The organism is Fictibacillus sp. NRS-1165, from assembly GCF_050468105.1.
In the GTDB taxonomy this organism is placed as follows: Bacteria; Bacillota; Bacilli; order Bacillales; family Fictibacillaceae; genus Fictibacillus_C; species Fictibacillus_C terrinigri.
This window is the reverse complement of the sequence record NZ_JBDPNU010000026.1, coordinates 57,672-115,342: the sequence shown is the minus strand read 5'-3', so window position 1 is coordinate 115,342 and position 57,671 is coordinate 57,672. Positions and strand designations below refer to the sequence as shown.

At 45.2% G+C, this 57,671-nt stretch carries 59 protein-coding genes, 4 pseudogenes and 1 other annotated feature (2 of these 64 cut by a window edge); of the genes and pseudogenes, 57 read left to right on the top strand and 6 right to left on the bottom strand.

Annotated elements, in window-relative coordinates; genetic code table 11:
• Both glsA and speD read left to right on the top strand, forming a co-directional pair.
• Positions 1–506 carry the 3' portion of a glutaminase A gene (gene glsA / locus ABHN01_RS13235; RefSeq protein WP_429875925.1) on the top strand. Its footprint begins 424 nt before the window's first position, so the window shows 506 of its 930 coding nt (coding positions 425–930); its start codon lies off the left edge, out of view; it ends in the stop codon at positions 504–506.
• A gap of 125 nt (positions 507–631) precedes the next feature.
• Positions 632–1,450: an adenosylmethionine decarboxylase gene (speD, locus tag ABHN01_RS13230; RefSeq protein WP_429875924.1), complete on the top strand. Its 819-nt coding sequence runs from the start codon at positions 632–634 to the stop codon at positions 1,448–1,450.
• Between the two features lie 78 nt (positions 1,451–1,528).
• On the opposite strand, the gene ABHN01_RS13225 is transcribed toward speD, so the two are convergent.
• Positions 1,529–1,720 (bottom strand): alpha/beta-type small acid-soluble spore protein, encoded by a 192-nt coding sequence (locus ABHN01_RS13225; RefSeq protein WP_290399287.1) that lies wholly within the window; start codon positions 1,718–1,720, stop codon positions 1,529–1,531.
• A gap of 380 nt (positions 1,721–2,100) precedes the next feature.
• Here ABHN01_RS13225 and ABHN01_RS13220 point away from each other — a divergent pair, with 380 nt between their 5' ends.
• The 3 genes and pseudogenes from ABHN01_RS13220 to ABHN01_RS13210 all read left to right on the top strand — a co-directional run.
• On the top strand, positions 2,101–2,670 hold the full coding sequence (locus ABHN01_RS13220) for a nitroreductase family protein (protein WP_429875923.1): 570 nt from the start codon (positions 2,101–2,103) through the stop codon (positions 2,668–2,670).
• Positions 2,671–2,782: 112 nt separating this feature from the next.
• On the top strand, positions 2,783–3,769 hold the full coding sequence (locus ABHN01_RS13215) for an aldo/keto reductase (protein WP_429875922.1): 987 nt from the start codon (positions 2,783–2,785) through the stop codon (positions 3,767–3,769).
• Positions 3,770–3,816: 47 nt separating this feature from the next.
• Positions 3,817–3,981, top strand: a pseudogene (locus ABHN01_RS13210) (MerR family DNA-binding transcriptional regulator); the annotation flags it as partial.
• 177 nt (positions 3,982–4,158) lie between these two features.
• Here the strand turns inward: ABHN01_RS13210 and ABHN01_RS13205 are convergent.
• Positions 4,159–4,470 carry a hypothetical protein gene (locus tag ABHN01_RS13205; protein WP_429875921.1) on the bottom strand — a complete coding sequence of 104 codons (312 nt, stop codon included), beginning with the start codon at positions 4,468–4,470 and terminating at the stop codon, positions 4,159–4,161.
• 172 nt (positions 4,471–4,642) lie between these two features.
• Here ABHN01_RS13205 and ABHN01_RS13200 point away from each other — a divergent pair, with 172 nt between their 5' ends.
• From ABHN01_RS13200 to ABHN01_RS13125, 16 genes and pseudogenes are all read left to right on the top strand, one after another.
• The gene (locus tag ABHN01_RS13200; protein WP_429875920.1) at positions 4,643–5,869 is read left to right on the top strand and encodes an acyl-CoA dehydrogenase; all 1,227 of its coding nucleotides are present in this window, start codon (positions 4,643–4,645) and stop codon (positions 5,867–5,869) included.
• 27 nt (positions 5,870–5,896) lie between these two features.
• Positions 5,897–6,670 (top strand): SDR family oxidoreductase, encoded by a 774-nt coding sequence (locus tag ABHN01_RS13195; protein WP_290399282.1) that lies wholly within the window; start codon positions 5,897–5,899, stop codon positions 6,668–6,670.
• Positions 6,671–6,692: 22 nt separating this feature from the next.
• Entirely contained in the window at positions 6,693–7,445 is a 753-nt protein-coding gene (locus ABHN01_RS13190) for an SDR family NAD(P)-dependent oxidoreductase (protein ID WP_290399281.1), read from the top strand.
• 56 nt (positions 7,446–7,501) lie between these two features.
• Positions 7,502–9,127, top strand: coding sequence for a long-chain-fatty-acid--CoA ligase (locus ABHN01_RS13185; RefSeq protein WP_429875919.1), 1,626 nt, complete (start codon positions 7,502–7,504; stop codon positions 9,125–9,127).
• Positions 9,128–9,224: 97 nt separating this feature from the next.
• Positions 9,225–9,815 (top strand): TetR/AcrR family transcriptional regulator, encoded by a 591-nt coding sequence (locus ABHN01_RS13180; protein WP_429875918.1) that lies wholly within the window; start codon positions 9,225–9,227, stop codon positions 9,813–9,815.
• A 1-nt stretch (position 9,816) separates the two neighbouring features.
• Entirely contained in the window at positions 9,817–10,701 is an 885-nt protein-coding gene (locus ABHN01_RS13175; RefSeq protein ID WP_429875917.1) for a 3-hydroxyacyl-CoA dehydrogenase family protein, read from the top strand.
• Positions 10,701–11,480, top strand: coding sequence for an enoyl-CoA hydratase (locus ABHN01_RS13170; RefSeq protein ID WP_429875916.1), 780 nt, complete (start codon positions 10,701–10,703; stop codon positions 11,478–11,480). Before ABHN01_RS13175 ends, ABHN01_RS13170 begins: the two co-directional genes overlap by 1 nt.
• Positions 11,481–11,509: 29 nt before the next feature.
• The gene (locus tag ABHN01_RS13165) at positions 11,510–11,929 is read left to right on the top strand and encodes an acyl-CoA thioesterase (protein ID WP_429875915.1); all 420 of its coding nucleotides are present in this window, start codon (positions 11,510–11,512) and stop codon (positions 11,927–11,929) included.
• 27 nt (positions 11,930–11,956) lie between these two features.
• Positions 11,957–13,015 carry a phosphotransferase family protein gene (locus ABHN01_RS13160; protein WP_429875914.1) on the top strand — a complete coding sequence of 353 codons (1,059 nt, stop codon included), beginning with the start codon at positions 11,957–11,959 and terminating at the stop codon, positions 13,013–13,015.
• 9 nt (positions 13,016–13,024) lie between these two features.
• On the top strand, positions 13,025–13,777 hold the full coding sequence (locus ABHN01_RS13155; RefSeq protein WP_429875913.1) for a 2-phosphosulfolactate phosphatase: 753 nt from the start codon (positions 13,025–13,027) through the stop codon (positions 13,775–13,777).
• A 20-nt stretch (positions 13,778–13,797) separates the two neighbouring features.
• Positions 13,798–15,573, top strand: coding sequence for an acyl-CoA dehydrogenase family protein (locus ABHN01_RS13150; protein ID WP_429875912.1), 1,776 nt, complete (start codon positions 13,798–13,800; stop codon positions 15,571–15,573).
• A gap of 12 nt (positions 15,574–15,585) precedes the next feature.
• Positions 15,586–16,371: an SDR family NAD(P)-dependent oxidoreductase gene (locus ABHN01_RS13145; RefSeq protein WP_429875911.1), complete on the top strand. Its 786-nt coding sequence runs from the start codon at positions 15,586–15,588 to the stop codon at positions 16,369–16,371.
• Between the two features lie 21 nt (positions 16,372–16,392).
• Positions 16,393–17,172, top strand: coding sequence for an enoyl-CoA hydratase/isomerase family protein (locus ABHN01_RS13140; protein WP_429875910.1), 780 nt, complete (start codon positions 16,393–16,395; stop codon positions 17,170–17,172).
• Positions 17,173–17,183: 11 nt separating this feature from the next.
• Positions 17,184–18,158, top strand: coding sequence for a quinone oxidoreductase family protein (locus ABHN01_RS13135; RefSeq protein WP_429875909.1), 975 nt, complete (start codon positions 17,184–17,186; stop codon positions 18,156–18,158).
• Between the two features lie 54 nt (positions 18,159–18,212).
• Positions 18,213–19,649, top strand: a pseudogene (locus ABHN01_RS13130) (AMP-binding protein); the annotation flags it as partial.
• Positions 19,650–19,762: 113 nt separating this feature from the next.
• Positions 19,763–20,690: pseudogene (locus ABHN01_RS13125) on the top strand (phosphotriesterase family protein).
• Between the two features lie 37 nt (positions 20,691–20,727).
• Here the strand turns inward: ABHN01_RS13125 and ABHN01_RS13120 are convergent.
• A complete protein-coding gene (locus ABHN01_RS13120) occupies positions 20,728–21,849 on the bottom strand; it encodes an NAD(P)/FAD-dependent oxidoreductase (RefSeq protein WP_429875908.1) in 1,122 nt (373 codons plus the stop codon).
• Between the two features lie 121 nt (positions 21,850–21,970).
• On the opposite strand from ABHN01_RS13120, the gene ABHN01_RS13115 reads away from it, so the two are divergent.
• Positions 21,971–22,690 (top strand): YebC/PmpR family DNA-binding transcriptional regulator, encoded by a 720-nt coding sequence (locus ABHN01_RS13115; RefSeq protein WP_429875907.1) that lies wholly within the window; start codon positions 21,971–21,973, stop codon positions 22,688–22,690.
• 60 nt (positions 22,691–22,750) lie between these two features.
• Here the strand turns inward: ABHN01_RS13115 and ABHN01_RS13110 are convergent, their stop codons facing one another.
• Positions 22,751–23,266: a DoxX family membrane protein gene (locus ABHN01_RS13110; RefSeq protein ID WP_429875906.1), complete on the bottom strand. Its 516-nt coding sequence runs from the start codon at positions 23,264–23,266 to the stop codon at positions 22,751–22,753.
• Positions 23,267–23,417: 151 nt separating this feature from the next.
• Between ABHN01_RS13110 and ABHN01_RS13105 the strand changes: the two genes are divergently transcribed.
• From ABHN01_RS13105 to ABHN01_RS12945, 33 genes are all read left to right on the top strand, one after another.
• The gene (locus tag ABHN01_RS13105; RefSeq protein WP_429875905.1) at positions 23,418–23,669 is read left to right on the top strand and encodes a hypothetical protein; all 252 of its coding nucleotides are present in this window, start codon (positions 23,418–23,420) and stop codon (positions 23,667–23,669) included.
• On the top strand, positions 23,644–24,135 hold the full coding sequence (locus ABHN01_RS13100) for a DinB family protein (RefSeq protein ID WP_429875904.1): 492 nt from the start codon (positions 23,644–23,646) through the stop codon (positions 24,133–24,135). Before ABHN01_RS13105 ends, ABHN01_RS13100 begins: the two co-directional genes overlap by 26 nt.
• A gap of 983 nt (positions 24,136–25,118) precedes the next feature.
• Positions 25,119–25,301, top strand: a complete 183-nt coding sequence (locus ABHN01_RS13095; RefSeq protein WP_429875903.1) for a hypothetical protein — start codon at positions 25,119–25,121, stop codon at positions 25,299–25,301.
• Positions 25,285–26,424, top strand: a complete 1,140-nt coding sequence (gene spoIIP / locus ABHN01_RS13090) for a stage II sporulation protein P (RefSeq protein ID WP_429875902.1) — start codon at positions 25,285–25,287, stop codon at positions 26,422–26,424. Before ABHN01_RS13095 ends, spoIIP begins: the two co-directional genes overlap by 17 nt.
• A 61-nt stretch (positions 26,425–26,485) precedes the next feature.
• Positions 26,486–26,977 (top strand): DinB family protein, encoded by a 492-nt coding sequence (locus tag ABHN01_RS13085; RefSeq protein WP_429875901.1) that lies wholly within the window; start codon positions 26,486–26,488, stop codon positions 26,975–26,977.
• 202 nt (positions 26,978–27,179) lie between these two features.
• Positions 27,180–27,590, top strand: a complete 411-nt coding sequence (locus tag ABHN01_RS13080; RefSeq protein ID WP_429875900.1) for a hypothetical protein — start codon at positions 27,180–27,182, stop codon at positions 27,588–27,590.
• The gene (locus ABHN01_RS13075; RefSeq protein ID WP_429875899.1) at positions 27,587–28,861 is read left to right on the top strand and encodes an ammonium transporter; all 1,275 of its coding nucleotides are present in this window, start codon (positions 27,587–27,589) and stop codon (positions 28,859–28,861) included. Before ABHN01_RS13080 ends, ABHN01_RS13075 begins: the two co-directional genes overlap by 4 nt.
• Positions 28,862–28,927: 66 nt before the next feature.
• Positions 28,928–29,151: a binding site (T-box leader), on the top strand.
• Positions 29,152–29,200: 49 nt separating this feature from the next.
• Positions 29,201–30,325, top strand: coding sequence for a glutamate 5-kinase (gene proB, locus ABHN01_RS13070; protein ID WP_429875898.1), 1,125 nt, complete (start codon positions 29,201–29,203; stop codon positions 30,323–30,325).
• Positions 30,322–31,569 carry a glutamate-5-semialdehyde dehydrogenase gene (locus ABHN01_RS13065; protein WP_429875897.1) on the top strand — a complete coding sequence of 416 codons (1,248 nt, stop codon included), beginning with the start codon at positions 30,322–30,324 and terminating at the stop codon, positions 31,567–31,569. Before proB ends, ABHN01_RS13065 begins: the two co-directional genes overlap by 4 nt.
• Positions 31,570–31,653: 84 nt before the next feature.
• Positions 31,654–31,935, top strand: a complete 282-nt coding sequence (locus tag ABHN01_RS13060; protein WP_429875896.1) for a DUF6509 family protein — start codon at positions 31,654–31,656, stop codon at positions 31,933–31,935.
• Between the two features lie 298 nt (positions 31,936–32,233).
• The gene (locus ABHN01_RS13055; protein ID WP_429875895.1) at positions 32,234–33,022 is read left to right on the top strand and encodes a response regulator transcription factor; all 789 of its coding nucleotides are present in this window, start codon (positions 32,234–32,236) and stop codon (positions 33,020–33,022) included.
• Entirely contained in the window at positions 33,023–34,093 is a 1,071-nt protein-coding gene (locus tag ABHN01_RS13050; protein ID WP_429875894.1) for an XdhC family protein, read from the top strand.
• Between the two features lie 29 nt (positions 34,094–34,122).
• Positions 34,123–34,698 carry a nucleotidyltransferase family protein gene (locus ABHN01_RS13045; RefSeq protein WP_429875893.1) on the top strand — a complete coding sequence of 192 codons (576 nt, stop codon included), beginning with the start codon at positions 34,123–34,125 and terminating at the stop codon, positions 34,696–34,698.
• Complete coding sequence (locus ABHN01_RS13040; RefSeq protein WP_429875892.1) at positions 34,699–37,128, top strand: xanthine dehydrogenase family protein molybdopterin-binding subunit; 2,430 nt, start codon at positions 34,699–34,701, stop codon at positions 37,126–37,128.
• Positions 37,128–37,583 carry an SRPBCC family protein gene (locus tag ABHN01_RS13035; RefSeq protein ID WP_290399252.1) on the top strand — a complete coding sequence of 152 codons (456 nt, stop codon included), beginning with the start codon at positions 37,128–37,130 and terminating at the stop codon, positions 37,581–37,583. Before ABHN01_RS13040 ends, ABHN01_RS13035 begins: the two co-directional genes overlap by 1 nt.
• 20 nt (positions 37,584–37,603) lie before the next feature.
• Positions 37,604–38,473 (top strand): FAD binding domain-containing protein, encoded by an 870-nt coding sequence (locus ABHN01_RS13030; protein WP_429875891.1) that lies wholly within the window; start codon positions 37,604–37,606, stop codon positions 38,471–38,473.
• Positions 38,474–38,478: 5 nt separating this feature from the next.
• Positions 38,479–38,970, top strand: coding sequence for a (2Fe-2S)-binding protein (locus ABHN01_RS13025; RefSeq protein WP_429875890.1), 492 nt, complete (start codon positions 38,479–38,481; stop codon positions 38,968–38,970).
• A gap of 4 nt (positions 38,971–38,974) precedes the next feature.
• Positions 38,975–40,528 (top strand): class I adenylate-forming enzyme family protein, encoded by a 1,554-nt coding sequence (locus ABHN01_RS13020; RefSeq protein ID WP_429875889.1) that lies wholly within the window; start codon positions 38,975–38,977, stop codon positions 40,526–40,528.
• A gap of 28 nt (positions 40,529–40,556) precedes the next feature.
• A complete protein-coding gene (locus tag ABHN01_RS13015; protein ID WP_429875888.1) occupies positions 40,557–41,345 on the top strand; it encodes an enoyl-CoA hydratase/isomerase family protein in 789 nt (262 codons plus the stop codon).
• Positions 41,346–41,491: 146 nt separating this feature from the next.
• Complete coding sequence (locus ABHN01_RS13010) at positions 41,492–42,829, top strand: MFS transporter (protein WP_429875887.1); 1,338 nt, start codon at positions 41,492–41,494, stop codon at positions 42,827–42,829.
• Positions 42,830–42,868: 39 nt separating this feature from the next.
• The gene (locus ABHN01_RS13005; RefSeq protein WP_429875886.1) at positions 42,869–44,356 is read left to right on the top strand and encodes an aldehyde dehydrogenase family protein; all 1,488 of its coding nucleotides are present in this window, start codon (positions 42,869–42,871) and stop codon (positions 44,354–44,356) included.
• Positions 44,353–45,531 (top strand): iron-containing alcohol dehydrogenase, encoded by a 1,179-nt coding sequence (locus tag ABHN01_RS13000; protein ID WP_429875885.1) that lies wholly within the window; start codon positions 44,353–44,355, stop codon positions 45,529–45,531. The genes ABHN01_RS13005 and ABHN01_RS13000 overlap by 4 nt, the downstream gene beginning before the upstream one ends.
• Before the next feature lie 31 nt (positions 45,532–45,562).
• Positions 45,563–46,393, top strand: a complete 831-nt coding sequence (locus ABHN01_RS12995) for a R2-like ligand-binding oxidase (RefSeq protein ID WP_429875884.1) — start codon at positions 45,563–45,565, stop codon at positions 46,391–46,393.
• Positions 46,394–46,412: 19 nt separating this feature from the next.
• Positions 46,413–47,837 (top strand): sodium:solute symporter family protein, encoded by a 1,425-nt coding sequence (locus tag ABHN01_RS12990; RefSeq protein WP_429876024.1) that lies wholly within the window; start codon positions 46,413–46,415, stop codon positions 47,835–47,837.
• A gap of 20 nt (positions 47,838–47,857) precedes the next feature.
• On the top strand, positions 47,858–49,288 hold the full coding sequence (locus ABHN01_RS12985) for a UbiD family decarboxylase (RefSeq protein WP_429875883.1): 1,431 nt from the start codon (positions 47,858–47,860) through the stop codon (positions 49,286–49,288).
• Positions 49,289–49,432: 144 nt separating this feature from the next.
• The gene (locus ABHN01_RS12980) at positions 49,433–50,227 is read left to right on the top strand and encodes an SDR family NAD(P)-dependent oxidoreductase (protein ID WP_429875882.1); all 795 of its coding nucleotides are present in this window, start codon (positions 49,433–49,435) and stop codon (positions 50,225–50,227) included.
• A gap of 107 nt (positions 50,228–50,334) precedes the next feature.
• Positions 50,335–50,955, top strand: a complete 621-nt coding sequence (cdaS, locus tag ABHN01_RS12975) for a sporulation-specific diadenylate cyclase CdaS (RefSeq protein WP_429875881.1) — start codon at positions 50,335–50,337, stop codon at positions 50,953–50,955.
• A 154-nt stretch (positions 50,956–51,109) separates the two neighbouring features.
• Complete coding sequence (locus tag ABHN01_RS12970; protein ID WP_429875880.1) at positions 51,110–51,697, top strand: DinB family protein; 588 nt, start codon at positions 51,110–51,112, stop codon at positions 51,695–51,697.
• Entirely contained in the window at positions 51,645–52,499 is an 855-nt protein-coding gene (locus ABHN01_RS12965; protein ID WP_429875879.1) for a DMT family transporter, read from the top strand. Before ABHN01_RS12970 ends, ABHN01_RS12965 begins: the two co-directional genes overlap by 53 nt.
• A 12-nt stretch (positions 52,500–52,511) precedes the next feature.
• On the top strand, positions 52,512–52,664 hold the full coding sequence (locus ABHN01_RS12960; protein WP_429875878.1) for a hypothetical protein: 153 nt from the start codon (positions 52,512–52,514) through the stop codon (positions 52,662–52,664).
• 196 nt (positions 52,665–52,860) lie between these two features.
• Positions 52,861–53,007, top strand: coding sequence for an SAF domain-containing protein (locus ABHN01_RS12955; RefSeq protein WP_429875877.1), 147 nt, complete (start codon positions 52,861–52,863; stop codon positions 53,005–53,007).
• A gap of 194 nt (positions 53,008–53,201) precedes the next feature.
• Positions 53,202–54,527 (top strand): MFS transporter, encoded by a 1,326-nt coding sequence (locus ABHN01_RS12950; RefSeq protein WP_429875876.1) that lies wholly within the window; start codon positions 53,202–53,204, stop codon positions 54,525–54,527.
• A gap of 246 nt (positions 54,528–54,773) precedes the next feature.
• On the top strand, positions 54,774–55,130 hold the full coding sequence (locus tag ABHN01_RS12945; RefSeq protein WP_429875875.1) for a DUF3574 domain-containing protein: 357 nt from the start codon (positions 54,774–54,776) through the stop codon (positions 55,128–55,130).
• Between the two features lie 333 nt (positions 55,131–55,463).
• On the opposite strand, the pseudogene ABHN01_RS12940 reads toward ABHN01_RS12945, so the two are convergent.
• Positions 55,464–55,600, bottom strand: a pseudogene (locus ABHN01_RS12940) (dihydrofolate reductase family protein); the annotation flags it as partial.
• Positions 55,587–56,291, bottom strand: a complete 705-nt coding sequence (locus ABHN01_RS12935; RefSeq protein ID WP_429875874.1) for a vanadium-dependent haloperoxidase — start codon at positions 56,289–56,291, stop codon at positions 55,587–55,589. The gene ABHN01_RS12935 and the pseudogene ABHN01_RS12940, both read right to left, overlap by 14 nt.
• Before the next feature lie 125 nt (positions 56,292–56,416).
• On the opposite strand from ABHN01_RS12935, the gene ABHN01_RS12930 reads away from it, so the two are divergent.
• A complete protein-coding gene (locus ABHN01_RS12930; protein WP_429875873.1) occupies positions 56,417–56,752 on the top strand; it encodes a LysR substrate-binding domain-containing protein in 336 nt (111 codons plus the stop codon).
• 304 nt (positions 56,753–57,056) lie between these two features.
• Positions 57,057–57,671, top strand: the 5' portion of a protein-coding gene (cobA, locus tag ABHN01_RS12925; protein WP_429875872.1) for a uroporphyrinogen-III C-methyltransferase. Its footprint extends 159 nt past the window's final position; 615 of the gene's 774 nt are visible here — the first part of the coding sequence; its start codon is at positions 57,057–57,059; its stop codon lies beyond the right edge, outside the window.

Below are 57,671 nucleotides of genomic sequence, written 5' to 3'. Positions count from 1 at the left end.
TTGTCAGGAAGCTGGCCGGGAATCCTTTGATCACTTTTTGTGAAGAAGTTGCTGTATCAGAGTTTGAAACTGCTCATTTAAACCGGTCTCTTTGTTATTTTATGAAACAGCATGGCATCATCAATGAAGACGTAGAAGAGCTTATCGATCTCTATACGAAGCAATGCGCCATCGAAATGAATTGCCTCGATTTAGCCAGAATAGGCCTTGTCCTGGCTCTGGACGGCGTTGAACCTTTAACGAATAACCGGTTGATCCCCACACAGATCGCCAGAATCTGCAAGACGTTGATGGTGACTTGCGGCATGTACAATGCTTCGGGTGAATTTGCCGTAAGAGTTGGAATACCTGCAAAAAGCGGTGTTTCGGGTGGGATAATGGGTGCTGTTCCCAACCGTTTCGGCATCGGGATCTTTGGTGCAGCCCTGGATGAGAAAGGAAACAGCATTGCCGGCCTTAAAATTCTGGAAATGCTCTCTAAACGATACGATCTAAGTATGTTTTAAAATCATCTATTTACAGTCTTATTTACAATAGGACTGTTTTTTTATGCCGAATGGAGGGTATCTTAACAATATTTGATGGAGTAAAATTTTCATGACCATACTTTGCTAATAAGGGGAAATCATTCATGAGCGGAACACAAAAGCAGCGTATTCAATTGCACGGTTTTAATAATCTGACCAAGTCATTAAGCTTTAATATGTACGATATCTGTTATACGAAAACAAGGAAAGAGCGGGAAGCCTATATCGCGTATATTGATGAAGAGTACAGCGCGGAGCGATTAACCAGGATTCTTCAGAAAGTGTCGGATACGATTGGCGCGCATGTGCTCAATATCGCCAAACAGGATTATGTTCCCCAAGGTGCCAGTGTTACATTATTAGTTTCTGAAGGCCCTGTTGTGGAAGTGCCGACAGAAAACATAGAAGAGACGCCGGCCGCCATGCCGGAATCTGTGGTTATGCAGCTCGATAAAAGCCATTTGACCGTCCATACGTATCCCGAGTATCATCCGGACGAAGGAATCAGCACCTTCAGAGCGGATATTGATGTTTCAACTTGTGGGGAAATTTCTCCGTTAAAAGCATTAAACCACCTCATTGAGTCATTTGATACAGACATAATGACGGTGGACTATCGGGTGAGAGGGTTCACGAGAGATATTAATGGACAAAAGCTTTTTATTGATCATGATATTTCTTCCATACAAAATTTTATCCGTGAAGATTTTAAAAATGAATTTGATATGATTGACTCCAACATCTATCAGGAAAATATTTTTCATACAAAATGCAAGCTGAAAAAATTTGACCTTAATAATTACTTATTCGGTTATACAAGGGATACTTTGACCGAACAGGAGCAAGCGGACATAACGAAAAGAATTACCGAGGAGATGGAAGAAATATATTTTGGACGAAACATGAATCGATTTCTTAGGTAGCTCGGTTCAAGCAGGATGTGAATGAACCGCCAACAGAAAAAGAGACCCGATAAAGGGTCTCTTTTGTTGAAATCAACACTAACGGGGTTGATTTCCAAGCTGCTGTTCTGCATACGCAACGAGACGTTTAGTCATCTCTCCGCCTACAGATCCATTAGCCCGTGCGGTCGTATCTGCACCAAGCTTCACTCCAAACTCATTGGCGATTTCCTCTTTCATTTGATTTAACGCATTCTCAGAACCAGGTACCAATAGTTTGTTTCTTGCCATGGTACAACACCCCCGCATGGAATTGAGCAGACCTGCTGCTCGTCTATTAAGGTTTCCGAAAATAAAAAAAGGCATTCGTTTTTTGGATGTATGACGGTGTATACTTAATGATAAAAGAGGTACAAGATGGGAAAAGTGGAAGTCGTTCCTTATCAGTAACGTTTGCAGAAAGATGTTTAAATAAAGAAAGTGTTGTCCTAACAAATATTTGGATCATTGCTGCTTGAAGATCCATCATGTTGAGAGCACTGAGAAAGGCCAGCTTAAAGGTTCATGAATGGCTCGCTGAACCTGGAGGTACAATCAATGGCTCCTGGAAAAGAGCAGCGTTATAATGGAGCTATAGCTAAGCATAAGGTAGTTAAAAAGGATGATGCAGGTTGGATATTTTTGAAGCGATTAATACAAGAAGAAGCATAGGTTTGGTAAAGGAAGATCCTGTTCCCGATCATCTGGTGGAAAAAATTTTAGAAGCGGGGACATTTGCTCCAAACCATTACCGTACGAATCCTTGGAGATTTTTCGTGATCAGTGAATCAGGGAGAAACAAGCTTGGAGAGCTGCTGGCAGCGATCACGAAATCCGGAATGAATGAACCATTGTCCGAAGAGGATCAGCAAAAATTGGAGAATGTAAAGAAAAAACCCCTTCGTGCACCCGTCATTATTGCGGTAGGTGTAGAGCCTGGAGTTCTTCAAAAAGTGATTTATAAAGAGGAAACAGCAGCTGTCAGTGCTTCTATCCAAAATATGCTGCTCGCTGCCCATGCACTAGGTCTTGGGGCGGTTTGGCGCACAGGCGCCATTTGTTATGACGACAGAGTAAGGTCTTATTTTCAGCTCTCAGACAAAGGTGAAATGGCTGGTTTCATCTATCTTGGCTATCCAATCAAAGCTCCTTCAGCCATCAAAAGAAAATCCTTTCATGAATTCACCAAGTGGTTAAAATAGCAGATTACAGCACGAAGAGAATCTTACACTTCTCTTCGTTTTTTTATAGTGGAAAACAGGGTAAAGGTAAATTGCAGGAATGGGTTTAACTAATTTGGAAAGGATGAACAATATGCAAAAAAGAAAGCTTGGAAACGAGGGGTTGGAAGTGTCTTCCCTTGGATTGGGCTGCATGGGCATGTCAGACTTTTATAGCGGACAAGATGATCATGAGTCACTTAAAACCATTCACCATGCCCTTGAATTAGGAGTAAACTTTCTGGATACGGCTGACATGTATGGCGTAGGCAGGAATGAAGAACTGGTAGGAACAGCTATAAGAGACCGCAGGAGTGATGTCATTCTTGCTACAAAATTTGGTAATATCAGAGGGGAAGACGGTTCATTTTTAGGTGTAAACGGTCATCCGAAATATGTGAAGGAAGCATGTGAAAACAGTTTGAGACGGCTTGGCACCGAATATATTGATCTTTACTATCAGCACAGAGTGGACCCGGGCATTCCGATAGAAGAAACGGTGGGGGCAATGTCCATACTTGTTCAAGAAGGAAAAATACGCTATTTGGGCTTATCAGAAGCTTCTCCTGAAACCATCCGGCGAGCACATGAGGTACACCCCATATCAGCCGTTCAAACAGAATATTCCTTATGGAGCCGGGATGTGGAAGAGCAAATTTTACCTGCGATCCGGGAGCTGGGCATCGGCTTTGTTCCATACAGCCCTCTTGGGAGAGGCTTCTTAACAGGTAAGATCAAAAGATTTGAAGACTTGGCCGAGGATGACTACCGCCGGTTTTCTCCAAGGTTTCAAGGAGAAAACTTTCAAAAGAATTTAGATCTTGTCGAAAAAATAAAAGAGATCGCCCTAGAAAAGAACTGCAGTACTTCACAGCTTGCAATCGCTTGGCTGCTTGCCCAGGGCAATGATATTGTTCCGATTCCCGGGACAAAGAAAACCCGTTACTTAGAAGAAAATTTAGATGCCATAAAGGTTGAACTGAAACAAGAAGACCTCGACCGGATCAATGATGCTGCACCACTGGGAGCTGCATTCGGAGAACGGTATCCTGAAGCCGGAATGAAGGGTGTAAACCTATGATCCGTTGGTGCAATGATACGTACATCATGTAATAAACAGGTGTTTTCATGAAAAACAGATTCTCTATTGGCCAGATGGCACAGCTTCATAACATACCCGTTAAAACGCTCCGCTATTATGACGAAATTGGTTTGTTCACGCCTGCTGAGGTGGATCCCATTTCTGGATATCGCTACTATTCCATTGAACAATTCGAAAAGTTAGACATCGTTTATTAGGGCTGCTGCCCTTTATTTTAGGAGGAATTGCAGCACCGTTAGTCGGTCTCTGGAGCAGTAATCCTGCCGGTTCAATGGCCTTCATCATTGCGCTCTGTGAGGCATCAGCCTTTGTTTTATATCTCCTATTAACGAAAAAGTGAAAGAGCATGTATAAAAGCCGATCCTTTATTATCGGCTTTCTCTTTTATAGAGACTTATGCTTCCATTTTGTTTAATAAACAGGACATGGTCTCCCTGCTTGATCGAGTGAAAATCCGGTGATGAAACAGTAACAGCCTGGCCGGATGAAAGGCGGATGGTATATCGGGGCACGCTTACAAAATTTGTCCCCCTGTCAACTGCCAATTCTGAATAAGATTTTTCCAGCACACGTCCCTCGAGCCTTGAAAGCGTTAGTTGTCCTTTTACATAATCCGACCAGGCAATAAAAAGAAAGAAGATCGCTGCGGTCCATAGAACGACATTTTTTATTTTGCTCAAAGCTGTCACCTCCGGCATTAGTATTTCCCATACCCACATGAATTTACATAGAGGACTATTTTATTAATTTTTTGAATAATAAGTATATTTCTTGATTATTTGAGTGGATGGAGTATACTTTTAATTAATCTAACATACCGACCGGTTAGTAAGTTGAGAGGAGATGAAGGTCATGAATTTTTCATATTCAGAAAAAGTGAAAGATTTGCAGAAACGGATCACCCGCTTTATGGAACAGTATGTCTATCCAAATGAGGCGCTTTACGAAAAGCAGCTTAATGAACAAAAGAACAGATGGAGTGCGGTTCCGCCGATCATGGAAGAATTAAAGGAAAAAGCGAGAAAAGAAGGTCTATGGAACCTGTTCCTGCCTGAAAGCGAATATGGTGCCGGCCTTACCAATCAGGAATATGCCCCGCTTTGTGAAATCATGGGACGTTCCCTTATCGGGCCGGAAATCTTTAACTGCAGTGCGCCGGATACCGGAAATATGGAGGTTCTTGTCCGTTACGGAACAGAACAACAAAAAGAAAAGTGGCTTACACCCCTTTTAGAAGGCTCGATCAGATCCTGTTTTTCTATGACAGAGCCCGAAATCGCTTCCTCAGATGCAACAAATATCCAAGCACGCATCGAGAGGGATGGAGATGATTATGTCGTCAATGGACGTAAATGGTGGTCGTCGGGAGCTGGAGACCCGCGTTGCAAAATTGCGATTGTGATGGGAAAGACCAACCCTGGCGCTAACCGGCATGAGCAGCAATCCATGATCCTGGTTCCTTTGGATACTCCTGGCGTGAAGGTCGAAAGGATGCTTTCGGTATTCGGTTATGATCATGCCCCGCATGGACATGGAGAGATTACTTATGAAAATGTCAGAGTACCCGCTGAAAATATGATTTGGGATGAAGGAAAAGGCTTTGCCATCGCTCAAGGAAGACTCGGCCCGGGCAGAATCCATCATTGTATGCGGCTGATCGGAGCAGCGGAGAGAGCGCTTGAAGACTTATGTAAGCGCGTTCAAAAACGTACAGCCTTCGGAAAACCAATTGCCGATCAAGGCGTCATCCGCGAATGGATTGCAGACTCGAGGATCGAGATCGAGCAGGCACGGCTTTTGACATTAAAAGCGGCTTATAAGATGGACACCGTCGGCAATAAAGAAGCGAAACAAGAGATTGCAATGATTAAGGTCGTTGCTCCGTCCATGGCGCTCCGTGTTTTGGACCGTGCCATACAAGCATTTGGAGGGGCAGGGGTGTCGGACGACTCTACGCTTGCAGCCCAGTGGGCGAATGCAAGAACATTAAGACTGGCTGATGGGCCTGATGAAGTCCACCGTGCTCAGCTCGCAAGACTTGAACTGAAAAAATATCCTCAAGAATTGCTCGTCCATTAAATTTCTGCAACAAAGGAGAGTCGAACCATGAATGTACTCAAGCTGTTTGAGTTAACAGGCAAAACAGCGATTGTAACTGGCGGAGGCCGGGGATTAGGACGGCAGATCGCCGAAGCGTTCGCTGAAGCTGGCGCCAACATCGTGCTCTGCTCCAGGAAGGTGGAAGCATGTGAGGAAACAGCAGAGGGATTAAAAAATCTTGGAGCGAAGACACTTGCTTTAAAGTGCGATATTACAAATCCGCAAGATGTTCATGCTGTGGTCGATCAAACACTGAAGGAATTTGGTGCGATTGATATTCTCGTGAACAACAGTGGAGCGACATGGGGAGCACCCGCTGCTGAAATGCCTTATGAAGCGTGGAAAAAGGTCATCGACGTTAACGTGACGGGCACATTCTTAATGAGCCAGGCTGCTGGAAAAGTGATGATTGAACAAAAATCCGGCAAAATCATCAATATTGCATCTGTTGCCGGACTGGGTGGCACGGATCCTCGCTTTATGGATACGATCGGCTACAACACAAGCAAAGGTGCGGTCATTACGTTCACCAAGGATCTTGCCGTGAAATGGGGACAGCACAATATCAATGTTAACGCGATTGCGCCAGGGTTTTTCCCGACCAAAATGTCCAAGGTGCTGATTGAGCACGGTAAGGATGCCATTCTTGGTGGAACACCGCTTAACCGTTTTGGAAGTGAAGATGATCTTAAAGGTGCGGCATTGTTTCTTGCTTCCAACGCTTCAAATTATGTAACCGGCGACGTCCTGATCGTGGACGGCGGGGCACACGCCATGTAAAGAATCCAATAAGGGGGCATGTATGAGACTGCAAGGGAAAACAGCTATCATAACCGGTGGAGGAGGGGGCATTGGAAGAGCGACAGCCCTTCTTTTTGCCAAAGAAGGAGCCAATATTGTTGTCGCTGATGTGAACGAAGAGCTTGGGGAAGAGACGGTCCATCTCATAAGAGAGCAAAATGGATCAGCTTTCTTTGTTAAAACAGATGTTACAGACTCCATCCAGGTAAAAAAGATGATCGACGCGGCGATTAGCGAATTTAGCGCTCTGGATATTTTGTTCAATAATGCTGGCATCGGTAACCCTGAAGTGAAGAGCACAGATCTCGCCGAAAGCGAATGGGACCGCATTGTTGACATTAATTTAAAAGGAGTCTTCCTCGGCATCAAACATGGCGTTCCCGAACTGATCAAAGCTGGTGGGGGGGTGATCATCAATACTTCAAGTCTGCTTGGGTTAAAAGGGCAAAAATACGTATCCGCGTATAATGCATCAAAGGGCGGTGTAGTCCTTCTCACTCAGAACGCTGCGCTTGAGTATGGCAGACATAATATCCGTGTCAATGCTGTTGCTCCAGGAGTGATCGATACGAGCATCATCGATGACTGGAAGAACAATGAAAGAAAGTGGCCGATCATCTCTTCCGCAAATGCTCTGGGGAGAATCGGATCACCGGAGGAAGTAGCAACAGCCGTGCTGTTTCTCGCCTCCGAAGAAGCATCTTTTATCACAGGTACCACTTTATCGGTGGATGGAGGCGGATTGATCTTTTGAATGCAAATTCTGCCGAAAAGCCAACTCATCAATTTTATTAATCTGGAGGGTGAATGATGAGCGAAAACAAAGTTTGGAAAAGCCATTATCCTGAAACCATTCAGCCAGATTTACAGATTCCTGATATGTCCATACCGCAGCTGCTTCAACAGACAGCAGATCGGTATCCAGATTTAAATGCCCTTTCATTTTACGGCCAGAAGACTACATACCAGGAACTGCAACATCTCGTAAACCGCTTTGCATCCGCTTTGCAGCAGACGGGTGTGGAAGCTGGAGATCGTGTAGCCATCATGCTGCCGAACTGCCCTCAATATGTAATTGCTTATTATGGGGTGCTGTCGGCAGGGGCTGTTGTTACCCAAGTTAATCCGATGCTCGTTGAGCGGGAGCTGCAGCATATCCTTGAAGACAGCGGGGCGGATACCATTGTTGTGTATGCACCCCTTTATGGACAAATAAAAAAATTGCACCCGGCTTCTCCTTTGAAACGCATCATCACTGTCAGTCTTGAGCCAAACGGACAACAAAAGGATCTTTCACAAGATTTTTCTTTTTCTCAATTTTTACAGTTGGGCAGCGGACTGATTGATCCTGCAGGGATCGTCTCTGAACGGGATGTCGCGGTCCTTCAATATACCGGAGGTACAACCGGACGTTCCAAAGGCGCCATGCTTACACATAAAAATATCATCGCTAATGTATTGCAGTCGTATGAATTTTTTAAGTTCAACATTGAGATTGGCAAGGAGAAGTATTTAACCGTCATCCCCCTTTTTCATGTGTTTGGCATGACGTCCTGCATGAACCTCGCCATCTATACCGCATCGGAATCGATCATGCTGCCGAGGTTTGATATCGATGAGGTTCTTCAAACCATAAAAAAAGAACAGCCTACCGTTTTGCCAGGAGTCCCAACCATGTATGTGGCGATCACCAACCATCCGAAAGCGGAAAAATACGGGATTGGCAGCATTAAAGTGTGCAACAGCGGAAGCGCTCCGATGCCTGTGGAACTGATTCAAGAGTTTGAAAGAAAGACAGGTTCAAAGATTTTAGAAGGCTATGGGTTATCTGAAGCATCACCGACCACACATTGCAATCCGATGTTCTCGGAACGAAAAGAAGGAAGCGTCGGCATAGGGCTCCCATCCACTGATTACCGCATAGTGGACTTGGCAGCCGGAACAGAAGATGTGAAGACAGGTGAGCTGGGAGAGTTGATCATCAAGGGTCCCCAAGTCATGAAAGGATACTGGAACATGCCGGAGGAGACCGAACATACGCTTCGGGACGGGTGGCTGTATACCGGGGACATCGCCCGAATGGATGAGGAAGGGTATGTCTATATTATGGACCGCAAGAAAGATCTTATTATCGCAAGCGGCTACAATATCTATCCCCGGGAGGTCGAAGAAGTCCTTTATGAATTCCCCGCCGTTCAGGAAGCTGTCGTCATCGGGGTTCCGGATGCCTACAGAGGAGAGGATGTAAAAGCTATCCTCGTACTAAAAGAAGGAAAAACAGCGACGGAAGATGAGATCATCCATTACTGCAAGCAAAACCTTTCGGCATATAAGATTCCGCACGTCATCGAGTTCCGCGGCCATCTGCCCAAAACGAATGTCGGCAAGATTTTAAGAAGGGCTTTGCGCGATGAAGCAAGAGTAAAGACAACATAGCAGCATTTTTATAGGTTTATAGATCGGACATTAAAAGGAGAGGAATGGAATGATATAATTTTTCCTGAGATTGATAAAAGAATGCGAGGACACTGACATGAAGGAAAAAATTACGGAATGCAGCATCCGTCTGTTTGAGAAGAAAGGATTCAGTGAAACATCCATCCAGGATATCGTAGATGCGCTCGGGGTGACAAAAGGGACATTCTATTATTATTTTTCAAGCAAAGAAGAGCTGTTGATGAACATCCACAACGGATATATTGATGAGCTGTTGAACCAGCAGGAACGTGTCATTGCTGACGAGATGAAATCCAGCAAAGAGAAGCTGTTTGAGATCGTTTATGCGCTGATCGGCAACATCAGACAGGCCGGGGCAAGCGCCAAAGTGTTTTTCAGAGAAATCAAGAACCTGAACGAAGAGCGCCTCTCACAGATCATCCCTAAAAGAGACCGCTTCCGCATCAACCTGGAGAACCTGATCCGTGACGGTATGGAAAACGGTGAACTCCGTTCAGATCTGGACGCGTCCATTGTAACATTTGGGATCCTTGGTGCAGCGAACTGGAGCTATCAGTGGTTCAATCCTGAAGGACGTATGTCTGAACGTGAAGTTGCTGAAACTTTTGTAGAGGTGATCCTCAATGGCCTCGGACAGAAAGATTCAAACGAAAAAAGGAGGCAATAAGATGAAAGCAGAAGAGGTACGGCAGATTACAGTACTAGGTGCAGGGCAGATGGGACATCAGATCGCCATGCTGTGTGCTCTTGGCGGATTTGGAACCATCATACAGGACGTCCAGGAACAGGCTCTTGCTGCTGCGCAGGACAAACTCCATGCAATTATGGACAAATGGGTGTCTAAAGGAAAGCTTTCTGCCGATGAGAAAGAAGCAGCATTTCAAAAGCTGCGTTTTACGACCAGCTTTGAGGATGCGGTCAGAAATACTGATTTTGTCATTGAGGCTGTTGTAGAAAAATTGGATGTAAAGCGGGAAGTATTTTCGAAGCTTGATCAGCTAGCGCCAGAGCACACCATTTTTGCGACAAACAGCTCCACCATCGTCAATAGTTTAGTTGCTTCAGAGACAAGCCGTGCGGATAAGGTAGTCAACATGCATTTCTTCTTCCCCCCGCTCGTGATGGATTGTGTGGAAGTAGTGATGAGCGACAAGACCTCTGAAGAAACGGCGCGTCTGACCATGGAGATCTCCAAACGGATCAATCGTACTGCCGTTCTGCTCAAAAAAGAGATATCCGGGTTCATTGCCAACCGCATATTAGGCGCACTTCAAAAAGAAGCTGTTTACCTGTATGAACAGGGCATCGCTGACTTTAGAGATATTGATATCATCTGCCGAAAAGCATTGAACCACCCGATCGGCCCGTTTGAACTGATGGATTTATCCGGTATTGATGTCGGCTACTTTGTTATGGAACAGCGCTATAAAGAGACCGGTGATCCAGAAGACAAACCGTTTGCTTGTATTGAAGAGAAGGTAAAGCAAGGGCATCTAGGGAGAAAGAGGGGCAAAGGCTGGTACAACTATGAAACTGAAGGAGTGAAACAATAATGGGAAAATATCTTGAAGTGGTCAAACAAAATCAGCTCGCTGTTATTACGATTAACAATCCGCCGCTGAACGTATTGAGCAGGTCTGTATTCCAGGAGCTGGATGATACGTTCATGGAGCTCGAGAATGACCGAGATACCGTAACCGTCGTCCTAACAGGAGCGGGAAAAAAAGCATTCGTCGCCGGGGCTGACATTAAGGAGTTTCCGGAGATGATGGGAAACCCTGACATGAAAGCGCAAGTGATGGAGGTTCACTATATTCTGAACCGCATTGATTCCTTTCCAAAACCGACCGTCGCTGTATTGAACGGTTTGACTCTTGGAGGCGGCTGTGAGCTTGCCCTTTCATGCGATATGAGGATAGCAGAGGAACAGAGCCGGATCGGACTGCCTGAAATCACCCTCGGATTGTTTCCTGGAGGGGGCGGGACACAGCGTCTTCCTCGCTTAATAGGGGAAGCAAAAGCAAAAGAAATGATGTTTACCGGTGAGCCGATTACAGCCGCTGCCGCCGAACGAATCGGACTGGTCAACCAAGTGGTCCCAACCGGAGAAGGACTGGCAAGCGCCAAACTGTTGGCCAGTAAGATCACCCGCCATTCGCTTCAGGCGCTTTCCAGAATCAAACAATCTGTGGATGAAGGCCTGAACAAATCATTAAACGAAGGCATTGAAGTAGAAGCGTCCCTGTTTCAGGAAGTGTTCCAAACGGAAGATATCAAAGAGGGCGTTCAGGCATTTTTCGAAAAAAGAAAACCGGCCTTTCAGCACCGTTGATCGGTAAGAGGCAGAAAGGGAGAGTAAACATGGATGAAATTGAACTGACCGTCCGCTTCTGTGAAACGGATGCCCTGGGCCACATCAACAACACGAGTTATTTTATTTATCTTGAGGAAGCGAGGGTCCGGTGCTTTGAATCGCTTGGACTGGATATGAACACGAACGAATGGAGCTTTATTCTAGCTTCCACAAAATGTGACTTTATGGCACAAGGATATTTTAACGATAGACTGCTGGTGCGTACCGGTGTATGTAAAATAGGCACCAAAAGCTTTACGTTAGTGCATGAAATCTATAAAGCAGAAACAGAAGAATTAGTTGCGAGAGGAAATGCCGTTATTGTATATTTTGATTTTAAAAAACAGCAAACCGCGAATATTCCAGACTTTCTGCGGGACGCTTTGGAAAGAAATCAAATATTGCAGCCTCAAGAGTCAGAAACTTGAGATCAATTGAGTGGGGAGGAGGAAGATATGAGTAAGGATACGATAGCCGTTCGCCAGGGAGAAGAACTTGACCTTGCTGCGCTGGAGCGTTTCCTCAGGCATTCCATTCATGAATTGCCGGAAGAGCCGCTTGAAGTCCTGCAGTTTTCAGGCGGACATTCCAATTTGACGTATCAAGTCAAAATAGGGGAATGGGAAGCTGTTCTGCGAAGGCCTCCGCTTGGACCCGTCGCGCCTAAAGCCCACGATATGGAGCGGGAATTCCGTATTCTGTCTGAGATTCATGAAATGTTCCCGCCGGCTCCAAAGCCTCTCCTTTTTTCTAAAGGGGAAGAAGTGGTTGGAAGTCCGTTCTTTTTGATGGAGAGGAAACACGGAATCGTTGTTGATACCTCTTTTCCAGAAGGAACCGAGGTTACTCAGGATTTATGCCGCCAGATTTCCAGCGAGATGGTGAATCAGCTCGTCAGGCTGCATGCAATTGACTACAAAAAAACAGGACTATCCGAAATCAGCAGGCCTGATGGGTTCATGGAACGGCAAGTTCAGGGATGGATTTCGAGATATGATCGTTCGAAAACCGACGATATTGCGGAAGTAAAGCATTTGACCACATGGCTTTCCGTCCATATCCCTAAAAATGAAACCGCTTCCATGATTCATTACGATTACAAGCTGAATAACAGCATGTTTGACCACCGCTTAAACACCATGACCGGTCTGTTTGACTGGGAGATGAGTACGGTCGGGGACCCGCTGGCCGATCTCGGGGTTGCGATGGGGTACTGGATTGAAGCCGATGACCCCGATCTTTTGAAAACGGGATTGGGAAAACCGCCAGTTACCACGATGGAAGGCTTTTATACAAGAAAGCAATTTATAGAGGAATACGCCAAAAAAAGCGGAAGAGACGTCAGCTTGATCAACTTTTATTTAACATTTGCCTATTTCAAACTGGCGGTGATCTGCCAGCAGATCTATTACCGGTATAAAAAAGGACAAACTCAGGATCCTCGTTTTTCTCAGTTCAACAGCTTTGTCAAAAGCTTAATTGTGCACGCCTCGCATACCGCTTTCGGACGATGAGGTGAATAGATGAAAGTCCATTTGCTTTTGAAAAAGGAAGAGATTCTACCGGAAAAGATGGCGGAAAATAGCAAGGTTGCCGTCGTGCTTGATGTCTTGCTGGCCACCACGGCCATCGTATCTGCGTTGTATCAAGGAGCAAAAGGTGTTATTCCTGTGAAAGACCACAACGAGGCGCGGGAGTTATCAAAAATGTATCAAAAGGGAGGTTGCATACTGGCGGGAGAGCTCCACGCGAAGCCTATTACCGGATTTCTATATCCGAGCCCTTTATTGCTGAGCGGCCAAGTCCAGGGAAAAACACTCATCTTATCCACGACGAACGGCACAGTGGCCCTCCGAAATACGGAAGGTGCACAAAAAGTATATATTTCTTCCTTGCTTAACAATAAAGAAACGGCCAAGGCTCTGCTGAAGCACCAGCAGGGAAGTACAATCGTTATCATCTGCTCCGGTAATTCTGGAGAAGTCAGCCTGGAAGATGTATATGGAGCGGGGCATCTTATCACTTCTTTAATCGAACTGGCTGATGTGTCTCTGCAGCTGAGTGATGCTGCCCGAATGGCCTATTATTTGTACAAAGGCAACCAGCAAATGGGACGTGAGCTTCTTGAGTCATCCTATGTTGGTCATTTATTTGCCAGACACGGCTTGTACAGCGATTTGCAATATGCCTCAACGGAAGATGCTGCTCCCGTTGTTGCCGTGTTGGAAGACGGGAAAGCTACGATTGCACGAGATCATATGCAGAAACAAACATAACCAGAATGGAGGGGCATTGCGTGGAAAATACCGGAACGAGAGTGAAAGGCTCTGAATTTTTATTCTCAAACCTGGATGAGGAACACTTGTTTACCCCTGAGGATTTTACTGAGGAACACGTCATGATTAAGACAACGGCCCGCCAATTTATTGAAAAGGAAGTCTACCCTTTTCGTGAAAGCATCGAAAACCAGGATTTTGACTGCATTGTTGCCCTATTAAAAAAAGCGGGGGATCTTGGCCTTTTGGCTCACAGCATTCCAGAACGATACGGCGGGCTTGGCCTTGATAAGATCAGCAAGGGAATCGTTGGGGAGATGATTGGCCCTTCGAGCGGATACGGAGTGGCGCACTCCAATCACACATGCATCGCTACACTTCCCATCACGTATTTCGGCACGCCTGATCAAAAGAAGAGGTATCTTCCAAAAATGGCTTCTGGTGATTACATCGGCGCGTATTGTCTTACGGAACCGAACGCCGGTTCGGATGCACTGGCAGCCCAAACAACTGCAGTGCTAAACGAAGAAGGAACCCATTATGTCTTAAACGGCACAAAGATCTATATTACAAACGCCGTATTCTCCGACACTTTTATTGTGTATGCCAAAGTGGACGGCACCAAGTTTACAGCGTTCATCGTCGAAAAGGATTTTCCCGGCTTGTCCCTCGGACCCGAAGAGAACAAAATGGGAATCAAAGGTTCGTCGACCCGATCGGTCATTTTAGAAGATTGCCTCGTCCCGGCAGAAAACCTTCTTGGAGAAATCGGTAAAGGACATGTGATTGCCTTTAATGTTCTGAACCTGGGACGGTTTAATCTTGGATCGGCCACGATGGGAGCTGCTAAATTCGGACATCAGAAAGCGGTGCAGTTCATTCAGGATCGCATGCAATTCAAGCAGCGGATCGCAGACTTCCCCGCAACGAAAGAGAAAATCGCCAGAATGGCTGCCCGCCTGTATGCGGCAGAATCCCTGCAATACCGGACCGCGAGCCTGCTTGAAGATGCTCTTCATGATCTTGATGAGTCTTCCGATTTACAAACCGTCGGAAAACGCATGAGTGAATACTCTGCAGAATGTGCGATCTGTAAAGTCTATGGATCGGAAACGTTGGATTATGTCGCGGATGAAGCGCTTCAGCTGCATGGAGGCGCAGGATTCATAAAAGAATACGGGATAGAACAGATGTACCGAGACTCAAGGATCAACCGTATTTTTGAAGGTACGAACGAAATTAACCGGCTGCTCATACCAACCCACCTTTTCAGGAAAGCAATAAAAGGTGAGATCGACCTTCAATCATCCATCCATGGTGCGATACAATCCTTGCAGCAGGAGGCTGAACAAGGCACATCTCTTATGGGTGAAGAATTACACGCAGTAGAAACCATACGCCATCTGTTTCTTTTCTCTGCGGGCTTGGCCTATGAAGCATTTGGTGAAGGACTGATTCAGGAACAGGAGGCACTGATGGCTCTCGCGGATTTAGCCATCATGCTTTATGCAGCTGAATCTGCTGTTTTCCGTACTATAAAAGCTGTCAAGAAATACGGAATGGAAAAGGCAGCTCTCAAAACAGCCCTTACCCATACAGTATTAGAAGACAGCCTGTGGGAAGCTGAAATGCTGTCACGGAAGCTTGTACATGAGCTGACAGGCGGAGAGAAAAGAAATCAGCTCAACATGCTAATCCATCAATCTTGTAACCGCTGTCATCAGTTTGGCAGGAGGGCTTCAAGAAACCGGATGATCGCAGAGAAACAATATGAAGCAAATGCCTTTGTTTGCTAAAGGAGAAGGATCATGAAATTCTCACAATCGATTGCACTGATTACTGGAGCCGGAAGCGGAATCGGACAAGCTGCTGCGATAAAACTGGCTAAAGAAGGGGCACAGGTCATCTTGGTAGGACGAACCCGATCCAAGCTTGAAAACACGGCCGTCGAGATCAGCAGGATAACAGGCGCTCCTCGACCCGAAACCTTTGCTGCAGACGTAACAAGTGAAAAAGAAGTTGAACAGTTGGCAGAACATGTCCATCAGCAATTCGGTGATCTGCATGTTCTGATCAATAATGCGGGAGGCAGCTCCCAGACGAGAATCATGGAGACAGCAGCCAGTGAATGGGATCAGGTTCAGAGCGCAAATTTAAAGAGCGTGTTTCTCGTTTCCCGCATTCTTGGAAACATTATGGCAGAGGGCTCTAAAAAAGAAGCCGCAAACCCAAATCGGAAGAACAGAGCTATTGTCAATGTGGCTTCACTGTCCGGGCATCAGGCAGGTGCACTTATCCCGCATTACAGTGCCGCTAAGGCGGGGGTCATTAACTTTACAAGAGCGCTTGCGCTTGAACTGTCTCCATTTGGCATTCGGGCAAACTCTGTTTCTCCCGGTTTTATCGAAACACCTCTTACCCAAGCAGGCCTTGAGAATGAACAATTTGTCAAAGCTATCGAGAAGAACACGGCATTGAAAAGAGTGGGCAAACCGGAGGAGATCGCGAATATTATTGCTTTTCTGGCATCCAGCGACGCCTCTTATATGACAGGATCTGATGTGCTGGCAGATGGCGGCTGGCTAATCATGTAATCTAATGAAGGAGGAGAAAAAATGAATCAAGATCATCTTTTAGTAGAATTCGAGGGTCCTATTATGATTCTAACCTTGAACCGTCCAGAAAGTTTAAATTCCTTCAGCCAAGAAATGATTAACGGTTTGGCAGAAGCGTGCCTGGGAGCTCAGACAAGGGACGACATTAAAGTCATCGTGCTCAAAGGAGCCGGCCGCTCCTTCAGTGCAGGCGGCGATGTGAAGACGATGGGGCAGGCCAGTCCCAACGATGTATATGAGCATATCGGGAAACTTAACCGATGTATCCTCGCGATGAAGGAAACGGAGATTCCGATTATAGCAGCCGTCCATGGGTTTGCTGCAGGCGCCGGCTTTAACCTTGCGATGGCGTGTGATCTTATCGTTGCAGCGGAAGACAGCAAGTTTGCCCTAAGTTTTTCTCAGGTCGGCCTGATCTCCGATGGCGGAGGCTCCTATTTCCTTCCGAAGCTTATCGGCCCTCACCTTGCGAAGCAGTTCTTCTTCAGCGCCGAGCCGATCTCAGCAGAAAGACTTTACCAATTAGGAGTCATCAATTATTTGACTCCACTTGAGAGGCTTGAGGATGAAGTGTACAGTCTCGCTGCGAAACTCGCTAACGGTCCCGTTGCAGCGTTTGGAAAAATGAAAAAGCTCATCGATGCTTCCTATCAATCTACTCTTGAAGAGATGCTTGAGCAGGAACGTCTAAACCAGGCACTCATGATTTCGACTGAAGATCACCAAGAAGGCATTTCCGCTTTTAAAGAAAAAAGACAGCCCGTGTTTACCGGCAAATAGGAGGATAATAAATGAGAGCTGTACGATTTAAAGAATACGGAGGCCCGCAGGTACTTGAAAATGTAGAAATCGACAAACCGGTTCCAAAAGGCCATGAACTGCTGATTGAAATTCATGCGGTTGGCGTGAACTATGCAGATACTGCACGCAGAGAAGGCCAATATGTCGTTCCCACTCCTTTGCCCTTTGTTCCTGGTGCAGAAGTGGCAGGAACCGTCGTTGAAACCGGTGAAAAAGCCTCTCATATAAAACCTGGTACAAGGGTAGTTACCTTGATCGAGTCAGGAGGCTACGCAGAATACGCATTGGCCGACGGAAGATTTATTATTCCTCTTGAGGATCATCTTGATTTCCAGCAGGCAGCCGCCTTGCCCCTGCAAGGGTTAAGCGCCTACCATATCCTGAAGACGATGGGGCGAATGCAGGAAGGAGAAACCGTTCTTGTCCATGCAGCAGGAGGAGGAGTCGGAACAATCGCTGTCCAGCTTGCGAGGCTTTTTGGAGCCGGGAAGGTTATTGCCACAGCAAGTTCCGAGGACAAACTCGAGCTCGCACGGCAGCTGGGTGCTGATGTTGCCGTGAATTATACGGAAGAAGACTGGGAAAAACAGGTCCTTGAAGCGACAGACGGAAAAGGAGTGGATGTCGCTCTTGAGATGGCTGGGGGAGAAGTCTTTCATAAAACGATGAAATGTCTCGCTGTTTTCGGCAGACTCGTGATCTATGGCGTCGCAAGCGGTGAGCCAAGCAAGTTTTATCCTTCAAATCTCATGGGGAAAAATCAGTCGGTTATCGGTTTCTTCCTTCCGCAGATCATGAGAAGACCGGACTTGTTAAAGCCGAGCCTGCAAGAACTGTTCACCTATTTGTCTCAAGGAAGCCTGAAGCTGACCATTGGTGATGTATTCCCATTACAAGAAGCGGCACAGGTTCACGACCTGCTGCAATCAAGAAAAACTAAAGGAAAGCTGCTCTTAAAGCCATAATCACAAAATAGCATGCAGATCCCATTTTCGATCAACTATCAGGAGGGGAAAGCTGTGAATACTCGCCATTATCCTTTTTGGCCAAAGCGGGTCAGTAAAACACTGACGGTACCAGACACAACACTCTACGATAATCTCCTTGTTTCCGCGAGAAGGTATCCCCAAAAAACAGCGCTGATCTACTACGGGGCTTCTTATACATATGAGGAGCTCCTCCGTGAAGTCGATCTTCTTTCAGGCTATATGGAAAGTGAGCTGAAGGTAAAAGCCGGTGACCGGGTGATGCTTTTTATGCAAAATTCACCTCAGTATTTTATTGCCTTCTATGCCATCATGAGAGCAAGGGCAGTTGTCGTACCCATTAATCCTATGAACACGGAACATGAGCTGGAATTTTATATTAAAGATTGTGAAATTGAATCAGCCGTGATCGGGCAGGAGTTATATGATTCAATCAGCCCGCTTCTAACGGCAGCCTGTCTGAAAAACCTTCTCATCGCTGCGTATTCTGACTACCTTCCTTCAGAAGGAACCGGCGAGAATCTTCCAGAGACGGTAAAAGAGGAAAGCGAACGGTTTGAAGGAGAACACCATCATTTGTGGAGGAATGCTCTCAAGGCAGGCTATCAGCCATCTGCCTATAGAGGAGAAGCTGGAGATATTGTTTGCTTGCCGTATACTTCCGGCACGACCGGTCTGCCAAAGGGCTGCGTTCATACGAACAGGACGATTCAGGCGAATGTTGTCAGCGCGGTGAACTGGATGAATACTACTTCCGACAGCGTTCATCTCACCACGCTCCCTCTTTTCCATGTGACCGGCATGCTCCATAGCATGCATGCACCGATTTTTTCCGGTTCTGCGATGGTGATGCTGACGCGTTGGAATCGGAACGCGGCAGCTGAAGCGATCCAGTCTTATCAGGTCACTCATTGGGTGAATATCAGTACGATGGTCATCGATTTCCTGGCCAATCCTCACCTCTGTGATTATGATCTTTCGTCCTTAACAAGCATAGCTGGAGGCGGAGCGGCATTGCCGGAAGCAGTCGGGGAAAAGCTTTACCAAGTGCTTGGGTTAAAGTTTGTCGAAGGATACGGCCTTTCAGAGACGATCTCTCATACCCATTTTAACCCGCCTGACCGGTCAAAGCTGCAATGCCTCGGTATACCTTCCTTTGATGTTGATGCAAGAATAGTGGATCCCGTCACCCTAAAGGAACTGGGAGTGGGAGAAGCCGGTGAAATTGTCGTTTCCGGACCGCAAGTGTTCCAGGGCTACTACAACCGTCCAGAAGAAACACAGCAGTCTTTCTTTGAAAGGGACGGCAAAGCCTTTTTTCGGACAGGGGATATCGGCAGATTTGACGATGACGGCTAACAGGCCTGTGTCGTCGGCATTCCCGATCCAAAACGAGGTGAATCAGTTAAAGCTTTTATTATTTTAAATGATACCGATCGCGGCAGGGTATCAGAAAAAGAGATCATCGAATTATTTTATGGTCGACCGCGTCAAGCGGATGATCAATGCTTCAGGCTTTAAAGTTTGGCCGACTGAAGTTGAATCGCTTCTCTATAGCCACCCGGCTGTACAGTATCCGGGCGATGAGTTCAATAGTAGAAACAGTAACTGGTCCTATCTCTGCAAATCAGCTTGGTAAGACACTGATCCATGAGCATTTTATATTCGGCTATCCCGGCTTTCAAGGCGATGTTACGCTTGGAAGCTTTAATGAGGAAGCAGCGCTTAAGGAAGCTGTAGAGATTGCCCAGGTGATGGCATCCCATGGAGTAGATACCGTCGTAGATCCCACCCCGAATGAATGCGGACGGAACCCTCTTTTTTTAAAAAAGGTCTCAGAAGCCACCGGACTTCAGATCATTTGAACAGGACATTTATGAAATGTTTCTGGCCGAGATCACAGAAGGCATTGCGGGAACGGGTATAAAACCAGGGATTATTAAAGTGGCATCCAGCAAGGACGAGATCACCGACTATGAAGCCATGTTTTTCCGGGCAGCAGCCAGCGTTCAGCAAAAAACAGGGATCGTCATCCTAACGCATACACAAGAAGGAACGATGGGCCCTGAGCAGGCAAAGCTTCTTCTTGACCATGGTGCTGATCCCGCAAATATTATTATCGGACACATGTGCGGCAATACGGACCCATCTTATCATAAGAAAGTCTTGGACCAAGGAGTGCGCATTGGCTTTGACCGATTCGGACCGCAAGGGCTGGTAGGAGCCCCATTTGATCAGGAACGGATCGACATGCTAATCGCCTTGCTCGATGACGGCTATGAAAATCAGATTTTGCTGTCTCATGATACGGTGAATATTTGGCTAGGGAGACCGCCGGTGTTGCCGGACCAGCTTGCTGCTATCATTGAGAACTGGACACCGGCTCACCTTTTTCTCAACATCCTGCCGGTTTTAAAGGAAAGAGGAGTAAGCGGCCAGCAATTGGAAAAGATGTTTAATAAGAATGCCCAAGGTCTTTTCAGCGGTATGGCCGCGAAAGTCAACTCTTGAGCATGCAAAAAGCAGCGGAAATCCGCTGCTTTTTTTGTTAGGATTGGATGGTTTCTTCAACCGGATAGAGGGATAGATCTATATCCAGTTCCATTCCCAAGGCCAGTTTAGCAAGCTGCTCTCCGATAAACGGACCCATCGTTAATCCGGAAGCACCGAGCCCATTGGCAAACAGCACGCCTTCCCAGTCCGGCAATTTGCCGATCACCGGGAGAAAGCCAGGAGTGAAAGGACGGAAACCAGCTCTAGCTTCGGTAAAAGAAGCTCCGGAAAGACCAGGGGCCGTATTGAGTCCTTTAGCAAACACTTCCTGCAGGCCTCCTGCAGTTATGCGGTGATCATAGCCGTCCGGATCGTTTTCATGAGTGGCTCCAATTACGATCCGGCCGCTTTTGAACGCCAGAACGTATTGATCACTTGGCGGCATAACCACCGGCCACGAGCGTGTATCGGTGTCAGGAAGCTGAAGATGTACGATCTGCGCTTTTTGATAAGTTACGTTCATACGGATATTTAAGGGCTCGAACAGTTCGTTCGCCCAAGCCCCCGCACATACGATAACCTTATCGGCATCAAAGGTTTCACTGCCTGCTTTTATCCCCGTCACCTTTTTTTCGCTGAATAAGAGGGAGGCATCTTCTTGCAGCAAGACCGCTCCGTTTTTTTTGGCTCCTCTAAGTAAAGCATCACGAAGAGCACGCCCATCGACACGTGCGGCGCCGCTTACATGAACGGCTCCAACATCATCTCTTAGAGCAGGAAACAGGGCGCGTGTTTCCTCAGGGCTGAGGATTTTAATTTCTCCCATTTCGGGGGCTTCTTTTTTTCGTTTTAATGCCCGTTCTTCCATTTTCTTCAGCTTTTCAGGTTCATGATGCAGGCTGAGGGCACCTACCCGGGCATAACCTGTTTCAGTTTCGCCATCAGCTTCTAATTGCTCGATTAAACTCGGATAAAAAGCTGCGCCATTTTTCGCCAGGGCATACCATGCTTTATTCCTGCGCTGTGACAGCCAGGGACAAATAATGCCTGCTGCTGCATCGGTGGCTTGCCCTTGATCTTTCCGGTCGGCAAGAATGACATCGGCACCCTTTTTACTTAAAAGATAAGCAGCAGAAGCGCCGAGGATCCCCGCTCCAATAATAATACATCTTTGCATTTTTTCAGCATCCTTTACTTCATCGTCCTCATCTATTATAACCGAATCGCAGAATAGAGAAATAAGTCCTTTTTATGTATAATAAGAAATGAAAATGATGTTGAAAGAGAGTGGAAACATAATGGGACGTAAGTGGAACAATATTAAAGAGAAAAAAGCGTCAAAAGATGCCAACACGAGCCGGATCTACGCTAAATTCGGACGCGAGATATACGTGGCTGCAAAGCAGGGGGAACCCGATCCTGAATCGAACCAGGCATTGAAGGTCGTTCTTGAACGGGCGAAAACATACAGTGTTCCCAAAACCATCATCGACCGGGCAATAGAGAAAGCAAAGGGCGGATCGGACGAAACGTACGATGAACTCCGTTACGAAGGATTCGGACCGAACGGATCAATGGTGATAGTAGATGCATTGACCAATAACGTGAACCGCACCGCTGCAGATGTCCGTGCAGCTTTTACTAAAAACGGCGGAAACATGGGTGTGTCCGGTTCAGTAGCATACATGTTTGAGGCCACAGCAGTATTCGGCATCGAAGACAAAACAGAGGACGAAGTACTGGAAATTCTTATGGAAGCGGATGTAGACGCTCGCGATATCATTGAAGAAGATGGTTCTGTTATCGTGTATGCGGAGCCTGACCAATTTCACGCCGTCCAAGAGGCGTTCAAGAACGCCGGCATCACTGATTTTACAGTTGCTGAACTAACAATGCTTGCACAAAACGATCTGTCACTTCCTGAGGATGCAAAAGCTCAATTTGAAAAGATGATCGATGCGATTGAAGACTTGGAAGACGTACAGCAGGTATACCATAACGTAGATCTCAGTGAATAAACAGAGAAAGCAGACCTTCGAATTCGAAGGTCTGCTTTTTATCATGTATTTTTTATTCTATTACGCACTGTGGGATAATGGAGCAGCAGAAGCTTCCTTCTTACTGAATTTGATTTCCAGATAAGTCCTTACCCAGTGATCAAGACCGATTCTCCCGGCATTGGCGCCTGAAGCGAGAACAATCATACCGACTAAGACCATCTGCGGGTTGACAGAGGTTGTGCCTGAGAAGAGATATGCAAAGTTCATCGTTAGGCCCATGAATACAGCCAAGCTCGTAAACATGCCTAACAACAGCCCAAGTCCTACCAAAAATTCGCCCCATGGAATCAGGACATTAAAGATCCCGGCATTCGGCAAAGCGAATTCTCGTAAAAAATCACCCCACCAAGGCTGAACAGCTGGATGGGCACCAGAGACCTGTTTAATAGCTCCCATCATAAAACCACTGGCATCAAAATGGCCGCTGCTGATTTTTTCCCATCCTGCCTGAATCCACTTAACTCCCAGATACAATCGAAGCACGGTAAGCAAAAAAGAGGCTATACGATTTACTCTTAACCATTGAATGAACATGAAGTTCCTCCTTCACTTTAAATGATAACGATTATCATTATCACATTTGATCCGACCCCGGTCAATGTGAAAATAGTTTTATTCCTGTAAAAAGTTGCAGTTAAAAAGAACCAGTCAAAGAAGTGATATTTCTGTCCGGAAAAATGTATGGATGAAAATCACCCAGTTGTTTATTGATTTATCCGGGGTTCCCATCGTTGACACCATAGCCGCTCAGCAGCTCTTTCAGCTGACAGAGATTTTATCCTTGATCGGCATCGCAATAATTAAATTAAAAGGCAGGTTAGATGATCAATTTTTCAAAGGATTTCATCTGCATTTAGAGAATAAAATATCGAAAACCAATAAAGGAGGCAGAAAAAGGGAGGAGAGTAAGGATGGATGTATTCGTAAGCCAGTATGATTGCATACAACGAACGAGGGAATCATTATTTAATTACTGTGAAGCGTTATTACCTGCAGATTATGTTAAAGATCTTGATTCCTTTGGCGGTGATTCAATTCGCAGTCTGCATGCTCATGTAGCGGATTGTTATTGGACATGGTTGGGGATTCGTGCTCTCGGAAAGCCAATTCATCACTTACAACCGAAGTCCGTTAACGATGTACAGGAAATGCGCGAGGTTTTTAGGAAAACGGACGCCATAGTTCATGAATTTCTGAATGAATTTCATGGCAAGTGGGATCACCCAATTGAAGTTTCTTTGAAGGTTGGCAGCATGGAAACAACCCCTTTATGGCTATTTACGCACACCATCACCCATGAGTTTCACCATAAAGGACAGATCGTAAAAATAGGCAGACAACTTGGCTATACCCCGCCGGATACGGATCTCATCGAACCTCATTTCGTACGTAACAGAACATAAATGGCTACAGATATTAATTAAAAGAAGATGCTTAAAGAACTCATAATTGAGCATTGAGTTCTTTTTTTTGAACAGAATTGATTTCAAAAAGACATTGCTTAAAACAAAATACTTGCTTTTGATTTGTGCAGCAGCATTGGAAAAATAAACACAGAATCACCTATAGACAGTTCAGAGATCATAGTTTATTCCCGGATTAGGAGATTAATGGAAATTAAAAAAGGTTTATAATTATCGGACTCATTTATTGATTGGATTAAAGCAATAATTAAATCATTAACGACTAAAGGAAAAGATGTCTCGTAGGAGAAGGGAGGTTCTATTGTGCGTAAGGGATTCATTGTCCTATTGTTTTAACAGTGTTCTTGGCTGGCTGTGGAAATTCTATGGTAAACAAGAATGCTGAAGAAAAACAAGGTTCTAACGTGGCAAAGAAGGAAGTAAAGAACGATAAACCAGCACCTATACCTAAATTGTTACCGCCTCCAAAACCACCTGTGATAAAGGTAGAGAAGCCTTAGTTGCACACACTTCTTTTTATTCCGTTTCGTCTTCTTTTGTTTCGTAATCGTTAACTCTGGCCATTCCTGGAATGCTTTTCCTTGCGAGACAAGGTAACGTTGTATAAATATATCAAAGTCAACCTTTAATTCTTTTGGAAATTTTTTGTCCTGCTTTAATCTGGCTGCCTTTCCACTCTCTTTTGTATGAGCAAACAGATTTCAATATCGCTTGATTCTTTTCTGTCGCAAGGATCACCTCCTGCCATAGCTAAGCTCGGGTTTCTTACCTGCAACACTTTAAATTGCCGCCCATGAGTAATTTTTGTGAGAAACCAAACCTCAAAAACACAATTGGCATTTGGTCTACGAAAACAGCTGTGTCAAAAGAGCTGTTTTTTGTACTTTCTTCCATCTTTTTTAGAATAAAATCTCTCAGATTGAATATTGTTTACTAGAAACGGACGGAAGAAGGTGAATTCTATGAGACTTCAAGCGGTGTACTTCTGGCTTCTTATCATGATCTCCACGACAGGGTTCAGTTATCTTTATCTGCCCTCGCTATATACAGTCGGCTTCTTGGTAACCGGACTCATCATGGTTTGTTTAGCTTATATTGCGGTTGATCTTAAAGAGGAGGAGGAATGGGATGAGAGACAGCAATAATAGATTGTTCTCAACGGGGATCAAAGTTTCTCTCCTGAGCATCCTGCTTTTCTTTGTTGCAGGATTTATCTCATCTTCAGAGATTAAATTCGATGTTTCATCCTCACTGGTCAAGAAGTGGTTCAATAACTTTACGACTGAGGCGCTAGTTTATGCCATTGGTTCAGAAAACCCTTATTATACACAGGTCCTGCCAAAAGAAAGCAAGCCCCCCGCTGCTTCTTCCATTATGCTGCAGCTCATGACCAACCTGAGGCCAGGGGACCCTCGAAGTCTGATCGGAACAGAACTGCCGGGCTTTGCGATCTATGATTCGGAAATTTATATCGCTGGAAAAGGGACAACCTATTCTACCCTTCCGATCGAACCAACATTGCCGCTTCAAGAGATTTTAAAACCGAACGAACCGAATAAAAAGAATGTCGATATTGATAAGCCACAGGAGAATATTCCACCGCCGAAACTAAAAACGAAAGGCGAAGTCGTTTATATCTACCATTCACACAGCTATGAATCATTCCGGCCGATTCTGCAAGGAGGAAAATTCACTAGTTCCAATCCAAAGACCAATATCATTGCGGTAGGCGACCGGTTAAAACAGGATCTGGAGAGCAGAGGAATTGGTGTAGACCATGACACGACAAACGTAGGGGAGAAGCTGAACGCCCGAAAGTGGAGCACCAATCGAGCGTATGCACTTTCCAGAGAAACGGTCCAGCATGCCATCTCACAAGACCGGAATCTCTCCTATCTGATCGACATCCATCGCGATTCCCAGCCGAGGAAAATGACCACGATCACTATTAAGAACCAGCCCTATGCGCGGTTATGTTTTATCGTGGGAAGAGAACACCCGTCTTTTGAGAAGAACCTGCAGATCGCAGAAGAACTGAACAGGCTGGTGAACAAACAATATCCTCATCTCAGCAGGGGGGTCATTATTAAAAATAAATCCCAAGGCAACGGCATCTATAATCAGGATCTCTCGAACAACGCCATGCTGATTGAAATGGGTGGAATTGATAACGATTTCCGCGAACTATACAGAACTGCCGATGCTTTTGCAGATGTATTCAGCAGCTACTATTGGCAGGCAGAGAAGGTAAATGGAGATGCGAATTAGAATATTAAAAAAGAGCTGTTTCCGCAGCTCTTTTTTAATGTTAATGAAGGAGGATAGAAATATGAATAAAATTGAATATGAATGGGTTAAAGAGACGAGAGAAATCGTCTTGAACTTTTGTAAAGAGCTTCACCCAGACGATCTCACAAGAAATATAGAGGGGTTCGGGTTCCAAAGCATACGTGACACCCTGATTCATGCGGCAGACTGCTATCATGCCTGGCTCGGGTCCTATGTTTTATTGCTTACAAAAACACCGCTGACACCAAAAGAAAACATTTCCAAGGTGAGTTTGAAAGAGATCAAACAGAGATTTGTACTGGCTGATGCCTATGTTGATGAAGTTTTGAAAAGGCAAGAGAAGCAAATGAACGATCCCATCATACGCAGAATCCCTTGGCGGGAAAACGGAGACACGATTTCCATAACAGCGGCACAGCTGCTGCTCCATGTGGTAACCCATGAGTTTCATCATAAAGGCCAGATCATGGCGATGGCCAGACAGATGGGTTACGAACCAGCAAACACCGATGTGCTTGGAGTTGGAGATTAATAGGGTAAGCTGGAGCTTTCGAGTAAAATCGAATGCTCTTTTTTCTTGGGCACAGGTTGAACCGAAAATTTCACGTACCGTATTAAAAATAATAATAATTTTTAGAATCATCTAATGAATTTTTCCGTTCTAGGATTGACGTATAGAAAACTTATCGATATAATGTCAGAAAATATAACATTGAATTGTAAGGGGTATTTACATGTTAGTTCGCGATGAAGTCCATCAAAATATTAGCATTCATATTTCACCTGCAGAACTGTTAAAGATGCTGCAATTCATTAGAACGAAAAAACAACGAGAAATCGAGCATATTAAAAATAAGATAAATAAATACATCCAAAAGAAAAACGCCGAAGAAACCTTCTATCAATCACTATCCCCATTTCGAAAATTATTTACTGGCCGTTCACCAAGCCATCATCAAGCCGTTGAATACATTGCACATGTAAAAGAGCCGCTTCATCAAATAGACAAGATAAAACAAAGCATTTTTGAGCTGGATCATTCCATTCACGTCCTTAACGAAGAAACATCAAGAAATGAAATTACCTTATCTGGTGAGATGATCAGAGAAATCAATATGTACAGGAAAATGGGGAATGCCACATGACCATTCACACACTTAATACTGGAGTCGATACCATATGGGTTGTTTTGACTGCAGCTATGATTATTCTCATGGAGGGCGGTTTTGCTTTATTAGAAGCGGGTTTTGTAAGACATAAGAATAATGTCAATATCATTATGAAGGTATTTGCAGATATAACAATCGGTACCCTTTGCTTTTATCTCATCGGGTTTGGCTTAATGTATGGAAAAGATTTCTTGGGATTGATCGGTACGAATGGTTTCTTGATACAAGGCGACCTATCACATTTGAAATTTTTAATTTCCATAGATACCTTTTGGCTATTCCAGGCTGCTTTTGTTATTGCCGTCATTTCCATCGTATCTGGCGCTGTAGCTGAGCGAATTAATTTTCGTGCCTATATCCTTTATGCCGTCATCATGACCATTTTTATTTACCCGGTTGCAGGACATTGGGTATGGGGCGGAGGATGGCTAGGAAAACTCGGAATGCAGGATTTTGCCGGTTCCGCAGTAATTCATGCACTGGGTGGATTTTCTGCTTTGGCAGCAGCTATATTTATCGGTCCTCGAAAAGGGAAATTCACTCCTCAAGGAGTAAGTACCGTCTCCCTGCCGAGTAATCTTCCTTTAGCATCTGTAGGTGCCTTCTTACTTTGGTTTGGGTGGTTTGGTTTTAATGCAGGAAGTACATTAAGTGCCACTGACGCAAGAATTGGCCATATCGCCATTGTAACAATGCTGTCTGCAGCCTCAGGCGGTGCCGCGACCATGCTTTATACACTATTTCGTTATAAGCGCTCGGATGCGCCTTCGGTCATTAATGGATCATTAGCCGGTTTGGTCGGCATCACAGCAGGGTGCGCTTTTGTCAGTGATCCCTTCGCTATCCTTATTGGAGCGGTATCCGGGTTATTGATGCTGTTCGCCACGTACTGGTTAGAGGTAAAAAGAATCGATGATCCCGTAGGCGCGTTTCCCGTCCATGCCGTTTCTGGCATATGGGGAACCCTGGCAGTAGGATTATTTGCTGCTGATAAAGGACTGATCACGACTGGGAGCTGGCATTTGTTAGGCGTTCAGCTTTTAGGACTTCTTGTCTTGTGCGTTTGGGGTTTTGTTCTAACATGGGTCGGCCTGAAATTCATTCAATTATGGATACCTGTTCGTTCAACTGAAGAAGAGGAAACGGTTGGATTAGATATTAGTTACCATGGTATGGTAGCTGCTTTTCAAGAGCAGGAGTTCATCAGGTACGAAAGTGATTATCTTCATCAAAATGAGAATGATTGATGATAAAAAAGCTGAATTTTCTTGACATTTTTGAATATAATACTGCATAATAATTCTTAAAAATTAATGAGTGCGTTAATAGGGGCCAGTAAATCTGTAACTAGGCGAAAGAGAGTGGAATTCATCAGGCTGAAAGATTCCACCGTACTAAAATGATTGAACCTACCCCTTGAGCTGTTAGGCGAATAACCTAACCGTTTCCCGCGTTATGGGAGTTAAGAGAGCTTCATTGTTTATAATGATGCTAATAAAGGTGGTACCGCGGATAATAGACTCTTTCCGTCCTTTTCGAAGGATGGGAAGGGTCTTTTTTAATGAATCGGAAGGAGCGGTGGATGCATGAGCAAGAAACGGATTGTAGTTAAAATAGGAAGCAGTTCACTCACAAACAAGAACGGAGGGCTAAGCAAGAGTAAACTTACCGAACATGTCACCGCAATCGCAGAATTAAGAAAAAGGGGTCATGAAGTGATTTTGATTTCCTCTGGAGCGGTGTCAGCCGGGTTTACCGATTTAGGGTATCCCACTCGTCCGGTGACAACCGCAGGCAAACAAGCCGCCGCTGCTGTGGGACAGGGTTTGCTGATTCAAGCCTACAGTGAAGGATTCAAAAAGCATGGGATCATAGTGGCCCAACTCCTCTTAACCCGAAGTGATTTTTATAAAAAAGCGCAGTACAGCAACGCCTATGCCACGTTATCCGAACTGTTGAAACGGTCCGTATTGCCAATCATCAACGAGAACGATTCCGTCGCAATCGATGAATTGACCTTTGGAGACAATGATATGCTCTCTGCCCTTGTAAGCGGCCTCGTACATGCGGATTTTTTGATGATATTAACGGATATCAATGGACTGTATGATCAAGATCCGCGAACCGTTCCAACAGCGCATCGATATGATTTTCTATCCGAGATCACAGATGACCATATCCAGATGACGAACATGGCATCAGCATCTAAATTTGGTACAGGAGGCATGAAATCAAAACTCCTGGCTGCAAGAACCGCTCTGTCTTTAGGGGTAAACCTCTTTGTGGGTACAGGATCAAACAAGGAAAAACTGCTTGATATTTTAGATGAGAATGGGGACGGAACGTATATCGGTAACTCCCCTGCAACCGCATTAAAAACACAAAAACAATGGATGGCTTTTCATTCTCCCATCAGCGGAGTGATAGAAATTGACGAAGGAGCAGCAACGGCCATCCAGCATGAAGGAAAAAGTTTGCTTCCTGCAGGAATCCTCGATATCAAAGGCGTTTTTTCTTCCGGCGATGTTGTAGAGATCATCAATTCCGCTCAGGAGGTCATTGGTAAAGGCCAAGTTCAATACTCTTCTGAAGACTTACAAATGGTTAAAGGATTAACAAGTCAGGAAGCGATGGAAAAGACAAATAATATGCATCCTGAAGTTGTTCATCGCAACAGATGGTTGTCCATGATAAAGGAGAGAATGGTATGAGTGAATTAATAACCAAAGCGAAAAAAGCAAAAAGAGCGGTCACTGATCTCATCACGAAGAGTATTTCACAAAAAAATCAGGCGTTACAGTTTATTGCGGACCAGTTGATCCAAGACACACCTTATATCTTGCAGGAAAATAAAAGAGATATCGAGCATGCCCAGGCTGCCGGTTTACACGATTCCTTAGTTGACCGTCTGATACTTAATGAACAAAGGATTAAAGACATGGCCGAAGCACTCGAACAACTAACCTTTTTACCGGATCCAACAGGAAACGTGCTGGAAACATTGAAACGTCCCAATGGACTCATGATTGAAAAGGTAACTGTACCTCTAGGAGTCATCGGGATGATTTATGAAGCAAGGCCCAATGTAACAGTCGATGCCTCCAGTCTTTGCTTAAAGACGGGAAACGCAGTCCTGCTTAGAGGGAGTTCATCCGCTATCCATTCAAACAAAGCGTTAGTCTCTGTTATCCATAAGGCACTGGAGAAAAGTGACCTCCCAACGGATTCTGTTCAATTAATCGAAGATACGAGCCGCGACACAGCGGCACAGTTGTTTAAACTGAATGAGTATCTTGATGTTTTGATTCCCCGGGGCGGCAAGGCATTAATCCAAGCGGTCGTGGAGCATGCTTCTGTCCCTGTTCTAGAAACAGGTGCAGGAAACTGCCACGTGTTTATCGATGAAAGTGCAGATCCACAAATGGCGATCGACATTGTTCTCAACGCCAAAACACAGCGCCCTTCGGTTTGCAATTCAATAGAAACGGTGCTTGTGGATGAAGCCTGGGCAAAAGAACACATCAAGGAGCTGGTGGAAATCCTCATTGAGAGAGGGGTCGAGCTGCGAGTGGACCAGAACATTCACGAGCTCTTTCCATCTCTGTTCCTTGCGACTGAGGAAGACTGGCAAACCGAATACTTAAATTATATTTTAGCGATAAAAACCGTTCGAGGCACAACGGAAGCCATTGAGCATATCAACCAATACGGTTCCAAGCATTCCGAAGCCATTATCACAGAATCCGAAGAGAACGTAAGATTCTTTTTTCAATTGGTTGATGCTGCTGCTCTTTATCATAACGCCTCAACCAGATTCACGGATGGTTTCGAATTCGGATTTGGCGCTGAGATCGGCATCAGTACACAAAAGCTTCACGCACGGGGGCCTATGGGGTTACCCGCCTTAACCTCAAGTAAATATATCATTAAAGGAAAGGGACAAATACGAGAGTAAGAGGAACACAAAATTCTTCGGTTGTTGTTCTTTGGCTTTCCAAGGGTATAATAAGGTATACACCATAAGGAGGTACATGTTGTTATGAATGTGATTAGACATACACTTGAAAAGCTGCAGGATCCTACCAATATCCTCGAGGGGAACCGATACGAATTTATCATACATATTGAAGTAGAAGAAGATGATGAATTGTATATGGAAAATGGCGTATATATTAAACTGATTTATGCTGAGCTGCCTCAAGAGTCCCGAATTGTTCAATACCACGTATACGAAGAAATCACAAACAATCCTTTAGATTTTGAATTAGAAGATGATGAATTGGCAGAACTTAAAGATTTCTGCCGAAGCCAAGTCCAGTAAAACGATGAAAAACATATAAGAACAGGTCCAGTTCATCATACTGGAAATTCGTTCAAAGTATCCTGGAAAAGACCTGGGATACTTTTTTTCAAGTGCAGCCGAGAAATAAACATTTTATTGTATATTTCATACTAAAGAAGATTTTAAAAGATCCAAAGCAAGAAATTAGAACCAGGCGTTTACTATGTCCATTAGTATGAGAATGATCAGAAAATTAAATTTTATAAAAATGATTGTCAGATTTTAAAACTGCTTTTTACTCTATCGCGTTAACCTAAATATGTGAGGGGGGGCACAAGTGTCTGAGTTACTCATTGTCGATAATGATAAACAAAGCCGCAAGGAAGTCCGCTTGTTAATAACAGAAAGCAAATACAGCTTCCTATCTATCTATGAATCGAGCACGGCTAACCGGGGGATGCTGCTTCTGAAACAAAGTAAGCCAAGTGCACTGATGATTGATCTTTCTTTGCCCGACATGGATGGTATGGCCTTTGGCAAAACAGCCCTTCAACTGTATCCTGATCTCCCCATCATCGTGATTACCCAGTTAAAGATGTTTGAACTTGTTCAGTCATCTATTAATGCTGGATTTTTAGGGTATCTATTGAAACCGCTTTCTAAAAATGAATTGATTGAAACGCTGGACAGAGTTCTGATCCCGGTCCTTGGAAAAAGTGTGAACCGTGTGATGAAAACAGGTGAAGATTATTTCACAGCAGACCTAAAAAATCCGATCGGGAGCGCTATCCAATATATGCAACTCTATTACAGTGAGCCGCTAACCCTAAAGGGTCTCGCGGACAAAGTTTATTTGAGCCCCTCTTATTTCAGCAAAATGTTTAAAGAAGATACTGGAATGACCTTTGTTGAATACCTGTCTTTTGTCAGAGTACAAAAGGCAAAAGCACTATTGCGAATGTCTTCACTGCCTATCGAAGTCATCGCCAATAATTCTGGGTTTGCTAATTCAGGATACTTTGCCACCACATTTAAAAAGCAGCTGGGAATTACACCGAGCGAATACCGTGAGCAATTTCATTTAGAAGCAGAACCGGGATTCACTATATCAGCAGGAGGTGCTTAAATGCTTCCTATCTATCGCGAAATGAATCGATGTGCTGAAAATGGCATTCGGGGAGTTCTCGGTACGATTATTCGTACTGAAGGGTCGACCTATCAAAAGGAAGGCAGCAAATGTTTTTGGGCAGAAGACGGAAAGCTGACAGGCTTATTGAGCGGAGGATGTGTGGAAGGCGATTTGGTGGAACACGCCCGGGAAGTTCTGGATCACTCTTCCTGCAAAACGCTGGCCTATGATTTTCGAGACAAAGGCGATGATCTTTGGGGGCTTGGCCTTGGCTGCAACGGATCGATCGATATTCTTTTGGAACCGTTTGACCCCGTAAAGCTTAGAGAAAACACAGAACGCACTCTAGAACTCTATGAAAACGCCCTTATCCATGAAACCATCTTGACGACAATCATCGAAGCAGAAACTCCCTCTTTAAAAGGGAAAAAGTGGGTGGTAGCACCTAATACGGATCACGTGAAATCAGGGCTTGACACAGTTGCTTATGAGAATGAAAAGGTCCTCGTTTTTACAGAAAAAATCACACCTTCCCCGAGGTTGACGTTATTCGGAGCAGGGCCTGATGCAGTACCACTCGTGAACGGTGCGAAGCAATTGGATTGGCACATCACCATCATTGATCACCGTCCGTCTTTTGTGAACACACAGAATTTTCCCCAGGCGGATCAACTGCTATGCGTTCCAAAAGGAAAATGGCCAGATCCAGAAATAGGAAACCATTCTTTTGTGGTGATCATGACTCATCATTTTGATCAGGACCTTCTGTTGCTTGAGCACATCCTTGAAACAGATGCTGCGTATATTGGAGTCCTTGGACCAAACAAACGAACGTACGAGCTGATGGACAGTCTTGGCAAGAAGTTTCATGAGGACCGGCTCTCCAGGCTTTATAGTCCAATAGGGCTTGACATTGGAGCAAAAACACCTGAAGAAATCGCACTCAGTATCCTTGCTGAAATGGTAATGGTACATCGAGGGAAGGGGAGCGGACAATCCCTTCAGGTTATGAAAAAGACAAGTTTTACAAAGTACCTGCAAACGAAAGTAGGTGAACTGGCATTTTAGCTGAAAAGAGGGAAACGTGGGCAATCATATTGGGAGCCGGCAGCTCTGAGCGGATGGGTACGCCTAAAATGATGCTGCGCCATCAAGGGAGAACACTGATACAGCATGTGATAGAAGCGGCAGTAAACTCCGACGTCGATGGTGTTGCAGTCGTGATTAACCCAGATGTGGATGGTCTACTCGCCGAGGCGACGATGGCAGGAGTAAATAAAATTTTTTTGAATTATCAATCAAACCAAGGGTTATCAGCTTCTGTAAAATCAGGCCTTTATGTTTTGCCTGCTGAGGCGGAAGCGGCCATTTTTCTGTTAGGAGATCAGCCCCTGATTTCCTCCCGGGAGATCAACCTGCTGTTGGAAGAATCCCATGCTGACCACAGTCATTCTGTGTATCAATCCTCTTATTTTGGCAAAAGAGGACACCCTGTCCTGTTTCACCGGAAAATGTTTAACAGGCTGCTAGAAATCAAAGGTGACAAAGGCGGACGGGATTTAGTGAAAAAGTATACGGATGAAGTAAAGATCGTTGAAATGGGAAGAAACTATCCTTTTGATATTGATACAATGGCAGACTTTAAAAAGCTTTTGAGAAGGGAGGTCTCTTAAATGGACAAGGTTATTGGGAAAGCGGTCACGAGGGTAGAGGACATGAGACTTTTAACCGGACAGGGCAAATATATCGATGACATCGGTACACCCTCTCAGACGTTTCAGGCCGCCATTTTAAGGAGTTCGAGTCCGCATGCAAAAATTGTGTCGATTGATACGGCTGAGGCTGAGAAAATGGCAGGAGTAAAAGCAGTGATTACCGGTGAACAGGTGAAAGAGTATCTCGAGCCATTTAGTGTAGGTGTCAGCGCTCCGGTGCAATACTATCCCATTGCTATCGATAAAGTCAGGTATGTTGGTGAGCCTGTGGCGGTCGTGATTGCGAAAAGCCGCTATATTGCAGAGGATGCAATGGAACTTATTAAAGTAAAATACGAAACCCTTCCTCCTGTTGTTGACATTGAAGGATCTCTGGAGAAGGATGCACCAGTCCTTCATGAAAATGTAGGCTCCAACATAGCCAATCACCGTACGTTTAATTACGGTGAAGTGGATCAGGCGTTTGAAGAAGCGGATGCCATCATTAAACATAAATATCTTTTTCCGAAATATACGGCGACGCCTGTGGAGACCTACGGTATTATCGCTCATTATGAATCAAGTGAAAAACAATATACAGTTCACGCTAACTTTCACGGACCTTTTGTTATTCAGGCCATTATGGCTCAAGCGCTGAAAATTCCAAGCAACAAGCTGAGAATCATTGTTCCAAAAGATATCGGCGGAAGCTATGGAATAAAAGCTGGAACATTTCCGTATATGGTTCTACTGTCCGTAGCGAGCCGAATTGCCGGTTGTCCGGTAAAGTGGATTGAAGATCGGCAGGAGCATTTGTCGGCAAGCTCCAGTGGAACGGACAGGGTCACTTACATTGAAGCAGCGGTGAAAAAGGATGGAAAAGTTACCGGTTTACGAATGAAAATGATTGACAATGTCGGTGCCTACATCCGGGCTCCGGAACCCGCCTGTTTGTATCGTACGCATGCCAATTCAACAGGTGCCTATGATATTCCGAATCTTCATATTGATGCGTACGCGATCATGACCAACAAGCTTCCAACCGGTTTAATCAGAGGCTATGGCGGCCAGGAGCTGTATTTTCCGCTGGAGCGGATCATGCAGAAGATTGCGTTCGAGCTGAATTTAGATCCAGCTGATGTGATACGCAGGAATCTTATTCAAAAGGATCAGTTTCCTTACAAGACGGCTTCGGGAGGTCTATATGACAGCGGCGATTATATCAAGGGGTTCGAGCTTGCGCTGGAGACCGGAAAATATGAGGAGTTCCGCAAAAAACAAGAGGAAGCAAGAAAGGACGGAAAAATATTCGGTGTCGGACTTGCCTGTATCGTAGAGCCGTCTGGTTCCAATATGGGGTATATCACCGTTGCTTTAACTCCTGAAGAACGTGCGAAATCACTGCCGAAATCAGGATGTTCAGAAGCAGCGACCGTTTCCATGGATCCGATGGGAAGCGTTAACGTTAGGATCAGTACGACTCCCTCAGGCCAGGGGCATGAGACCGTGGCAGCACAGATTGTTTCGGAGGTTTTAAGCATACCATCGGACAAAATCAAGGTTGTCGCAGAGCTGGATACTTCCACAAGCGCATGGTCCATTGCATCCGGCAGCTATTCCAGCCGCTTTGCCTCATTAGGATCAAGTGCTGTGTTTTATGCAGCGAACAAGGTAAAGGAAAAGTTGATGAAGATTGCTTCTCACCAGCTGAATGTGGATGAGAGTGAGCTTGAGCTAAGGGATGGTGCTTTTTATGTAAAGAGCGACCCTGCAAAAAAATATGCGCTGAAGAGGGCGGCAGGGTCCGCACACTGGAATCCCTTATCCCTTCCGGAGGGAATGGAGCCTGGAATCTATGAAACTTACTACTATTCTATCAAAGCGGCTGAGCCCCCTGATGAGAATGACCTCATCAACTCATCAGTAACCTACGGTTTTGTGGCCGATTTAGTAACGGTTGAAATTGACCCTGAAACAGGGGAGATAAACATTCTGGACTATATCACGATCCATGATGCCGGGAAACTACTCAATCCTCTTATCGTGGATGGACAGATATTTGGCGGACTTGCACACGGCTTGGGAGGAGCGCTCTTTGAAGAGCTCGTGTATGACAATAAAGGACAGCTGCTTACTGGTTCGTTTATGGACTATTTGTGTCCGACGGCTCCTGAAATTCCAAACGTCACGATCAAGCATATTGAAACGCCATCACCTATGACTCCACTCGGAGCTAAAGGACTTGGAGAAGGTAACACAATGAGTGCTCCAGTTGCAGTCGCCAATGCAGTCAGTGATGCCCTTTCTCCGTATAATGTGGCGATTGATACCCTGCCGCTTAGTCCCAACCGAATATGGACTTTGCTGAATGAAGCGAAAGAAAATAATCATAAAGAGGTGACCATCTGATGGAAGGCAAAGGAAAGCTTGTTTTAGATGCAGGAGTGGAGAGAGCGTATGAAGTACTTCTCGATCCCAGTGTTCTTGAAAAATGTATTATGGGCTGCAAAAAACTCGTACTGGTGGAGGACAACAAGTATCAGGCCGAGCTGTCTATTGGAATCGCGGCAATAAAAGGGAACTATTCTTCTATGATCGAAATTCTTGATTTGCAGGAGCCAAACCACTATAAGCTAGCTGTGAAGGGGGAAGGATCTCCTGGAACGGTTGAAGCAGTTGGGGTTGTGGACCTGACCCCGGATGGTGAAAGTTCCACTCTATTAAACTACTCCTATGAGGCTGAAGTAGGAGGAAAGGTAGCGATGGTAGGGCAGCGGATGCTGGGTGGAGTAGCGAAGATGGTCATACAGGATTTTTTCAAAAAACTGGGCAAGGAATTAAAACGAATTGAACAAAGCGCTTAACGAAAGGGGCCGTGCTGATTATGAAACCGGCAAAATTTGATTACTATCGACCTAAAGATGTTTCAGAAGCCCTTTCTTTGCTGGAATCCAGCGGTTTTGACGGCAAGATCATAGCGGGAGGACAGAGTCTCGTTCCCATCATGAACATGAGACTGGCCACCCCTCAGTGTTTAATTGACATTAACAGCTTGCATGATTTGAATTTTATCGATAGCGATGATCAAACATTAAAAATCGGGACGATGACACGGCAAAATACGGTGGAAACCTCTGAACTCGTGAAAAGCCAATGCGGATTGGTAACGGAAGCGGTCGCACATATTGGACACCTTCAAACGAGAAACCGGGGAACGATAGGTGGCAGCATCGTCCATGCAGATCCGAGTGCAGAGCTTCCCCTCGTTTTGATGGCGCTCAATGGCACACTTCACATTTCTTCAGAGGAAGAAACGAGAACTGTAAAAGCGGAGGACTTCTTCCTTACGTTTCTAACGACAGACATGATGCCAAATGAAATGCTTACTGAAATTCATCTGCCCATATGGAAGGGACGAGTGGGCTCTTCTTTTCAGGAAGTCGCGAGGCGCCATGGTGACTTTGCACTCGTAGCTGCCGCCTGTCAGCTTGAACTTGACGCGCATGACAAAATTTCGGATATCCGGCTGGCGCTTGGCGGGGTCGAGGCTATACCGTTATTGATCGAGGATGCAAAGGAACTTCTTGAGGGCGAAAAGATAACGGACCAAGCCGTACAAAAAATAGCCGAGCTCGTGGGCAGTAGTGTAGAGCCTGAATCGGACCTGCATGCGTCGGCCACGTACCGTACACAATTAGCGAAGGTCTTAACGGCCCGAGTTTTGTATCAAGCATACGAGAGAGCAAAGGGGTGAGCAGCATGTCCTTAACTGAAGTAAATGTAACGATCAACGGCAAGTCGTATTCAGAGTGGGTAGAACCAAGGATGCTGTTGAGTGATTTTATACGTGAAACGTGTGGACTGACGGGGACTCATGTAGGCTGCGAGCATGGTGTTTGCGGGGCCTGTACGGTCAACATGGACGGTTTGGCGGTAAGGTCTTGCTTGATTTTTGCGGTACAGGCGGATAACTGCGAAATAACAACCGTCGAGGGTCTTGCCTGCAGCGGAGAGCTGACAGCGCTTCAAAAAAATTTCATAGAATGCCATGGTCTGCAATGTGGTTTTTGCACCGCTGGCATCTTAATGTCCATCACTGATTTTTTGGAAAAGAACCCGCAGCCATCGGTTAAAGAAATCAAAGAAACCCTTTCAGGACATTTGTGCCGGTGCACAGGCTATGAAGGGATAGTGAAGGCTGTAGAGAAAACGGTTCAAGACAACAATAAAGAAGTCTTGCAAAGGAGTTGAATCCATGAACCTCGGAACGTTGCTGGAATTTGCAGTTGAGCGCTTCCCGAACAAGGATGCTATCGTTCAGCAAGATCAGCGTTTATCCTATGCGAGGCTGAACAGCCAGGTTGATAGGCTGGCAGCCTCCCTTCAGCGCATCGGAATAAAACAACAGGATCGTGTGATGGTTTTGTTAAAAAACCGTAGCGAAAATGTGATTCTCTATTGGGCGCTGCAGAAAATGGGTGCGATTTATACACCGATAAACTTCAGGCTTTCAGCAAAGGAAGTAGAGTATTGCTTTAACGATGCGGAAGCGACCGCAATCGTGTATGAGGATGCCAGCCAGGCGGCGGTGTTAAAAGCAAGGTTTAATGAAAGGCCAGTCTATATTGGGCTCGAGGGTGTACAAGGGGCTGATATTTATTTTTCCGAGCTGATTGAACGGAGTCCTGGGACGTATGACAGACCAGTCATATCGGATGAAGATATCGCCCTAATGCTCTATACTTCGGGAACTACCGGAAAACCAAAGGGTGTTCCAAGAAGCCATAAAAATGAGTACTCTGCAGCGCTTGCCCATATTATACAAAATCATTATACAGAAGGGGAAAGCACGCTCGGAACGATGCCTCTCTACCACACCATGGGAATGAGGTCGCTGCTTTCGATAACCTTCTTAAATGGGAAGCTTGTCATACTTCCTGATTTTGACGCGAAGGATGCGCTGGAATTGCTCACGAAGGAAGCTGTTACCTGTTTGTATCTTGTGCCAACTTTGTACCATGACATATTAAAACATCCGACTTTTAGTGATTATGATCTTTCGGCCCTTAAAAAAATTGGATATGCCGGGGCTTCGATGACCTCTTCCCTTACAGAGAAATGTATTGAGCAGCTGAAGCCTGAGGTGTTCGTAAATCACTACGGAAGTACTGAGGTGTACACCTTTACCATCAATTCAAATGTCTTCGAAAAGCCATGTTGTGCAGGCAAACCAGGGTTTCATCAAAACATCAGGCTGGTTAGAGCAGACCCGGACGGACATTCAACCTGCGAAGAGATCGTAGGAAAAGATGAAATCGGTGAGATCATTGTCAATTTGCAATCAGTTGAAGCGTTCAAGGGATATTGGAACCGGCCAGATGCGACCCAAAAAGCAATTCGTGACGGCTGGTATTTTACAGGAGATCTTGGTGTGCTGGATGAAGACGGCGATCTGCATGTCGTCGGCAGAGTGGACGACATGATCATCTCAGGCGGCGAAAACATCCACCCTCTGGAAGTCGAAGACGTCATCTCCGAGCATGAGAATGTAATCGAAGTCGCCATCGTCGGAGAAGAAGACGATAGATGGGGACAGATTGTATCAGCGTTCGTCGTTCCCTCCAGCCATACTGTCTCGATTCAAGAGCTGGACGAGTTCTGCAAAAACCATCCGCAGCTCTCCAACTACAAAAGGCCGCGAAAGTATGTATTTGTTAAGGAAATTCCGAAAAGTCCTGTCGGAAAAGTGTTGAGGCGGAAATTGCGGGATGGGGAATTTGAATTGTTCAAAACAGAAAAAGTAGTTTAATTTCTTAAAATCGAAAGGGGAAATCAAAATGACAACCACTACTCAATATGATCACATCCGTGTAGAAAAGAACAGGGAAACACAGACAGCGACCATTTTATTCGACCGCCCGGAAAAAATGAATTACATCAGTATGCTCGCCAGGAAACAATTTGCTGAGATCTTTGAAGAATTGAACGATGACGAAGGCGTACGTGTCATCATTGTAAAGGGTGAAGGCGACAAGTGTTTTAGTGCTGGCGGAAGTATTCCTCAGTTCATGGAAACTCATCCTGAAGAATTGTCCCGTTTAAGAGTGAACGTTGCCGCACCTGAGCGTTCCCCGAAGCCCGTCATCGCACAGCTTCAAGGATATACATTTGGGGTAGGCTTTGAGATTGCCATGGCGTGTGATTTCAGAATCGCTGCTGACGACACCCTCCTCGGGTTGCCGGAAATGAATTTGGGCATGATTCCCGGAAGCGGAGGGACGCAGCGTGTGGCACGGGCTGTAGGCCTTACAAGAGCAAAGGATATGATCATGAGGGCAAGAAGGATACCTGCTGAAGAGGCGTACCAATGGGGATTGATTACTAAGGTTGTGGCGAAAGAGGAGCTTGACAATGAAGTGGATCAACTGGCGGCTGAGCTCGTTCGGTTTTCACCACTTGCTCAGCGTGTTTGTAAGGAAGTATTGAATGCTGCTGAGGAAGGCCCGTTAAGCACCGGGTTAGAAATCGAGGGAAGAGCGTATGGCATGCTCAGATGCACCGATGACTTTAAAGAAGGTGTGGATGCATTTGTAGAGAAAAGAAAACCGAGTTTTACAGGAAAGTAAGTGAACAAGGTGCAAGTAATCCCGTGCCCCCACGGGATTACTATGCTTCTTCATGTACTTTCTATTTAATAGACTGAAAATTCAGTCTTCAAAAGGCTCATCCAAGCTAAGTCATGTTAAAAAACTTTAGTATTGGAGGAAAAAACATGTCAAGTGCACTACCTTCTGAGGTTGTTCAGAAGTCAGAACAGCCTAAAGTGAGTAACAGGCAAATGGTTTCTGCAACAGCAGCTTCCTTATTGGGCTGGTCCTTTGATTTATATGATCTTTTTATTCTTCTGTATGTTACACCAACGATTGGAAAGCTATTTTTTCCTACAACTAATCCAACACTGTCCCTGGCAGCCGTTTACGCTTCTTTCGCCGTCACGCTTCTCATGCGGCCGCTTGGATCCGCCATATTCGGATCGTATGCCGACAAGCATGGCAGAAAGAATGCCATGACGGTGGCGATCATCGGTGTTGGTATTAGTACAGCAATTTTTGGTTTACTCCCTACAGTACCGCAAATCGGTTTTTTTGCGGCCCTCCTGTTTTTATTGCTGCGGCTCGTCCAGGGAGTCTTTGTGGGAGGGGTGGTCGCCTCCACCCATACCATTGGAACAGAATCGGCGGCTCCTAAATGGAGAGGATTAATGTCTGGCCTTATCGGCGGTGGAGGCGCTGGACTTGGTGCATTGTTTGCTTCCATTACTTTTACAATCGTTTCAGCTCTGTTTCCCGGTGAAGCCTTTGATAGCTGGGGCTGGAGGGTGATGTTCTTTACAGGTATTTTAGGAGCCGTTGCCGGCCTTTTTGTGTTTCGGACGCTGGAGGAATCTCCGTTATGGGCCGAAATGAAAACGAAAAAAGACTCAAAACAAAATATCGACGAACAAAAACCGGTTAAATCGCTGTTTACGACATACTCCCGTGTACTTCTGGTGAATTTAATGATCGTCATCGGTGGCGGTTCGGGATATTATCTCACTGCCGGGTTTATTCCAACTTTCCTGAATGTTGTGAATAAAGTATCCACTACAACGTTGTCCGGTGTGCTTATTGCGGCCAGCATAGCTACCATCATATCTGCACTGATTGCCGGCCATCTGAGTGAAATCTTTGGCAGAAAAAAGGTATTCCTTGTCATCGGTGTATTGAATGTGATCGGATTGCCTTATTTTTATCTATCGCTGGCTAATGCAGCGTCGGTTTCTTCCATCTACTTTTATGTCGTATGCCTTGTGGTATTAGGAAATGCGGCATATGCACCCGTCTTGATTTTTTTAAACGAGCGCTTTCCGACTTCCATCCGGTCGACAGGCACTGGCCTTTCATGGAATATGGGCTTCGCCGTCGGTGGAATGATGCCTACCTTTGTTACCCTGGTGAGTGGCTCCGTTGAAAACATTCCCCATACTTTAATGTATTTTGCGATTGTGATCTATCTGGTTTACATCATCGGAAGCGTTATCATTCCAGAAACGAGAGGCAGACTCCACTAGCAGAAACCAAGACTTTGGAAACGAAGGGAGCTTTAATTGATGTCAACTATCATTCATAAAAAGATACCCACTTATTATAATTTTGCAGGCGGAGAATGGTCAGAATCGACTTCTAAGGAGCTGATAGAATCGTTTAATCCGGCGACCGGAGAACTGGTCAGCTATTCGCAAAAATCGAATATACAAGATGTATCCCAGATTATAGAATCTGTACAGCATTCCTTCCTGACAAGTGATTGGTCAATGAATCCTAAGCGCCGTTATGAAGCGTTGCATTCGTTGGCCGAAAAAATGACAGAAAAGCTGGAGCACCTTGCTCTCATCCTCACGATGGATCAGGGAAAGACCATTCGCGAGTCGCGGATCGAGCTGTCAGGCTGTATTGATACACTGAAGTATTTTGCAGGAGCCGCACGTTCTGTCTTTGGCCGTTCCATGCAGCTTGAACCCGATAATTTTGGTGTCGTTGTAAAAGAGCCGGTTGGCGTGGTGGGAATCATATCACCTTGGAACTGGCCCGCGTTGCTCATGATTCGTGAACTCGCACCTGCTCTTGCTGCCGGTAATGGAGTCCTCGTCAAGCCAGCAAGCCTTACTCCTTCAATATCCGTAGAGATCTTTAAGCTCATTGCTGAAATTCCTCATTTTCCAAAAGGGATCGTCAGCATCGTGACCGGTCCAGGAAAGTCCATTGGAGCAGCCATGGCAGCCAGTGACAAGATCGACATGATCAGCTTTACGGGGGACACCTCTACTGGCAAGTCCATCATTGAAATGGGAGCAGGAAATGTCAAAAAAGTAGCACTCGAACTTGGCGGGAAATCTCCGAACGTCGTCTTTGAGGATGCAAATCTTGATAAAGCTGTTCCGGTCATCGGCCGTTCCATTTTTATTTCCGCAGGCCAAATCTGCATGGCCGGTTCCAGGGTGGTCATTCATGAATCCATTATAGACGAAGTGGTCAAACGTCTAAAAGAATATGCCGAGCAGCTGCGGGTGGAAAACGGGCTTCTGGAAACGGCTGATATGGGGCCGTTGGTCTCACAAAGCCAATTGGACCTTGTTGAAGAGTATTGTGAAATCGGCCGGAAAGAAGGAAGAATCATTACTGGCGGCTACCGAAAGACAGGCGAAACATATGATCAGGGCTTTTATTTCACTCCTACCATCATTGATGGGCTCATGGCCGGCAGCCGCGTGGTCAAAGAAGAAATTTTCGGGCCTGTTCTCGCTGTTCAGACATTCTCAACGGAAAAAGAAGCGCTTCACATTGCGAATGACAGTGATTTTGGTTTGTCCGCCGGTGTATGGACATCGGATCTCAACCGAGCGGTACGGATGTCCAAAGGGATCAAAGCGGGAACCGTCTGGATCAATACGTACAACAAAAACTTTCCTGAAACAGAATTTGGGGGTTACAAGCAGAGCGGTTTAGGAAGGACAAGGGGAGTGGATGGCCTGATGGAATATTGCGAGACGAAGCATGTGCATATTGAAATGGACCCTTGTGAGGGGGCTCCTCTATGAACATGAGTTCTATAGTAAAACAGACAAGGCAGGACTTCTCCTTTCATTTGCCTACGCGGATAGAGTTCGGGTATGGAAAATCCTCCCGCCTTGCGGAGAACCTCGTAAATCTTGGTGTGAACAGGGTTTTTATCGTCAGTGATAAAGGGGTGGAATCCGCCGGATTATTGAGCGGAATCATTTCATCGCTGCAAGATTCAAAGATTGTCAGTGAGCTCTATCTAGAGGTAGAGCCTGATCCGAGTCTTGAAACGATTGATCGTGGAGCCGAGTATTTTCTATCTGGGCACTATGATTGTCTCGTTGCAGTAGGAGGCGGAAGTGTCATAGACACTGCAAAAGGGATTAGGATTGTAGCAAGCCAGGGCGGCAGCATCCGCGATTATGCAGGAGTCGATAAGATCGTAAGCTCCTCAGCTATTCCGCTGCTTACGATACCAACCACATCCGGGACAGGGAGTGAGGTGACTATCTTCGGTGTTTACTCAGACTGGAAGAACAATGTGAAAGTGACCGTCACCAGCCAGCATATGGCTCCGACTCTTACTATTGTTGATCCTGAACTGACCATGGGGTTACCAGAAAATATGACAGCAGCCTCCGGAATTGATGCCCTGGCCCATGGAATCGAAACCTACTTTTCCTTACGGTCGTGCCCTGCATCCGATGCACTGGCCACTGAAGCGATTACCACTGTCGGTTCACACCTTAGACAGGCTGTTGTGGACGGAAAAGATAAGGAAGCACGAATTGGAATGTCGCACGGAAGCTTACTGGCAGGGATGGCGTTTAACAACAGCTTCCTTGGGCTTGCCCACGCCATTGGAAGTGCTCTTTCCGGTCATTGCCATGTTCCTCACGGAATAGCCATCGGCTTGCTCCTCCCCCGCGTCGTTGAGTTCAATGCTCAGGTGTGCCCACTTAAAGCGGCTAAGATTGCGCAGTTGTTGGGGGTTGAGGGAGAAGACGAAACACAGTTGGCCGGTCAGGCGGCTAAAGCAGTGGCTTTCCTGGTGCGGGAAATTGGACTGCCTACCCGGTTGAAGGAATTAAACGTCCCTGAGGACAGGCTCGCTGCAATTGCAAGGGACTCTTTTCAAAGCGGGATGATGAGGTTTAATCCCCGGCAGCCAGCAGAGGCTGACGTTCTGGATCTGTTAAAGCGGGTTTACTAGAATTCACAAACAAAACGGAGGCGGTTTTTTAATGAGCGATGATTTGATTCTTAGTTTGGAAAAAAGTACAGACGAGGTAGCCTGGAATTTATACCGGAAAGCGATACGGTTTGGAACGTGGGATCCTGCTGAGATCGATTTAACCCATGACAGAGATGATTTTGAAGCACTTGATCAAGACCTGAAAAATTATCTCATTCACTTTTGCACCGGATTTCTTGATGCAGAAGAGAATGTTGCCTTAAAATTTTGTCCCTGGATCATGCTTGGGGCATCCACCCAGCAACAAGCCTTCCTCAGTACTCAGTTGTTGGAGGAATTCAAGCATACCGAATTTTTCCTTCGGTACTTTGAAGAGGTACTCGGCATCAAACGTATACATGGAGTGCAAAATCTCGTTCAGCAAAAGCTGGATGAGCGGGGCAAAATGATGCTCAATGCACTGGAAGGCAGTATAGAGGAACGCGAAGCCGCCCTCGTTGAAGGATTGACTCACTACCAGGGAATCATTGAAGGTGTACAAGCGATGGCGGGGTACGATGTATTTGAGGAGGTTTATGGAAGTAAAGGCCTCCTGCCCGGGTTGAAAGAAGGCTTCAAACGTATAAAAGAGGATGAAGGCCGCCACGTCGGCTTTGGGCTTCGCATGTTAAAGCTGCTGGCAAGAAATGAAAAGCATGCCAATAGAATACGAGAGATTTATAGTGAATATCTTCCCTACATTTTGATTCGCTACGATCAGCCGGTAGTGGTTAACGGACGTGAGGTTCCAACCCCGGTGGAGGTGAACGGCCGGCAGCGGGTGACGAAGCTTTTTGAAAGGCGCCTGAAGGACATATTCGGAGTGCCATCCATGAGTTAAATAAGGAGGGAATCGCTTGGTGACAGCCAGTGCCATAATCATAGGAATGGTCATTTTGTATGTGCTAGCCACTGCTTTTCTTGGACTATATACGAAGAAATTCTCAAAAAGCTCGGACAAATACATGACAGGAGGAAAAGCTTTCGGCCCTTTTATTATCGGGGTCTTGATGATGTCTGAATTCATAGGCACAGGCTCTACGATCGGTACCGCGCAAACCGCTTTTTCTCAAGGAATCTCGGCTTCCTGGAACTTAATCACACTCGCGTTTGCTTTTGCTTTGTTTGCCTACACACTGGCAAAAAAGTTCCATGAGCGTGGAGAGTATACCATTTCTGGGGCTATATCGAAAACTTACGGAAATGGTGCGAGAACGATTACCTCAGTCATTATGATTTATGCCCTAAGCGTGGTCAACGTATCAATGTACGCGGGAGGGGCGGCGACCTTATCTGGGATTATTCACGTCCCCCATGCGATGGCAGCAATTGTGGTTGGGGTAGTCACAGTTGTTTACGTTACCTTGGGCGGAATGTTTGCGGTTGCTTATACCAACCTTATTCATGCGTTTTTTAAATATTTGGGATTAATTCTGGCAGTCTCGTTCGGTTTAACTGCAGCAGGCGGTTTTTCAGGTCTGTCGCTGCAGCTAAAGCCAGCGATGTTTGACTGGACAGGCATTTCATGGCCAACCATTATTGCATGGACCATCGCCAACATTGGCTCTATTTTTTCTACTCAATACATCATTCAGGCGGTTTGCTCGACCAATGATGATGCCAAAGCAAAAAAAGCAAGTATTTACGCAGGGCTGTTCGTAATTCCTGTAGGAATCATGGCCGCTCTCATTGGGATGACAGCCTCTATATTGTTTCCGAATATCGTTTCTTCCGAGGCTTTTCCGATGTTGACTACCCTTATGAACCCTTTCCTTGCGGGTCTTGTGATCTCCGGATTAATCGCCGCGGTTTTTGGAACAGTGGCCGCCTCAACAATTGGAGCAGCTGCCCTATTGTTAAAAGACTTTTATACTCCGCTCTTTAATAAAGAAGGATCAGACAAAAAATCACTCAGGTTTTCAAGAGTGGCGACCATTGTGATGGGTCTTTTACCTATTCCGTTCGCCATTTTTACCCCGGAAATACTAAACACGATCTTTTTTGCCAGGGCACTCCGTACAACCATCGCCGTTATCGTGGTTTTGATGTTTTATTTTCCCCGTTTCAGCAGCGGAATAGGGGCTGCCCTTGGAATGATATTCGCTGTAATTACAACAACATTTTGGTTTCTTGCAGGAAACCCGTTCGGTATCGATAACATTTATATCGCTGCTGTTGCACCTCTTATCGTAATGGGAATCGATCATTTTTGGCGAAAAAACAAAACTGTGGTTCATGAGGAAGGTTCAAATGAAAATAACGGCCACCAATACAAGGTGCAATAGAGATAAGGGGGAAAGGTGTAATGAAGGCAAGAACATTTCGTACATGGCTAGCTCACCTTGAATCGAAAGGGAGGCTGGTGGCCATCGATAAAAAAGTGAGTCTGGAGTATGAGATCGCTGCTGTCGCAAAGAAACTGGACGGCAAAAAAGCGGTATATTTTTCAAATGTTGAGAACTATGGGATGCCTGTCGTTTCGGGGATATGTTCTACAAGAGATGACTTTGCTGAAGCATTGGAAACAGACCAATATGGAATCATTCCAAAATTCACTGAAGCGGTAACTTCACCAAAAGCATGCAGAAAAGTGAGCAACCAAGATGCCCCGGTAAAGGAAAATATCATCACCGAGAACATTGATTTGCTTAAGACCTTTCCCATTCCCGTCCACCATGAGATGGATTCTGGAAATTACATTACCGCAGGCCTGTTCATTACCCGTGATCCTGTGACCCGAAAGCAAAATGTATCCATTCATCGCCTGCAGATTTCTGGAAAGGATAAACTGGGAGTACTTTTGCTGCCGAGGCACACCTTTCATTTGTACAAACAGGCAGAGGAGGAAGGTAGGGCGCTCGAATGTGCCATAGTTGTAGGAGTGGATCCTGTGACACTTCTTGCTTCACAGGCGAGTACCCCATTCGGGATAGATGAGCTGGAAATCGCCAGTGCTCTGCGATCGGAACCACTTGAGACCGTTCGTTGTGAAACGGTGGACATTGATGTGCCTGCCTATGCGGAGATCGTTTTAGAAGGTAAAATCCTCCCTCATATTCGGGAGTCGGAAGGACCGTTTGGGGAGTTCCCTAAATATTACGGCCCGCGGAGTGACAAGGAAATTGTTCAGCTAACCGCCGTGTCACACCGAAAAGACCCGATCTTTTATACGATTATCCCGGCTGGATACGAGCATCTCCTGCTCGGGGGCATTCCACGTGAGGCTAGCCTCATTCAAAGTGTCCGCCAGACTGTGCCTTCTGCCGTTGCGGTTCACATGAGTCCAGGCGGGACATGCCGTTATCATGCGGTCGTATCCATAAAAAAGCGAAACAAAGGTGAAGCTAAGAATGCCATCCTCGCTGCCTTCGCAAACAGTTTTGATATAAAGCACGTGGTTGTCGTCGATGAAGAGGTAGATATATTTAACATGGAGGAAGTAGAATGGGCAATCGCTACGCGTTTCCAGGTGGACAAGGATTTAGTGGTAGTAGAGGGGGCGCAAGGCTCAAAACTCGATCCGTCCACAAATGACGGGTTCGGTTCGAAAACGGGATTTGACTGTACAGTTCCACTTAACAGTGAACCGATGCGTTATAAACGAATTTCCATTCCGGGATACGCAAATATGGACATCCAGGAGTACCTAAACGAAACATCATCAGGGGTAAACCCAGAGCATCTTGAGCATGGCAACAGGATTATGCATCGTAAACTTTCAGGAAGGATTCCTTGACCAGCTTATCAATGACAGCTGGTCTTTTGTCTCTACCGTTACGTTTATAAGTCAACGGGAAGAGGAATGCTAACTCCCAGCAGCTTTTTATTAGAAACTTTTCATTTACAAAAATTGATGCGTAGGCTTTAAGGAGGATTGTTCATGCATTTAAATCTGATGGGAAAAATTGCACTTGTCACAGGTTCTACATCCGGAATTGGCAAGGCCATTGCGATGTCTCTGGCAGAGGAAGGAGCCCATGTTATCATCAATGGACGCCGTGAGGAAAAGGTGCAAGAAACGATAGCGGAAATTAAAGAGTTGCATCCCGACGCTGTATTATATTCAGCCGCAGCCGATCTCGGAAAAGAGGAAGGATGCGAAAAAATGATGAAGGAATTTAATGATATTGACATATTGATCAACAACCTGGGTATTTTTGAACCGAAGGAATACTTTAATATACAGGACGAAGACTGGTTTAAGTTTTTTGAAGTCAATATCATGAGCGGTGTCCGGCTAACGCGCAGGTATCTGAAACAAATGATTGAAAAAAAAGAGGGAAGAGTGATCTTTATAGCTAGTGAGGCTGCCATTATGCCGTCTCAGGAAATGGCTCATTATAGTGCTACCAAGACGATGCAGCTTTCCCTATCCAGAAGCTTGGCAGAACTTACATATGGAACGAAGGTAACGGTCAATACGATTATGCCTGGTTCCACTTTAACGGAAGGGGTCGAGGCCATGTTACAAAGCCTTTATCCCGATCAAAATTTGACTTTGGAAGAGGCCGAAAGAAAATTCATGATGGAGAATCGGCCCACTTCCATTATTAAGAGGCTTATTCGCCCCGAAGAAATTGCCCACCTGGCGGCTTTTTTAAGCAGTCCGCTCTCATCAGCGATAAATGGAGCTGCCTATCGAATTGATGGGGGGCTAGTTCGGAGTGTTTTTTAAGTTTAAGCGGATTTGTTACTCTCATAAAATAAAATCAAGAAGCACAGAATAGGGGAAGCAAGGAAAACTGCACTCTTTTGGTGGAGTGAGCGGAATGGAGTTAAACCATGAGGGAAGATTGTGATGTATCATCACTAAAACAACAGATTGTCGATATCCTCCAGCATATTAACCTTGAGATTAATCAATTTATAATCTCTTTGGAGAGGGAGAGTTATTGTCTTTTAGGCAATCTCGAACAATTAAAAGGACAAATCGAACAAACACAAACCGCAGCAGCATCATTTTATTTAAACTGTTATTTGTCTCCCTATACAGAAAAATACCTTGAAATTTCAACTTGTATCCAGAATCTCTCCAGTCAAAAACATGGAGCGCTGATCGCCATCGAACGGGAACAGCCCTTGGAGACGATGATCAGTGCGGGCAATTCGATCGGAGCAACATTAACGTTTCCGTTATTAGAGTCCATTTTTTATCCGGGAAATCCTCTTCATGATGGAGCGGTCTTAATTCGAGGTGACCTTATTATTTCGGCTGCAAACGTACTTCCCTTATCTAAAATTCATTCAAGTTCAAAAAAACTGGGAACCCGTCATCGAGCAGCAATAGGATTGACCGAGATCAGTGATGCACTGGTACTCGTGGTATCTGAAGAAACGGGCAGGGTTTCGTTCGCTGTGGATGGAAAGCTGTATCCGATAAACATGTCCAGTTCAATCGTTTAAAGTATAGGCAGTGCATCAAAAGCAGACCATCCGTCTGCTTTTTTATTTGAGTCTTTCTGTCGGTTTTTTCTTTTGACGATACGAAACGCAAAAAACTGCCCATTTCTGGAGTATAATTGACTTGAGACCTTAACAAGTACTGGGGAGTGATTGGATGATTTCAGATTTAATTGGAGAGCCGGGAATGGAACCTGTAGTTGGAATGCTCTACTCAATGGTAGACGGAAATTACAAACGGTTAAAAACAATTGTTGAAGGTATGTCACAAGAGGAATTAGATTATAAAGGTCCGAACCAAAAATATAACAGTACCGCGCAGTTAGTAAGGCACTTAGCATACGTGGACCTCAAATGGATATTTAGAATCAAGGGTGAGGCGGTGCCGAGGGAACTTGAAGAGAAATTTGGGCCTAGTTTAGATAAAAACGACCAATTGCCGCAGCTGAAAGGGATTTCTCTGGATGTGCTCATGACGGATTATGATCATGTTGTACAGATGATTAAATCAATGTGTTATCAGTTAACAGACAAACAGTTACATCAAACCGTTGAATATGAAAATGGCTACAAAGCCACAATCCAATGGGGTATTTGGCATATCGCAGACCATAACAGATATCATCAGGCACATATTAATCAACTGCGTAAATGGTTTAGCCAAGAATCAGAGACAAGAGAGGATCAACATCATGAAAAAAGGGATTTTACTATTGGTGGCGGCAACCTTTCTTTGGGCAGGTAATTACATATGCGGCCGGTATTTAGCACCGGCCTTGCCAGCAACTTTATTAAACACTATCCGTTGGGCTATTTCAACCGGGCTCCTGTGGGGATTACTGATGCTTAACAAAAAACCATTACCGATCATTTCTAAATGGAGAGAATTTGTAATACAAGGGTTTCTTGGCATATTCGCCTTTTCTACATTAAACTATTTAGGTCTTAAATCGATTAGCGCATCACAAGCCGGGATGATCTCAGCAGGTATTCCGATTACCATCCTGCTATTCACTCCCATATTTCTTAAAGAAAAAATCAATTCAAAAGCATGGATTGGAGCGGCGGTCTCAATCATCGGCGTGATTCTTTTGGTTCAGGGAAAACATGCAGACTCTTCTCCCGGTTCAATTGTTGGAGAAATTGAAATTCTGTTATCATGCTTCGCTTGGGGAATGTATACTGTTCTGGGCAAGAAATATGGCAGAACGATAGACCCTCTTACAATGACTGCGGGAGCCGCTTTTTATGGGACGATTTTTAGTGCCATAAGCTGTATGGGAACGGTCCATCCTAATATGATCCATATGACAACTAATGCATGGATTTGTATTTTCTACGTGAGTACATTTGCTTCAGTTATTGCTTATTTTTCTTGGAATGCCGGAGTAAAAATTGTAGGAGCAGGGCGAGCAGCGCCCTATATTAACTTACTCCCGGTCTGGACTGTTTTGCTGGGTGTTCTTTTGCTGCAAGAACAAATATCCTTCGTCACACTTTTAGGCGGAATCGTTACTATTTTGGGAGCGGTGCTTGCTAGTTTATGAGTTTGTATCAACGTGAGAGTTATGGCTGAGACCGCAAAAATCCATCAACTTGAACTGTATTATATGACCAAGCAAATTGGACGCAGCGGCTTTATCGGAAACTTCATCAAGGAACACGGTATTCATAAAGCGGTGGCTGTCGATGTTGACAAGCCTCCAACCTGAGGGAGGCAGGCTGTCAGATCGGCCACTTCGGCCATCTCGTTCAGCCAGGAAAGCATCAATGGCAAATGGTTCTATCTCGTCTGCAGCCTGAAGTCATTACCCTTTTTTCTTTAGAGAGAGCGACCCAGCTGTCTGAGGCTGCGGTATCGCTTGGAAAGATACAGAATGTCATCCTGCGGGTATTGTTATAGGTTGTGTGATAGCCTCGGATCTATTTATCAAGGATGAGATTGATTCCCTTGAAGTGGTGGTCGCTGCTAAAGACATTCCTTTGAAAGAGACAATTACGAAGGACATGATAGGAGTGGAGAGGAGAAACAAAGGAGCGGTAGTGGAAGGGTGATAACCTTACATGAAAAGATCAAATTTAAAATGAAGCCCTATTACTTTTCTTACAATTTTTTGTTTGTTGCTGTCGAGTGATAAGTGGTATAGTTTAAAAAAGAAAGCGGTTTCCAGTAGTTTCAAAGCCTGAAAGTGATGACGAAGCCAAAAAAGGAGCGTCTAACACTAGTACATCATGAGGAGGATTTAACCATGTCTCAATCCATTGATCGCGCAAAGACGCGACGCATTACGGGTAACATCTTCAAAGGTTCGGTAGGAAATCTGATCGAATGGTACGACTGGTATGTCTATTCTGCTTTCGCTGTGTATTTTTCTGCAGAGTTCTTCCCGAAGGGAGACCCGACCAGCCAATTGCTTAACACGGCGGCGATCTTCGCCGTAGGATTTCTGATGCGGCCGATTGGAAGCCTGCTGATGGGCCGCTACGCCGATCGTCATGGCCGGCGTGCCGCACTGACGCTTTCCATTACTATCATGGCCGGTGGTTCTCTGATCATAGCCTGTACTCCAGGTTATAGCACCATTGGTATAATAGCACCTATTATTCTGGTTCTCGCCCGCCTGCTTCAGGGGTTGTCATTAGGTGGGGAGTATGGAACCTCGGCAACTTATCTGTCAGAGATGGCCAGCACTGGCCGCCGCGGATTCTACTCAAGCTTCCAGTACGTGACACTTGTTGCCGGACAGCTAGTGGCTCTTGGTGTGCAGATTATCCTGCAGCAAGTGCTCAGCGAATCCGATATGATGTCCTGGGGCTGGCGTATCCCATTCGTCATTGGAGCAATGGGAGCCTTGGCTGTACTGTGGCTGCGACGCACGATGGACGAATCGGAGCAGTTCGAAAAAATGGACTCTGAAAACCGAGAAAACGCAGGGACCATCAGGGTTCTAATGAAACACCCCAAAGCGGTGCTGACAGTGGTGGGACTCACGCTTGGCGGAACGGTCGCGTTCTATACCTACACGACATATTTACAGAAATTCATGGTGAATACTGTGGGCCTCCAAAAGGAGGTCGTCAGCTGGATCAACTTTATTGCTCTGCTAGTATTCGTCGTGCTTCAACCGCTCGCCGGCATGCTGTCTGACCGTATCGGACGGCGCCCTCTATTGATTAGTTTCGGTATTCTTGGAACATTGCTGACAGTGCCGCTGTTCATGATCATGGAGCAGATGAAGAGTCCTATTATTGCTTTCTTGCTCATGATGGCAGGACTGATCATTGTCACCGGTTACACATCCATCAATGCGATCGTGAAAGCCGAGCTTTTCCCGACTGAAATCCGAGCCCTAGGCGTGGGTTTCCCTTATGCACTCACAGTCGCAGTGTTCGGCGGGACGGCGGAGTTCATCGCATTATGGCTGAAGAGCATGGGAGCCGAGTCGCTTTTCTATTTCTATGTAGCTGCTTGTATCGCAATAAGCTTTATCACCTACTGGCGAATGGGTGAATCTTCGAAGGTCTCCCAAATCGAGGCCGAGCTGAACGCTGAAAATGACCAGCTGTCTGTGTAGACAGTTAATCTTGTAATTAAAGAAGAGGAACATGTTTTTAAAAGCACGCTGCCGGCGTGCTTTTTGGCTGTATCGGTCTTTATGGCTCAAGACGAAAGTCTTGAAATACAGCGAAATCTATTAAAAAAGTAACGACTCCCTACCTATTTCCAAAATCTTTCAATCCTTTTACAGTTTAAATAGAGCAGAAGCAGCACTCAACATCGTCTAAATAGTTTAATAATCCAAGTAAAAGGAGTGGCAGGTTTGAAAGGGAAAAAGATTTTGTATTGGGTTCTGTCTTTGGTATTAGTTGGGTTCTTGGGCCATACGGTATATGACACAGGCCAACAAGGAACATTAAAAGCTCAAGAAACGAACGCATTGAAGGGACAATTCCACCTTGATGATGTTGTGAAAATTTATGTCCCATCCACCTATGATGTAGATCAGCCAATCGATAATACCCCGTACGTGAATCGGTCTCTGGAAACATTCTCTAAAATGTTTGGAGGGGCAACAGCTATTGAGGGAACAGGGGCCTGGATAGGTGATAACGATCAGCTAATTAAAGAAAAAGTCACCATTGTGTATAGCTTTGCTAAAAAGTTGAACAAGAAATAAAATTAACGAAGTAGTAGCTTATGCAAAAACTTTAAAAGAGGAGATGAAACAATCGTCCGTTTCCCTTGAAGTGAATGGCAAGATGTATTTCATTGAATAAGTAAAGCAGAACTGTTTTATTCATCATCGAGCCGACAAGATTGTACCGCGGTTGTACCAGAGTGTTGCGCTATTTTTGACGTTCTTATCGAAGCCAGCCTTGATTACTTCCTCAATCAAACGGTTTGACCTAAAAAAGCGAAAACACTAAGATCGAGCTGCCATTTAGGCGGCTTTTCTTATTAACATACGTTCACAAGAATAATCTTATCTATAAATAATATTGTAAGTGGGTTATACAACTCCTTTTGCATACTTTTTCGTGTCCCTAACTTTAATTGAAAACATGGCTTTACACTGCCGAATAGAGAAATACCTTCACCGACCATGATTGGATTAATCTTCAACACTAATTGATCATTGATTTTGTGCCCTTAATAAACTTACAGCCATGCCCCCGATTTGCCTTCCTAATTTCAACCCTTCATCATTATCTACGTTAAAATGAACGCCGGCGTACAAACGGGATAAAGCGCATTCTCCCATTGTGTTTTTTATTCCGGATGCTTCCTGCGGAAAGAAATAACTTAAGACCGTTTCTGCACATCCTGCAACAGTGGCGTGAGCAGAAGGGTACGATGGGAACCGAGGTGTAGACAGCAATGGAGATAGGTTTGTGCCATATTGATTGGGACGTGCCACATCCCAGAGATACTTAAAATACCACGACATGACAAAGGCATCATTAACCGCAGCGTGAAAATATGCGAGTACTCTGGCAATAAACGGGGAACCCAGCTGGTATTTTTGGGCGTAATTGTAAATCATAGGCGTCATGTTCTGCGTGGCTTCGACCATACCCCAGTATTGTGCGAGTTGTCTTTGCTCAGGCGTTATGGATGATAAAGTTCGTTCTACAATCGTTAACTCAAATCCCCAATCAATTTCATTAGGATTTTTAATTTGCCAAAGGATACGCTGTTGAAAGGGATCCAGGAACTCATTGTTTCTTTGCCTTAAAATAAAAAACATTGGAAAATATGCTGGTTCAGGATTCTGTTGAGGCGGGGTTTGCTCTCCTAAGTAAGGATGTTCTGACCATCTTCTGTAATTTGTTCTCATTCGATAACCCCTTCTATTTTTTCTTATTCTTTATGAGTAAGAGCAATAAAATATAACAATAAGTGTTAAAGACCAGCTGATATAACAATGCAAGCTGGTCCTTTTTTAGCGAATAGGCGGCAAGAATGGTCTGCGTGGTGCCAAGAAAATGGGAGCATTTGTTTCCACTGGAGCTTGTAACGCTGAAAGAAATCGCACAGCATGATTTATTGCTGACAAGGCGTATTTCCGGCCAGGGGATGTATGACATGATCCTGGAACAATTTGAAAAAAATGGACAGCACCCTAATGTCATTCTGGACTGTCCCGACATCTCTACGATTCTTACGCTTGTATCCGCCGGCATGGGAATTACGATCATTCCTAAATCAGAAATCCATTTGGCATATGAGGGGAAGTTTAAAACCATCGCCATTAAGGAATCGTTTCCACTGACCAAACCCTGCAGCGGTCTGCCTTAAGGATAGGTATATTTCCAAGGCTGGGAAGCAGCTTCTTAGCATGCTTGAGAAACAAGATAGCATTTAGCCATGTTAAAGGACAGCCAATTCCTGTAGATAAGGAGGGCTGCCTTTATCATTGGAGCCTAATTTAATCGAGCGCTCTTAATTTTCTCTTTGTGATTGATCAGGTACTCGGTCTTCTTCCATATATACCATTTTTCAAGAGTATAATAGTTTGTGAGATTATCTTCCGAAAGAATGTTAAGCACCTTCAAAAAATGAGATAATTCGTGGATGAAAATATAAAGCGGGAGGGATCATGATGGGGAAGGTTTATTTAATAGGGGCTGGACCGGGGGATCCGGAGCTACTGACAATGAAGGGATTAAAGTGCATTAAAAAGGCAGATGTCATCTATTACGATCAGCTGATAAATAGCGAGATGATTACATACATCCATTCGAATGCAAAACGAGGGGTCTGTATCCCTTATGATAAAGATGGGATGGAAACTGGTGGAATAAGAATGGAACTCTTTCGGCATGCAGAGGATAGTAAGACGGTCGTTTATTTAACGAAGGGGGATCCCTTTTTGTTCAGCGGTTGTGAAGAAACGGCATATGACCTTGCGGAAAAAGGAATTGTTTTTGAAGTAGTTCCTGGTATTTCAGAGGGTCTTGCAGCTGCTGCCTATATCGGAGTACCCGTCACCCACAGGGAGTATGCATGCTCTTTTGTCATCCTCTCGGCATCGAAGCTTGATGATCATCCGGATTCCTTACGTTCGATTGCGGCAAGCTTCAATACTCTAGTCATCCAGATGGACCGGAACTGGCTTTCGACGGTTCAGGACAAGCTGTTGCAGGCAGGCTGGGCTGCCGACACTCCCGTTGCCTACATACAGGAAGCAACAACAGCTGATCAATATTGCTGCAGA

Excerpts from the sequence above, each read along its gene's own strand:
- ABHN01_RS13030 (WP_429875891.1), top strand. The coding sequence starts at position 37,604 with ATGAAACCGGCAAAATTTGATTACTATCGACCTAAAGATGTTTCAGAA.
- ABHN01_RS13115 (WP_429875907.1), top strand. The coding sequence starts at position 21,971 with ATGGGACGTAAGTGGAACAATATTAAAGAGAAAAAAGCGTCAAAAGAT.
- ABHN01_RS13005 (WP_429875886.1), top strand. The coding sequence starts at position 42,869 with ATGTCAACTATCATTCATAAAAAGATACCCACTTATTATAATTTTGCA.
- cdaS (WP_429875881.1), top strand. The coding sequence starts at position 50,335 with ATGAGGGAAGATTGTGATGTATCATCACTAAAACAACAGATTGTCGAT.
- ABHN01_RS13110 (WP_429875906.1), bottom strand. The coding sequence starts at position 23,266 with ATGTTCATTCAATGGTTAAGAGTAAATCGTATAGCCTCTTTTTTGCTT.
- ABHN01_RS12965 (WP_429875879.1), top strand. The coding sequence starts at position 51,645 with ATGAAAAAAGGGATTTTACTATTGGTGGCGGCAACCTTTCTTTGGGCA.
- ABHN01_RS12970 (WP_429875880.1), top strand. The coding sequence starts at position 51,110 with ATGATTTCAGATTTAATTGGAGAGCCGGGAATGGAACCTGTAGTTGGA.
- ABHN01_RS13010 (WP_429875887.1), top strand. The coding sequence starts at position 41,492 with ATGTCAAGTGCACTACCTTCTGAGGTTGTTCAGAAGTCAGAACAGCCT.
- spoIIP (WP_429875902.1), top strand. The coding sequence starts at position 25,285 with ATGAGAGACAGCAATAATAGATTGTTCTCAACGGGGATCAAAGTTTCT.
- ABHN01_RS13165 (WP_429875915.1), top strand. The coding sequence starts at position 11,510 with ATGGATGAAATTGAACTGACCGTCCGCTTCTGTGAAACGGATGCCCTG.
- ABHN01_RS13225 (WP_290399287.1), bottom strand. The coding sequence starts at position 1,720 with ATGGCAAGAAACAAACTATTGGTACCTGGTTCTGAGAATGCGTTAAAT.
- ABHN01_RS13095 (WP_429875903.1), top strand. The coding sequence starts at position 25,119 with ATGAGACTTCAAGCGGTGTACTTCTGGCTTCTTATCATGATCTCCACG.
- ABHN01_RS12995 (WP_429875884.1), top strand. The coding sequence starts at position 45,563 with ATGAGCGATGATTTGATTCTTAGTTTGGAAAAAAGTACAGACGAGGTA.
- ABHN01_RS13000 (WP_429875885.1), top strand. The coding sequence starts at position 44,353 with ATGAACATGAGTTCTATAGTAAAACAGACAAGGCAGGACTTCTCCTTT.
- ABHN01_RS13215 (WP_429875922.1), top strand. The coding sequence starts at position 2,783 with ATGCAAAAAAGAAAGCTTGGAAACGAGGGGTTGGAAGTGTCTTCCCTT.
- proB (WP_429875898.1), top strand. The coding sequence starts at position 29,201 with ATGAGCAAGAAACGGATTGTAGTTAAAATAGGAAGCAGTTCACTCACA.
- ABHN01_RS13140 (WP_429875910.1), top strand. The coding sequence starts at position 16,393 with ATGAATCAAGATCATCTTTTAGTAGAATTCGAGGGTCCTATTATGATT.
- ABHN01_RS13085 (WP_429875901.1), top strand. The coding sequence starts at position 26,486 with ATGAATAAAATTGAATATGAATGGGTTAAAGAGACGAGAGAAATCGTC.
- ABHN01_RS12950 (WP_429875876.1), top strand. The coding sequence starts at position 53,202 with ATGTCTCAATCCATTGATCGCGCAAAGACGCGACGCATTACGGGTAAC.
- ABHN01_RS13065 (WP_429875897.1), top strand. The coding sequence starts at position 30,322 with ATGAGTGAATTAATAACCAAAGCGAAAAAAGCAAAAAGAGCGGTCACT.
- ABHN01_RS12935 (WP_429875874.1), bottom strand. The coding sequence starts at position 56,291 with ATGAGAACAAATTACAGAAGATGGTCAGAACATCCTTACTTAGGAGAG.
- ABHN01_RS12980 (WP_429875882.1), top strand. The coding sequence starts at position 49,433 with ATGCATTTAAATCTGATGGGAAAAATTGCACTTGTCACAGGTTCTACA.
- ABHN01_RS13200 (WP_429875920.1), top strand. The coding sequence starts at position 4,643 with ATGAATTTTTCATATTCAGAAAAAGTGAAAGATTTGCAGAAACGGATC.
- ABHN01_RS13170 (WP_429875916.1), top strand. The coding sequence starts at position 10,701 with ATGGGAAAATATCTTGAAGTGGTCAAACAAAATCAGCTCGCTGTTATT.
- ABHN01_RS13155 (WP_429875913.1), top strand. The coding sequence starts at position 13,025 with ATGAAAGTCCATTTGCTTTTGAAAAAGGAAGAGATTCTACCGGAAAAG.
- ABHN01_RS12985 (WP_429875883.1), top strand. The coding sequence starts at position 47,858 with ATGAAGGCAAGAACATTTCGTACATGGCTAGCTCACCTTGAATCGAAA.
- ABHN01_RS13050 (WP_429875894.1), top strand. The coding sequence starts at position 33,023 with ATGCTTCCTATCTATCGCGAAATGAATCGATGTGCTGAAAATGGCATT.
- ABHN01_RS13195 (WP_290399282.1), top strand. The coding sequence starts at position 5,897 with ATGAATGTACTCAAGCTGTTTGAGTTAACAGGCAAAACAGCGATTGTA.
- ABHN01_RS12930 (WP_429875873.1), top strand. The coding sequence starts at position 56,417 with ATGGTCTGCGTGGTGCCAAGAAAATGGGAGCATTTGTTTCCACTGGAG.
- ABHN01_RS13145 (WP_429875911.1), top strand. The coding sequence starts at position 15,586 with ATGAAATTCTCACAATCGATTGCACTGATTACTGGAGCCGGAAGCGGA.
- ABHN01_RS13175 (WP_429875917.1), top strand. The coding sequence starts at position 9,817 with ATGAAAGCAGAAGAGGTACGGCAGATTACAGTACTAGGTGCAGGGCAG.
- ABHN01_RS13080 (WP_429875900.1), top strand. The coding sequence starts at position 27,180 with ATGTTAGTTCGCGATGAAGTCCATCAAAATATTAGCATTCATATTTCA.
- ABHN01_RS13105 (WP_429875905.1), top strand. The coding sequence starts at position 23,418 with ATGAAAATCACCCAGTTGTTTATTGATTTATCCGGGGTTCCCATCGTT.
- ABHN01_RS13040 (WP_429875892.1), top strand. The coding sequence starts at position 34,699 with ATGGACAAGGTTATTGGGAAAGCGGTCACGAGGGTAGAGGACATGAGA.
- ABHN01_RS13025 (WP_429875890.1), top strand. The coding sequence starts at position 38,479 with ATGTCCTTAACTGAAGTAAATGTAACGATCAACGGCAAGTCGTATTCA.
- ABHN01_RS13060 (WP_429875896.1), top strand. The coding sequence starts at position 31,654 with ATGAATGTGATTAGACATACACTTGAAAAGCTGCAGGATCCTACCAAT.
- ABHN01_RS13135 (WP_429875909.1), top strand. The coding sequence starts at position 17,184 with ATGAGAGCTGTACGATTTAAAGAATACGGAGGCCCGCAGGTACTTGAA.
- ABHN01_RS13035 (WP_290399252.1), top strand. The coding sequence starts at position 37,128 with ATGGAAGGCAAAGGAAAGCTTGTTTTAGATGCAGGAGTGGAGAGAGCG.
- speD (WP_429875924.1), top strand. The coding sequence starts at position 632 with ATGAGCGGAACACAAAAGCAGCGTATTCAATTGCACGGTTTTAATAAT.
- ABHN01_RS13075 (WP_429875899.1), top strand. The coding sequence starts at position 27,587 with ATGACCATTCACACACTTAATACTGGAGTCGATACCATATGGGTTGTT.
- ABHN01_RS13180 (WP_429875918.1), top strand. The coding sequence starts at position 9,225 with ATGAAGGAAAAAATTACGGAATGCAGCATCCGTCTGTTTGAGAAGAAA.
- ABHN01_RS13185 (WP_429875919.1), top strand. The coding sequence starts at position 7,502 with ATGAGCGAAAACAAAGTTTGGAAAAGCCATTATCCTGAAACCATTCAG.
- ABHN01_RS13190 (WP_290399281.1), top strand. The coding sequence starts at position 6,693 with ATGAGACTGCAAGGGAAAACAGCTATCATAACCGGTGGAGGAGGGGGC.
- ABHN01_RS13020 (WP_429875889.1), top strand. The coding sequence starts at position 38,975 with ATGAACCTCGGAACGTTGCTGGAATTTGCAGTTGAGCGCTTCCCGAAC.
- ABHN01_RS13015 (WP_429875888.1), top strand. The coding sequence starts at position 40,557 with ATGACAACCACTACTCAATATGATCACATCCGTGTAGAAAAGAACAGG.
- ABHN01_RS13160 (WP_429875914.1), top strand. The coding sequence starts at position 11,957 with ATGAGTAAGGATACGATAGCCGTTCGCCAGGGAGAAGAACTTGACCTT.
- ABHN01_RS13100 (WP_429875904.1), top strand. The coding sequence starts at position 23,644 with ATGGATGTATTCGTAAGCCAGTATGATTGCATACAACGAACGAGGGAA.
- ABHN01_RS13120 (WP_429875908.1), bottom strand. The coding sequence starts at position 21,849 with ATGCAAAGATGTATTATTATTGGAGCGGGGATCCTCGGCGCTTCTGCT.